The organism is Campylobacter showae CSUNSWCD (assembly GCF_000313615.1).
In the GTDB taxonomy this organism is placed as follows: Bacteria; Campylobacterota; Campylobacteria; order Campylobacterales; family Campylobacteraceae; genus Campylobacter_A; species Campylobacter_A showae_A.
On the sequence record NZ_AMZQ01000008.1, the window covers coordinates 1 to 56,577 of the forward strand.

At 45.1% G+C, this 56,577-nt stretch carries 59 protein-coding genes and 1 pseudogene (1 of these 60 only partly in view); 29 read left to right on the forward strand and 31 right to left on the reverse strand.

Annotation, left to right across the window (positions count from 1 at the left end; translation table 11 throughout):
* Positions 1-254: 254 nt before the first annotated feature.
* Positions 255-2,525, reverse strand: a complete 2,271-nt coding sequence (gene bamA, locus CSUNSWCD_RS05820; protein ID WP_009494926.1) for an outer membrane protein assembly factor BamA — start codon at positions 2,523-2,525, stop codon at positions 255-257.
* 80 nt (positions 2,526-2,605) lie between these two features.
* Here bamA and CSUNSWCD_RS05825 point away from each other — a divergent pair, with 80 nt between their 5' ends.
* From CSUNSWCD_RS05825 to recO, 15 genes are all read left to right on the forward strand, one after another.
* The gene (locus CSUNSWCD_RS05825) at positions 2,606-3,436 is read left to right on the forward strand and encodes a prephenate dehydrogenase (protein WP_009494927.1); all 831 of its coding nucleotides are present in this window, start codon (positions 2,606-2,608) and stop codon (positions 3,434-3,436) included.
* A 73-nt stretch (positions 3,437-3,509) separates the two neighbouring features.
* Positions 3,510-4,877, forward strand: coding sequence for a peptidoglycan metallopeptidase Pgp6 (pgp6, locus tag CSUNSWCD_RS05830; RefSeq protein WP_009494928.1), 1,368 nt, complete (start codon positions 3,510-3,512; stop codon positions 4,875-4,877).
* Between the two features lie 63 nt (positions 4,878-4,940).
* Positions 4,941-5,825 (forward strand): UDP-3-O-acyl-N-acetylglucosamine deacetylase, encoded by an 885-nt coding sequence (gene lpxC / locus CSUNSWCD_RS05835; RefSeq protein WP_034964461.1) that lies wholly within the window; start codon positions 4,941-4,943, stop codon positions 5,823-5,825.
* A gap of 125 nt (positions 5,826-5,950) precedes the next feature.
* Positions 5,951-6,277: a glycoprotease family protein gene (locus CSUNSWCD_RS05840; protein WP_009494930.1), complete on the forward strand. Its 327-nt coding sequence runs from the start codon at positions 5,951-5,953 to the stop codon at positions 6,275-6,277.
* An 8-nt stretch (positions 6,278-6,285) separates the two neighbouring features.
* Complete coding sequence (gene thrB / locus CSUNSWCD_RS05845; RefSeq protein ID WP_009494931.1) at positions 6,286-7,170, forward strand: homoserine kinase; 885 nt, start codon at positions 6,286-6,288, stop codon at positions 7,168-7,170.
* Between the two features lie 25 nt (positions 7,171-7,195).
* Positions 7,196-7,480 carry a YlxR family protein gene (locus CSUNSWCD_RS11030; RefSeq protein ID WP_009494932.1) on the forward strand — a complete coding sequence of 95 codons (285 nt, stop codon included), beginning with the start codon at positions 7,196-7,198 and terminating at the stop codon, positions 7,478-7,480.
* A complete protein-coding gene (infB, locus tag CSUNSWCD_RS05850) occupies positions 7,446-10,142 on the forward strand; it encodes a translation initiation factor IF-2 (protein ID WP_009494933.1) in 2,697 nt (898 codons plus the stop codon). The genes CSUNSWCD_RS11030 and infB overlap by 35 nt, the downstream gene beginning before the upstream one ends.
* Complete coding sequence (rbfA, locus tag CSUNSWCD_RS05855) at positions 10,139-10,510, forward strand: 30S ribosome-binding factor RbfA (RefSeq protein ID WP_002943703.1); 372 nt, start codon at positions 10,139-10,141, stop codon at positions 10,508-10,510. Before infB ends, rbfA begins: the two co-directional genes overlap by 4 nt.
* Positions 10,497-10,925, forward strand: coding sequence for a ribosome maturation factor RimP (gene rimP / locus CSUNSWCD_RS05860; RefSeq protein ID WP_009494934.1), 429 nt, complete (start codon positions 10,497-10,499; stop codon positions 10,923-10,925). The genes rbfA and rimP overlap by 14 nt, the downstream gene beginning before the upstream one ends.
* A 295-nt stretch (positions 10,926-11,220) precedes the next feature.
* The gene (accD, locus tag CSUNSWCD_RS05865; RefSeq protein ID WP_009494936.1) at positions 11,221-12,114 is read left to right on the forward strand and encodes an acetyl-CoA carboxylase, carboxyltransferase subunit beta; all 894 of its coding nucleotides are present in this window, start codon (positions 11,221-11,223) and stop codon (positions 12,112-12,114) included.
* Positions 12,115-12,116: 2 nt separating this feature from the next.
* Positions 12,117-12,572, forward strand: coding sequence for a 23S rRNA (pseudouridine(1915)-N(3))-methyltransferase RlmH (locus CSUNSWCD_RS05870; RefSeq protein WP_009494937.1), 456 nt, complete (start codon positions 12,117-12,119; stop codon positions 12,570-12,572).
* A gap of 9 nt (positions 12,573-12,581) precedes the next feature.
* Positions 12,582-12,935 (forward strand): RNA polymerase-binding protein DksA, encoded by a 354-nt coding sequence (gene dksA, locus CSUNSWCD_RS05875; protein WP_009494938.1) that lies wholly within the window; start codon positions 12,582-12,584, stop codon positions 12,933-12,935.
* Between the two features lie 9 nt (positions 12,936-12,944).
* Complete coding sequence (locus CSUNSWCD_RS05880) at positions 12,945-13,982, forward strand: hypothetical protein (RefSeq protein ID WP_009494939.1); 1,038 nt, start codon at positions 12,945-12,947, stop codon at positions 13,980-13,982.
* Complete coding sequence (locus CSUNSWCD_RS05885) at positions 13,979-14,896, forward strand: tRNA dihydrouridine synthase (RefSeq protein ID WP_034964502.1); 918 nt, start codon at positions 13,979-13,981, stop codon at positions 14,894-14,896. The genes CSUNSWCD_RS05880 and CSUNSWCD_RS05885 overlap by 4 nt, the downstream gene beginning before the upstream one ends.
* A gap of 2 nt (positions 14,897-14,898) precedes the next feature.
* Entirely contained in the window at positions 14,899-15,513 is a 615-nt protein-coding gene (gene recO, locus CSUNSWCD_RS05890) for a recombination protein RecO (RefSeq protein WP_009494941.1), read from the forward strand.
* On the opposite strand, the gene CSUNSWCD_RS11280 is transcribed toward recO, so the two are convergent.
* Entirely contained in the window at positions 15,491-15,640 is a 150-nt protein-coding gene (locus tag CSUNSWCD_RS11280; protein ID WP_009494942.1) for a hypothetical protein, read from the reverse strand. The genes recO and CSUNSWCD_RS11280 overlap by 23 nt on opposite strands.
* 63 nt (positions 15,641-15,703) lie before the next feature.
* On the opposite strand from CSUNSWCD_RS11280, the gene CSUNSWCD_RS05895 reads away from it, so the two are divergent.
* Positions 15,704-16,471, forward strand: coding sequence for an ankyrin repeat domain-containing protein (locus tag CSUNSWCD_RS05895; protein WP_009494943.1), 768 nt, complete (start codon positions 15,704-15,706; stop codon positions 16,469-16,471).
* On the forward strand, positions 16,438-16,857 hold the full coding sequence (locus tag CSUNSWCD_RS11715; protein WP_009494944.1) for a hypothetical protein: 420 nt from the start codon (positions 16,438-16,440) through the stop codon (positions 16,855-16,857). Before CSUNSWCD_RS05895 ends, CSUNSWCD_RS11715 begins: the two co-directional genes overlap by 34 nt.
* Positions 16,858-16,965: 108 nt before the next feature.
* On the opposite strand, the gene CSUNSWCD_RS05900 is transcribed toward CSUNSWCD_RS11715, so the two are convergent.
* The 26 genes and pseudogenes from CSUNSWCD_RS05900 to CSUNSWCD_RS06025 all read right to left on the reverse strand — a co-directional run bounded on the left by CSUNSWCD_RS05900 (position 16,966) and on the right by CSUNSWCD_RS06025 (position 38,357).
* Positions 16,966-17,733 (reverse strand): tRNA 2-thiocytidine(32) synthetase TtcA, encoded by a 768-nt coding sequence (locus tag CSUNSWCD_RS05900; protein ID WP_009494945.1) that lies wholly within the window; start codon positions 17,731-17,733, stop codon positions 16,966-16,968.
* Positions 17,730-18,413 carry a 5'-methylthioadenosine/adenosylhomocysteine nucleosidase gene (locus tag CSUNSWCD_RS05905; protein WP_009494946.1) on the reverse strand — a complete coding sequence of 228 codons (684 nt, stop codon included), beginning with the start codon at positions 18,411-18,413 and terminating at the stop codon, positions 17,730-17,732. Before CSUNSWCD_RS05905 ends, CSUNSWCD_RS05900 begins: the two co-directional genes overlap by 4 nt.
* Positions 18,410-19,330, reverse strand: coding sequence for an ACP S-malonyltransferase (fabD, locus tag CSUNSWCD_RS05910; RefSeq protein WP_009494947.1), 921 nt, complete (start codon positions 19,328-19,330; stop codon positions 18,410-18,412). The genes CSUNSWCD_RS05905 and fabD overlap by 4 nt, the downstream gene beginning before the upstream one ends.
* A 10-nt stretch (positions 19,331-19,340) precedes the next feature.
* Positions 19,341-19,952 (reverse strand): FKBP-type peptidyl-prolyl cis-trans isomerase, encoded by a 612-nt coding sequence (locus CSUNSWCD_RS05915; RefSeq protein WP_009494948.1) that lies wholly within the window; start codon positions 19,950-19,952, stop codon positions 19,341-19,343.
* 59 nt (positions 19,953-20,011) lie between these two features.
* On the reverse strand, positions 20,012-20,911 hold the full coding sequence (locus CSUNSWCD_RS05920; RefSeq protein WP_009494949.1) for a tetratricopeptide repeat protein: 900 nt from the start codon (positions 20,909-20,911) through the stop codon (positions 20,012-20,014).
* A gap of 9 nt (positions 20,912-20,920) precedes the next feature.
* Positions 20,921-21,439 carry an OmpA family protein gene (locus CSUNSWCD_RS05925; RefSeq protein WP_034964466.1) on the reverse strand — a complete coding sequence of 173 codons (519 nt, stop codon included), beginning with the start codon at positions 21,437-21,439 and terminating at the stop codon, positions 20,921-20,923.
* A 53-nt stretch (positions 21,440-21,492) separates the two neighbouring features.
* A complete protein-coding gene (tolB, locus tag CSUNSWCD_RS05930) occupies positions 21,493-22,767 on the reverse strand; it encodes a Tol-Pal system protein TolB (RefSeq protein ID WP_009494951.1) in 1,275 nt (424 codons plus the stop codon).
* 10 nt (positions 22,768-22,777) lie between these two features.
* Positions 22,778-23,455, reverse strand: a complete 678-nt coding sequence (locus tag CSUNSWCD_RS05935; protein WP_241091531.1) for a TonB C-terminal domain-containing protein — start codon at positions 23,453-23,455, stop codon at positions 22,778-22,780.
* A 139-nt stretch (positions 23,456-23,594) separates the two neighbouring features.
* Complete coding sequence (locus tag CSUNSWCD_RS05940; RefSeq protein ID WP_009494953.1) at positions 23,595-23,987, reverse strand: biopolymer transporter ExbD; 393 nt, start codon at positions 23,985-23,987, stop codon at positions 23,595-23,597.
* A complete protein-coding gene (locus tag CSUNSWCD_RS05945; protein ID WP_009494954.1) occupies positions 23,984-24,448 on the reverse strand; it encodes a MotA/TolQ/ExbB proton channel family protein in 465 nt (154 codons plus the stop codon). Before CSUNSWCD_RS05945 ends, CSUNSWCD_RS05940 begins: the two co-directional genes overlap by 4 nt.
* Before the next feature lie 116 nt (positions 24,449-24,564).
* On the reverse strand, positions 24,565-24,954 hold the full coding sequence (gene atpC / locus CSUNSWCD_RS05950; RefSeq protein WP_002952434.1) for an ATP synthase F1 subunit epsilon: 390 nt from the start codon (positions 24,952-24,954) through the stop codon (positions 24,565-24,567).
* 17 nt (positions 24,955-24,971) lie between these two features.
* Positions 24,972-26,369 (reverse strand): F0F1 ATP synthase subunit beta, encoded by a 1,398-nt coding sequence (gene atpD / locus CSUNSWCD_RS05955; protein ID WP_002947477.1) that lies wholly within the window; start codon positions 26,367-26,369, stop codon positions 24,972-24,974.
* 13 nt (positions 26,370-26,382) lie between these two features.
* Positions 26,383-27,267: an ATP synthase F1 subunit gamma gene (atpG, locus tag CSUNSWCD_RS05960; protein WP_009494955.1), complete on the reverse strand. Its 885-nt coding sequence runs from the start codon at positions 27,265-27,267 to the stop codon at positions 26,383-26,385.
* Between the two features lie 9 nt (positions 27,268-27,276).
* On the reverse strand, positions 27,277-28,794 hold the full coding sequence (gene atpA / locus CSUNSWCD_RS05965; protein ID WP_009494956.1) for a F0F1 ATP synthase subunit alpha: 1,518 nt from the start codon (positions 28,792-28,794) through the stop codon (positions 27,277-27,279).
* Positions 28,795-28,806: 12 nt separating this feature from the next.
* Positions 28,807-29,337, reverse strand: coding sequence for a F0F1 ATP synthase subunit delta (locus tag CSUNSWCD_RS05970; protein WP_009494957.1), 531 nt, complete (start codon positions 29,335-29,337; stop codon positions 28,807-28,809).
* Complete coding sequence (locus CSUNSWCD_RS05975) at positions 29,337-29,834, reverse strand: F0F1 ATP synthase subunit B (RefSeq protein WP_009494958.1); 498 nt, start codon at positions 29,832-29,834, stop codon at positions 29,337-29,339. The genes CSUNSWCD_RS05970 and CSUNSWCD_RS05975 overlap by 1 nt, the downstream gene beginning before the upstream one ends.
* Before the next feature lies 1 nt (position 29,835).
* Complete coding sequence (locus CSUNSWCD_RS05980) at positions 29,836-30,258, reverse strand: FoF1 ATP synthase subunit B' (RefSeq protein WP_009494959.1); 423 nt, start codon at positions 30,256-30,258, stop codon at positions 29,836-29,838.
* 98 nt (positions 30,259-30,356) lie between these two features.
* Positions 30,357-31,211, reverse strand: a complete 855-nt coding sequence (locus CSUNSWCD_RS05985) for a ParB/RepB/Spo0J family partition protein (RefSeq protein ID WP_009494960.1) — start codon at positions 31,209-31,211, stop codon at positions 30,357-30,359.
* A 3-nt stretch (positions 31,212-31,214) separates the two neighbouring features.
* On the reverse strand, positions 31,215-31,997 hold the full coding sequence (locus tag CSUNSWCD_RS05990; RefSeq protein ID WP_009494961.1) for a ParA family protein: 783 nt from the start codon (positions 31,995-31,997) through the stop codon (positions 31,215-31,217).
* A 156-nt stretch (positions 31,998-32,153) separates the two neighbouring features.
* Positions 32,154-32,789 carry a biotin--[acetyl-CoA-carboxylase] ligase gene (locus CSUNSWCD_RS05995; RefSeq protein ID WP_009494962.1) on the reverse strand — a complete coding sequence of 212 codons (636 nt, stop codon included), beginning with the start codon at positions 32,787-32,789 and terminating at the stop codon, positions 32,154-32,156.
* Positions 32,790-32,849: 60 nt separating this feature from the next.
* Complete coding sequence (gene fmt, locus CSUNSWCD_RS06000; RefSeq protein WP_009494963.1) at positions 32,850-33,785, reverse strand: methionyl-tRNA formyltransferase; 936 nt, start codon at positions 33,783-33,785, stop codon at positions 32,850-32,852.
* A 3-nt stretch (positions 33,786-33,788) separates the two neighbouring features.
* Complete coding sequence (gene obgE / locus CSUNSWCD_RS06005; RefSeq protein WP_009494964.1) at positions 33,789-34,844, reverse strand: GTPase ObgE; 1,056 nt, start codon at positions 34,842-34,844, stop codon at positions 33,789-33,791.
* Between the two features lie 263 nt (positions 34,845-35,107).
* Positions 35,108-35,365, reverse strand: a complete 258-nt coding sequence (gene rpmA, locus CSUNSWCD_RS06010) for a 50S ribosomal protein L27 (protein WP_002943616.1) — start codon at positions 35,363-35,365, stop codon at positions 35,108-35,110.
* An 11-nt stretch (positions 35,366-35,376) separates the two neighbouring features.
* Positions 35,377-35,691, reverse strand: coding sequence for a 50S ribosomal protein L21 (rplU, locus tag CSUNSWCD_RS06015; RefSeq protein ID WP_009494965.1), 315 nt, complete (start codon positions 35,689-35,691; stop codon positions 35,377-35,379).
* Positions 35,692-35,842: 151 nt separating this feature from the next.
* Positions 35,843-36,876: pseudogene (locus tag CSUNSWCD_RS06020) on the reverse strand (cytochrome-c peroxidase).
* Between the two features lie 524 nt (positions 36,877-37,400).
* Positions 37,401-38,357: a hypothetical protein gene (locus tag CSUNSWCD_RS06025; protein ID WP_009494969.1), complete on the reverse strand. Its 957-nt coding sequence runs from the start codon at positions 38,355-38,357 to the stop codon at positions 37,401-37,403.
* Between the two features lie 133 nt (positions 38,358-38,490).
* On the opposite strand from CSUNSWCD_RS06025, the gene flhB reads away from it, so the two are divergent.
* Positions 38,491-39,567, forward strand: coding sequence for a flagellar biosynthesis protein FlhB (gene flhB / locus CSUNSWCD_RS06030; RefSeq protein ID WP_009494970.1), 1,077 nt, complete (start codon positions 38,491-38,493; stop codon positions 39,565-39,567).
* Between the two features lie 746 nt (positions 39,568-40,313).
* Here the strand turns inward: flhB and CSUNSWCD_RS06035 are convergent.
* Positions 40,314-41,993 carry an anaerobic C4-dicarboxylate transporter gene (locus CSUNSWCD_RS06035; RefSeq protein WP_009494972.1) on the reverse strand — a complete coding sequence of 560 codons (1,680 nt, stop codon included), beginning with the start codon at positions 41,991-41,993 and terminating at the stop codon, positions 40,314-40,316.
* A 213-nt stretch (positions 41,994-42,206) separates the two neighbouring features.
* On the opposite strand from CSUNSWCD_RS06035, the gene CSUNSWCD_RS06040 reads away from it, so the two are divergent.
* From CSUNSWCD_RS06040 to CSUNSWCD_RS06080, 9 genes are all read left to right on the forward strand, one after another.
* The gene (locus tag CSUNSWCD_RS06040) at positions 42,207-43,457 is read left to right on the forward strand and encodes a lactate racemase domain-containing protein (protein WP_009494973.1); all 1,251 of its coding nucleotides are present in this window, start codon (positions 42,207-42,209) and stop codon (positions 43,455-43,457) included.
* Positions 43,458-43,459: 2 nt separating this feature from the next.
* A complete protein-coding gene (gene larC, locus CSUNSWCD_RS06045; protein ID WP_009494974.1) occupies positions 43,460-44,650 on the forward strand; it encodes a nickel pincer cofactor biosynthesis protein LarC in 1,191 nt (396 codons plus the stop codon).
* Positions 44,622-45,395 carry an ATP-dependent sacrificial sulfur transferase LarE gene (gene larE, locus CSUNSWCD_RS06050; protein WP_009494975.1) on the forward strand — a complete coding sequence of 258 codons (774 nt, stop codon included), beginning with the start codon at positions 44,622-44,624 and terminating at the stop codon, positions 45,393-45,395. The genes larC and larE overlap by 29 nt, the downstream gene beginning before the upstream one ends.
* Positions 45,392-46,138 (forward strand): nickel pincer cofactor biosynthesis protein LarB, encoded by a 747-nt coding sequence (gene larB, locus CSUNSWCD_RS06055; RefSeq protein ID WP_009494976.1) that lies wholly within the window; start codon positions 45,392-45,394, stop codon positions 46,136-46,138. The genes larE and larB overlap by 4 nt, the downstream gene beginning before the upstream one ends.
* Positions 46,139-46,190: 52 nt before the next feature.
* Positions 46,191-46,649, forward strand: a complete 459-nt coding sequence (locus CSUNSWCD_RS06060; RefSeq protein ID WP_009494977.1) for a ribosomal maturation YjgA family protein — start codon at positions 46,191-46,193, stop codon at positions 46,647-46,649.
* On the forward strand, positions 46,642-47,541 hold the full coding sequence (ttdA, locus tag CSUNSWCD_RS06065; protein WP_009494978.1) for a L(+)-tartrate dehydratase subunit alpha: 900 nt from the start codon (positions 46,642-46,644) through the stop codon (positions 47,539-47,541). Before CSUNSWCD_RS06060 ends, ttdA begins: the two co-directional genes overlap by 8 nt.
* Positions 47,538-48,149 carry a L(+)-tartrate dehydratase subunit beta gene (gene ttdB, locus CSUNSWCD_RS06070; protein WP_009494979.1) on the forward strand — a complete coding sequence of 204 codons (612 nt, stop codon included), beginning with the start codon at positions 47,538-47,540 and terminating at the stop codon, positions 48,147-48,149. The genes ttdA and ttdB overlap by 4 nt, the downstream gene beginning before the upstream one ends.
* Before the next feature lie 286 nt (positions 48,150-48,435).
* On the forward strand, positions 48,436-49,266 hold the full coding sequence (locus CSUNSWCD_RS10895; RefSeq protein WP_009494980.1) for a tetratricopeptide repeat protein: 831 nt from the start codon (positions 48,436-48,438) through the stop codon (positions 49,264-49,266).
* 406 nt (positions 49,267-49,672) lie between these two features.
* Positions 49,673-50,179, forward strand: a complete 507-nt coding sequence (locus CSUNSWCD_RS06080; RefSeq protein WP_034964472.1) for an SEL1-like repeat protein — start codon at positions 49,673-49,675, stop codon at positions 50,177-50,179.
* 196 nt (positions 50,180-50,375) lie between these two features.
* On the opposite strand, the gene polA is transcribed toward CSUNSWCD_RS06080, so the two are convergent.
* A complete protein-coding gene (gene polA, locus CSUNSWCD_RS06085) occupies positions 50,376-53,030 on the reverse strand; it encodes a DNA polymerase I (RefSeq protein ID WP_009494983.1) in 2,655 nt (884 codons plus the stop codon).
* 205 nt (positions 53,031-53,235) lie between these two features.
* On the reverse strand, positions 53,236-55,689 hold the full coding sequence (locus CSUNSWCD_RS06090; protein WP_009494984.1) for a molybdopterin-dependent oxidoreductase: 2,454 nt from the start codon (positions 55,687-55,689) through the stop codon (positions 53,236-53,238).
* Positions 55,690-55,914: 225 nt separating this feature from the next.
* Between CSUNSWCD_RS06090 and CSUNSWCD_RS06095 the strand changes: the two genes are divergently transcribed.
* Both CSUNSWCD_RS06095 and CSUNSWCD_RS06100 read left to right on the forward strand, forming a co-directional pair.
* On the forward strand, positions 55,915-56,496 hold the full coding sequence (locus CSUNSWCD_RS06095) for a YcxB family protein (RefSeq protein WP_009494986.1): 582 nt from the start codon (positions 55,915-55,917) through the stop codon (positions 56,494-56,496).
* 8 nt (positions 56,497-56,504) lie between these two features.
* Positions 56,505-56,577, forward strand: the 5' portion of a protein-coding gene (locus tag CSUNSWCD_RS06100; RefSeq protein ID WP_009494987.1) for a hypothetical protein. The gene runs 1,844 nt beyond the window's last position; 73 of the gene's 1,917 nt are visible here — the first part of the coding sequence; the start codon lies at positions 56,505-56,507; the stop codon falls past the right edge of the window.

Sequence of the window (56,577 nt, forward strand, 5' to 3'; positions counted from 1 at the left end):
TATGACGTAAAGCAGATAAAAAAGGAAATTTCAGAACTTTTATCTATCATAGACGAGTTAAATTTACGCCTTGATATTTTTAAGTGATGGCAAATTTGACGGTTTAGATGATTGGGGATTTTGTAGATAAATTTAAATTGCAACGTAAATAAGGCAAAATTTAGTGCAAATTTGCCTCGAGATAAAAGCAGTATTTGTGGGATAGAAAGTTAAAAACGGCGTCCAGCCAAACGAAACGCCGTTTTATTGTAATATTAGAAACGTTGTCCGATAGTAAATTCAAACGTACTCGTATCGTCGCCGTCTTGCTTTTTGAGTGGTTTAGCAAAAATTAGCTGTAGCGGCCCCATAGGCGTTACCCACTCGATACCTGCGCCCGCGCTATATCTGCTGATACGTCCGTCGACATAATCCACGATGCCAGGCGCAGTTACGTTTGCGATCCTGCCGCGAATGACGCCGTAGTCAACAAACAGCACTCCGCGCATCTTTACGCGCTCTATTAGCGGGAAGCTAAGTTCTGCCGAGCTGTTAAACGACGTATCGCCGCCCGTCTCGTACCAGCTACCACTGGCGACTTTGACTTTAGGCGAGACGGTTCTGCTCTCAAATCCGCGCAGATTTCTGATACCGCCTAGATATAGTCTCTCGTTAATAGGCACCCAGCCGCGATCCCAAATTTTGCCGAAGCTTGATTTGAATCTAAAAATAAGGTCGTAATCCACCCACTCTCTGATACCTTGATACCAGTTAAAATTCGTTCTGCTCTTTAAAAATTTCTCATCGCCGCCCACACCTGCAAACTCTAGGCTAGTGCTTGCGATGATGCCCGTGCGAGGCAGGTAATAATCATCCGTGCTATTATATGTAATAGACGGTATGAGCGAGCTTTTTAAGCTCTTGCCGTCTTTGTACCCGACGGTTTTTAGCACGTCGCTAAGCCCGCTGATACGGCTTTGCTCTATGATGTAACCCAAAGACGCGCTTAGATTTCTAGTTAGTTTTCTACCTACGACGACGTTTAGACCGTATGATTTCTCGTCGTAGTTGTTCCAACTATAGTCGTTGGCATATAGCGTGCCGCCCAGGCTATATTCGCTATCAAAAAGTCGTGGATTTGTTAAACCTATCTGGCCAGATAGCTCATTATCGCTTCTATCCACGCTTATGACACCCTTCATACCGCTACCAAATACATTCGTATCCGACACGCTCGCGTTAAGTAGCAAGCCATCCGAGCTACCGTAGCCGATACCGCCGCTAATAGAGCCGGTGGAGGCCTCTTTTACTTTTACGAGCAAGTCGACCTGATTTGCTCCGACGCGCTGCTCTTCGATCTCGACCTCGTCAAAATAGCTTGTTCGCCTTAGCGCGTCTTTGCTGTCTTGCAGGTCTGTTCTACTATATAAATTTCCCTCAGTGAGGTATAACTCGCGCCTAACGACTCTATCCACGGTTCTATCGTTGCCAGAAATTTGCACGTTTCTTATGTATACTTTTTCGTCAGGCACAACCTCGTAGACGATACTTACAGTCTTGTCTTCTACGTTTTTCTCGGTTTTTGGATTTATCCTTACAAACGCATAACCCTTATCCGCTATCATATCGTCGAGCTTTTTCATATCTTGTCTTAGGCGAGCGGAGTTCATCACGTCGCCGCTTTCTAGTCTAAAGCCTTTCAAAATTTTCTCTTTATCAAGCTCTAAAAACTCAGGCGCTTCGATATCTACGCTAGATACCCTATACTGCTCGCCCTCTGTCACGTAGTAGGTCAGATCTGCCGTGTAGTTGTCCATGTAGGCGTTTAGATACGGATTTGAAACCGTCGCGTCTAGGTAGCCTTTTTGATAATATTTATCTTGGATTCTCGCAGGATCGTTTGGTAGCTCGAAAAGCTTAACCTTGCCGTCGTTTCTGCCCCACATCCAGCCCATAAATTCACGCTCTTTGTTCGCTACCACAGGCTCTACGTCATCATAATCAAAAAGCTTCGCGCCGACTAAATTTACGTTTTCTATTATGATATTTTCGCCGCGGTTTATGTTCATCGTGACAAAAAGACTGCTTTCATTGCCCGCCACCGGCTCTTTTGTTACATCTACGACCGTGTCGAAGTATCCTTTAGACTCGTAATACTGCCTGATGCGCTCTTTCGCGCGCTCGATGGCTAACTCGTCGTACATATTGCCTTGTTTGATGTTGATTAGTCCGTCGATGGCGGTTTTATCGTTAGTCACTACGCCTTTAATGTCGATACGAGCGATACTAGGTTTTTCTTTTACCGTTACGGTCACGTCGCCACCCTCGTTTTCGATGTAGATATCGTCGAAATAGCCCTGTCTAAACAGTTTCGCAATCGCCCTATCCGTGCTATCGCCGTTTAGCTCGTCGCCGACTTTTAATCCCATGATCTCCTTTGCCGTTTCTGGAGACAAATGCACGAGACCCTTAAAATTTATGGAAGTTATCTGCTGGGCATTTGCCAAAACTGCGCCCAAAAGTAGTAGAAAAACGCTTTTTTTCATTGATTTAACCTAAAAGTGATGATAAGGCTGTATAATAGCACATTTTATTTTTAAACAATATAAATTTAAAAGGCGAATTTATGAAAATCGGTATCGTAGGCCTAGGACTCATCGGCGGCTCGCTAGGTCTTAGCCTAAAAAACGAGAAACTAATCAGCTGCATTAGCGGCATGGATCTAAGCAAAGAGCACGAAAAGCAAGCCATTGAGCTCGGTCTCGTGCATGAAATTTTAACCCTTGAGCAGATGAAGCAAAAGTGCGATATGATATTTCTAGCCATCCCCGTAGAAGCCATCATAAAAATCGTCAAAGAATTTGAAGGCATCGGCAAAAACACGACTATCGTCGATCTTGGTAGCACCAAGCAAAAAATAATCGAAGCCGTGCCGGAGAGCATCAGGCAAAATTTCATCCCCGCTCACCCGATGGCCGGCACCGAGTACTCCGGCCCGACTGCCGCGTTTTCTGGGCTTTTTAAAGACGCCGTCGTGGCCATCTGCGACTTTAAAGAAAGCGGCGAGATGCACGTCAAGCGCTCGGTCGAGCTGTTTTCGCACCTAGGTATGAAGATTATTTTCATGAGCGCAGCAGAGCACGATCATCACGCCAGCGTCATCTCTCACCTACCTCACGCGATCAGCTTTTCGCTAGCTAGCAGCGTGCTAAAAAAGGAAAACAAAAAAAATATCATCGCGCTAAGCGGCACTGGATTTAACGGTATGATCAGGATCGCCAAAAGCTCGCCCGTGATGTGGACGGATATCTTTAAGCAAAACAAACACAATTTGATAAATTCGATAGACCTTTTCAAAAAAGAGCTTGACGAATGCGAAAATTTAATCAAAAACGAGAAGTGGGACGAGCTGCGAGAATGGATGGGCGAAGCTAGAAAGATACGCGAAATTTTATAAATTCGGAGGCAAATTTACCTTAAATTTATTGCTTTTTAGTAAAATCGGTCTCTTTAAGATTTAGGAGATTTTTATGAGAAGACGCGGCAATCCAAATTTGATATTTTTCGGCGTTATTATTCTGCTTTTAGTTGCGGCGATAGTTTTTTTATTTACATCAAAAACATTTGAGCGCGAAGCCCCAAACATCGCCATCTCAGATCAAATTTACTGGAACTTAACCTCGCCTCTACCGATCAAAATCACCGACGAAGGCGGCGTGAAATCAGTTAAAATTTCACTCGTAGATGAAAAAGGCAGCGTAAATTTGCTAACTCAAAAATTTGAAGCGCCGTCTGAAATCGTCGATTTAAATTTAACCTTTCCTAAAACGGGATTTGGCGCACAAAAAGATATCTATAACATCGTAATCGAGGCCACCGATACTAGCAAATGGGGATTTTTCCTTGGCAACACGCAAAAAAAAGAAGTTAAAATCACCGTCGATAACAAAAAACCCGACGTAAACATCCTCAACCACTCATACGCCATCACAAAAGGCGGTAGCGCGACGGTCGTGTTTAAGGCGACTGACGAGATGCTAAAAGAGGTCTATATCGAGACGAACTATGGCAAGAAATTTATCCCGAGCAAATTCGTAAAAGAGGGCTACTACGCTTCTTTAGTAGCCTGGCCGGCGCAGCAAGGCTCGTTTAGCGCCGACGTCGTGGCGCTTGATGCGGCGGGAAATATAACCAAAAGCAAGATAAGATTTTTCTACCAAGATAAAAAATACCGCATCTCAAAGATAAAACTAGACGGCCAAAGTAGATTTTTAAACGAAAAAATCCCCGAGCTAGCGCAGCAATACGCTAAAAACTACGACGCTATGAGCAATCTGGAAAAAATGAAATTCGTAAATGAAAATCTCCGCGAGGCAAATGAGAAAATAATCTCGCAAATCGCCGCAAAAGTCGAAATAGACGCGGCGGAAAACTTTAGCGTAAATAAATTTTACCCGCTAAAAAACGGCAAAGCGGTAGCGAGCTTCGGCGACCACAGATATTATACCTTTGAGGATAAAGACGTCAGCGAAAGCTGGCACATGGGCATCGACCTAGCCTCGACGCAAAAAGCCGACATCGTCGCCAACAACGACGGCACGGTCGAATTTGCCGCGGATAACGGTATCTATGGGCGCAATATCCTGATAAATCACGGATTCGGGCTATTTTCGCTCTACGGACACTGCAGCTCGCTAAACGTCAAAGCCGGCGACTCGGTCAAGGCGGGCGACGTCATCGCAAACACTGGCGTTACGGGTCTAGCGATGGGCGATCACTTGCACTTTGGCATGCTAGTACAAGGCATAGAAGTGCGCCCGGAGGAGTGGATGGATAACGGCTGGATGAAGGATAACGTCACGGACGTTTTGAGCGCAGCTAAAAAAATGGTCGAATAAATTTGCCGTTTTGTTGTAAATTTGTTGTATAATGGCAAGAATAAAAAAAATAAGGGCGAAAATTTGAAACAAACAACTATAAGATCAACCGTAGAAGGCGTTGGTATCGGGCTTCACAAGGGCGAACCGATAAAAATCACGCTTGAACCGCTCGGGGCAAATTCGGGAATAATATTTTACAGAAAAGACCTCGGAGTGAGCTTTAAGGCGGAGCCGAAAAACGTAATAAACACCCAAATGGCTACCGTTATCGGCGGCAAAGAGGGCTACATCTCAACGATCGAGCACCTCCTTAGCGCGATAAACGGCTGCGGCATCGACAATATCCGCATAGTCCTAGATGCCAACGAAGTGCCGGTAATGGACGGCTCGGCGATAAGCTACTGCATGATGCTGGATGAAGCCGGCACGGCTGAGCTAGAAGCAGATAAAAAAGTAATCGTAATCAAGCGCCCGGTAGAAGTAAACAAAAACGGAAAATTCGCCAGAGTAACGCCGTCAAATAACCCGAAATTCGACTTTACTATCAAATTTGCCCACCCGATAATCGGCGAGCAAAACTACGTGTTTGAGTTTAGCAAACAGGCATACATCGAGGAGATCGCGCGCGCTAGGACGTTTGGATTTTTAAAAGACGTGCAGATGCTAAGAGCGCAAAATTTAGCCCTCGGCGGTAGCCTAGATAACGCCGTGGTTATCGACGATAATAAAATTTTAAATCCTGAAGGTCTACGCTTTGAAAACGAATTCGTTCGCCATAAAATTTTAGACGCAATCGGCGATCTAAGCTTGATGGGCGCGCCATTGATGGCTGATTATACAAGCTTTGCGGGCAGTCACGAGCTAAATCACGAACTAACCCTAGCTATCCTAAGCGACGATAAAAACTACGAGATTATCACGCTAAAAGGCGATTTCGCGCGCGAGTATCAAAAGGTATTTGCATAAAAAATATCCAAATTTTAGTTATCGCTCTTAGCTCGCCGCTAATCGTCGGTATTTATGACGAAAACGGCGAGCTTTTAGAGCAAATTTCTAGCGAAGAAAAATCCGACGTCTCCCTCGTAAAAATAATGGACGAGGTTTTAAACGACGGCAAATTTAACCTAAAAAAAATCATCTACGCAAACGGCCCTGGTAGCTTTATGGGCGTAAAAGTCGCTTACGTTGTTTTAAAGACGATTAGTATAGTAAAAGAGTGCGAATTTTACGCAGTTAGCGGCTTTGAGCTTAACGGCGGCGCGCCGATACGGGCGAATAAAAATTTAAGTTTCGTAGATACGCCCGATGGCGTCAAACTGCAAAAAGCAGAGGCCGGCGAATTTAGCTTGCCGCAAAATTTAGCCGTTTTAAATCTAAATTTAGATACCCTACCAAATTACGTTATTCAAGCCGTTTAGGAGATTTCTTGCAAATTTTAGTTCCAGCCACAAGCGCAAACATAGGTCCCGGCTTTGACGCCTTGGGTCTTGCCTTAGAGTTGCACAATACAGTCGAGATAACGAGGGCAAATTTCGCCTCAGTGAGCATTTTAGGCGAAGGTAAAGACAACGCGCTTCTTAAGAAAAACAACATTTTTTTATCTATTTTCAATGAAATTTACGTCAAACTAACGGGCAAAAAAGATACTTTTCGCATGATTTTTACCAATCAAATTCCCTTCTCTCGCGGCCTTGGTAGCTCCTCTGCGGTTATCACTTCAGCCATCGCGGCAGCTTACGCGGCGGCAGGTTTTAAGGCGGATAAAAGCGTTATTTTAAACCAAGCTCTAGTTTACGAAAACCACCCGGACAACATAGCTCCTGCGACGCTTGGTGGTTTTGTGAGCTCGGTCGTTGAAAACGGCAAGGTAAAATCTCTAAAAAAACCTTTAAGCGCCGATATAAAAGCCGTCGTCGTGATACCAAATAAGCCAATGAGCACGAAGGAATCGCGCGCCAAGCTACCTAAAAATTTCACGATGAGCGAGTGCGTTAGCAACCTCTCTCACGCCGCATTTCTCACGGCTTGTTTTTTTAGCGAAAGTTATGAGCTTTTAAGGACGGCGGCAAAAGACGTCATGCACGAACAAATCCGCATGCAAAACCTGCCAGAGCTCTTTGAAGTGCGCAAGATAGCCTACGAAAACGGCGCTCTTTTAAGCACGCTTTCAGGCAGCGGATCTAGCTTTTTAAACATCGTTTACGCGGACGATGCAGCAAATTTAAAACAAAAACTGCAAGATAAATTTAAAAGCTTTCGGGTTGAAATTTTTGATTTCGACAACGACGGGATAAAAATCCTACAAAGCTAAAAAAAAGCTAAAAGAAGTTATAATAATGGCTCAAAAATTTATCCCTATCAGGACGTGCGTGGTCTGCAAAAAGCGCTTTGAGCAGCAAATTTTGCGTAGATACAGACTGATAAATTCCTCGCTATTTTTCGGAAACGGAAACGGACGCAGCTTTTATCTTTGCGAGGAATGTCTAAAAAAAGACGAGAAAATTTTAAGAAAATCGCTCGGAAGAGTCGCAGGCAACTTTATCGCGACGCTACAAAACGAGCAAAATTTAAAGGAGATACTCTTAAATGGGGACTGTTCGAATTTCAGAGATAGCAAATGAGCTCGGCTACAATAGCAAAGAGGTTTTAGAAAAGGCTATTGAGCTTGGGCTAAAGGTCAAAACGCACTCAAGCGGCGTTAGTCCTGAAGAAGCGGCGGCGCTATACACCTACATCCAAACCGGCGAGATCCCCGAAGCTCTCAAGCAAAAACCCGAAAAGAAAAAACCGACCGTAAAAAAAGCGGAAGCCAAAGAGGGTAAAGAGGAAAAAGAAAGCAAGCCAAAAGAGGCTAAAAAACCAAGCGCTGCAAAAGAAGAAAAGCCTTTGCCCAAAGAAAAAGTAGAAACAAAAAATGACGAAAAATCTGAAAAAGAACAAAAAATAGCCGCTCAAAAACCTGCAGAAAAAGCGCCTGAGCCAAAAGCCCCAACAGCGTCTAAGGAGGAACCAAAAGCTCAACCTGCCGATGTCGAGCCAGCCAAACCAAAAGAGAGTTTAGCTGACGTTAGTTTACAAAAAAGGCGTGGCCTAGTCATCGTAAAAAAGAAAAAAGACGAGCAACCTGCGCCTATGGCGAGCGAGAGAAAAGAGCCTGCACCGGCGCTAAATTTGGAAAATATGTTTAAATTTAGCGACGAAAAGATCGAGCGCAAAAAGAAAAAAGAGAAAAAACCGGTCATAGCAACCAAAAAAGACGGCGCTACAAAGATGGATCTGCTCGGCGACCGCGATATGGCCGACATCGTCATAGACGATGAGGACGTGGTTATATTGCCTGATTTTTCCGTACGAACGCAAACTCCAGAACCTCAAAAAATAAAACAACCGGCAAATACGGGCTACAAACCGGTACTAAATACATCGGTAAGTTCATTTTTAGAGCAAGGTACTGCGCGCAGGCCTCGTAAAAAGCACAAAAAATCGCAACGCGCCGACCATAACGGCGAGGCGGTAACCTATGTCGAAATACCAAAAGAGATCCGCCTATACGAATTTGCCGACAAGATCAACAAGCAGCCTAGCGAAATCATCGGCAAGCTCTTTATGCTCGGCATGATGACGACTAAAAACGACTTCCTGGACGAGGATGCGATAGAGATTTTGGCTGATGAGTTTGGCATAGAGGTAAACATCGTCGATACGCAAGAAGCATTTGACTACGTTAAGGCTTACGACGAAGAAGAGGAGCAGCTAGACGATGCAAATTTAACCGTCCGCGCTCCTGTTATCACCATCATGGGTCACGTCGATCACGGCAAAACATCGCTACTAGACTACATCAGAAGCTCGCGCGTAGCAGCTGGCGAAGCAGGCGGCATCACGCAGCACGTAGGCGCCTATATGGTAAATAAAAACGGCAAAAACATTACCTTTATCGATACTCCGGGCCACGAAGCCTTCACGGCTATGCGCGCAAGAGGCGCCAAGATCACCGATATCGTCATCATCGTGGTCGCAGCCGACGACGGCGTAAAACCGCAAACAAAAGAGGCCGTGAGTCATGCAAAAGCCGCCGGCGTACCGATCATCATCGCGATAAACAAGATGGACAAAGAGGCTGCAAACCCAGACAAAGTAAAAAGCGAGCTAGCTGAGCTAGATATCTTATCCACCGACTGGGGCGGTACGTACGAGTTCGTACCTATCTCTGCAAAGATGGGCACGGGCATAGACGATCTACTAGAGATCGTACTCTTGCAGGCTGAAATTTTAGAGCTAAAAGCAAACGCGAAGGCAAACGCCAAAGCCGCTATAATAGAAAGCTCGCAGCAAAAAGGCCGCGGTCCAGTTGCTACGGTTATAGTAGAAAACGGCACTCTAAGAGTCGGCGATATCGTGGTCGCAGGCGTCGCATACGGTAAAATAAGAACGATAACCGACGACCAAGGTAAAATTTTAAAAGAGATAAAACCTGGCGAATGCGGCGTTATAATGGGCCTTAGCGAGATTCCAGAAGCTGGCGAAACGCTAATAAGCGTCAAAACCGATAAAGAAGCCCGCGAATATGCACAGAAAAAAGCTGAATATCTACGCCAAAAAGAGCTCAGCAAGACTACCAAAGTAAGCCTAGAAGAGCTTAGCGAGAAGATCGCCGAGGGCGAGCTAAAATCGCTCCCTGTCATCGTAAAAGCCGACGTGGGCGGTTCGCTAGAAGCTATCAAGGCGAGCCTAGAAAAGCTTCGCAACGACGAGATAAAAGTAAATATCATCCACTCGGGCGTGGGCGGCATCACACAAAGCGACGTGGAGCTAGCCAGAGCGAGCGAAAACTCCGTAATTTTAGGCTTTAACATTAGGCCTACCGGCGAAGTGAAAGAAAAAGCCAAAGAAAGCGGCGTCGAGATCAAAACCTACAACGTCATCTATAACCTAATTGACGACGTCAAAGCGATCCTAAGTGGCCTAATGTCGCCTGTAATCCACGAGGAGCAGCTCGGACAAGCCCAAGTACGCCAGGTCATCAACGTTCCTAAGGTAGGTGCGATCGCAGGCTGCATGGTGACGGAGGGCACGATAAACCGCGGCGCGAAAATTCGCCTAATCAGAAACGGCGTGGTCGTACACGAGGGCACCGTAAGCTCGCTAAAACGTTTCAAGGACGACGTGAGAGAGGTAGCGCGCGGCTTTGAGTGCGGCGTAGGTATTGACGGCTATAACGACATCAGAGAAGGCGACTACATCGAGAGCTTTAAAGAGGTAGAGGAGCAAGCCAGCCTATGAACCCCTCGGAGATAAAGCGCCTGCGCACGCAAAGCGTACTAAAAGAGCTACTACCCGAAGCCCTATCTACGCTTGAAGACGAGCTTTTACGCGGACTTTGCGTGACCGACGTCGAGTGTAAAAAAGGCAGGTACGACGCATTCGTATATCTTGATAAAATGATGTTTGACGAGCGCGAGCAGGCCTATATACTAGACCGCCTAAAGCGCGTATCAAAGCACCTGCAAAACCACTGCATGGCGGCTGAGGGCTGGTATAGAGCGCCGAATTTTCACTTTAAATTTGACGACAGGCTCGAGTATCAAAACCATATGGACGATTTGTTTGAAAAAATCTCAGAGGATCTAAACAAAAATGCAAAATCTTGAAAATCTGATCTCGCAGTGCGGCGTGCAGCTCTATGACGTCGAGGTCGCGAACGAAAACGGCAGAGCGATTTATAGAATCTACATCGCAAAACCGGGCGGCGTAAATTTAGACGACTGCGAAAAGGTCTCGCGTTTGCTTTCGCCGATATTTGACGTCGAGCCGCCGCTTAGCGGAGACTACGTGCTAGAGGTTAGCTCGCCGGGCCTAGAGCGAAAGCTAGAAAAACCGAGCCATTTTATATCAAGCGTCGGCGAACTGGCTAAAATTTCAGCCGAAGTAGACGGCGAAAACAAAAAACTAAAAGGCAAAATTTTATCCGTCGATGATGAAGAAATCTCGTTTGAAAGCGAAGGTCAAATTTTAAAAATAAAAATCGCGAATATAAAAAAGGCAAAAACCTATATCGAGTGGTAAGCCGCAAATTTAAAGGCTCAAATTTATTGAGTTAAATTTTACAAATTTGAGCTCTTTAAATTTACATTTCCAGGCTTAAACATACCACAGTCAAATCTCTCAAATTTAACCTCAAATTTACAAACTGCCTCCGCGTAAATTTAAAATTTCCACGGAAAGCATAAAAATAATAGCGCAAATTTACGCGATTATACCCGCCTATTCTCAAGAGCGCGCAGCGTAAATTTAATACCCGACTAGCAAAACATAAGCTAACTTTGGCTATAATCCCTAAATTTTTTAAAAAGTAGGAACCATGAGCTTTTTAGATATTTTTTCCAAAATAAGAAAGCAACAATCCACTCCTAGCGAGGCTCCGGCGCACTGGATCAAATGCGACAGCTGTCACTCGCTGATGTATTACAAAGAGGTCGAAGCAAATTTTAACGTCTGTCCAAAGTGCGGTTTTCACATGAGATTAGCCGCCGATAAGAGGATAGCGATGATCTGCGACGAGGGCAGTTTCGTCGAGCTTGATACCAAACTAAAGCCCGTCGATCCGATCAAATTCGTCGATAAAAAATCCTATAAAAAACGCATAAGCGAAAACGAGGAAAAAACGGGCAGAAGCTCGGCCGTGATCTGCGGCGAGGCCAAGATCGACGGCATGAACGTGCAGCTGGCGGTTTTTGATTTTAGCTTTATGGGCGGGTCTTTAGGCTCGGTAGAGGGCGAAAAGATCGTGCGCGCCGTAAAAAGATCGCTCGATAAAAAACAGCCTCTCATCATCGTTTCGGCTTCGGGCGGAGCGAGGATGCAGGAGAGTACGTTTTCGTTGATGCAGATGTCAAAAACTTCCGCCGCGCTAAAGCTGCTTGACGAGGCTAAGGTGCCCTATATATCGGTTCTAACCGATCCTACGATGGGCGGAGTTAGTGCGTCTTTTGCGTGGCTGGGCGACGTCATCATCGCAGAGCCGGGCGCTCTCATCGGCTTTGCCGGACAGCGCGTTATCAAACAAACCATCGGAGCCGATCTGCCTGAGGGCTTTCAAAGATCTGAGTTTTTGCTAGAGCACGGGCTGATCGATGCCATAGTCGAGCGAAAAGAGCATAAGCAGTTTTTAAGCGATATGATAAGGCTGCTCTCAAACAACCCGGCCTATGCCGCTAAGCAGCCTAGCGCTCAAAACTTGAACGACGAGGAATAAATTTGGAAATTTCCGTGTTTTGCATTCAAAAATCAAAACGTGAAAATTTTGAAAACGAGATCAAAGAGTACGCGAAGATGTCGTCAAAATTTGCCAAAATTTCAGACGTCGTTATATTTAACGACAAGATTGCCAAAGCCCAAAGCAAGGGGCGAGAAGAGGCACTAAAAGCCTACGACGAGGTTTATGAACCAAATTTAAACGGCTTTTGCGTGGCGCTTGACGAAGTAGGTCGCGAATTTAACAGCGAAGAGTTTGCCAAACTCATCTCGGATAAGGCTCAAATTTCGTTTTTTATCGGCGGAGCTTACGGGCTGAGCCAAAATTTTAAACAAAAAACCGACGCCGTCGTTAGCCTCAGCCGCATGACGATGGCGCACAAGATCGCCAAACTTATGCTTCACGAGCAGATTTTCAGAGCTCTTTGCATAAACGCGAACCACCCATACCACAAATAAAGGAAAAAAATGCGCAAAAGCGACCTGGAGCAGTTTAAGGCACTTTTACTGGAGCGAAAAGCACAGATAACTAAAAATATTTTAGACTCGTCAAACGAGATGGCAGGGCTACGCCAAAGTGGCGTTAGCGACGAGTTTGATATCGCCTCCGTAAACGCCGATCAGCTCATAGAGCAATCAGTCAGCGCTCAGCAAAGACAAGAACTAGCCGAGATCGATGTCTCGCTGCGAAAGATCGCCGACAAAACCTACGGCATCTGCGAGATGTGCGAGGAAGATATCGGACTGGCGCGTTTGCGCGTCAAACCGCACGCAAAATACTGCATCACCTGCCGTGAGATAGTGGAAAAAACCGCAAAATAGGGGTACGCCATGCAAATCAAACGTTTTATAGCTTGCGCCGTGCTTTATCTGGTCGTAGTCGGCGCGATCGTTTATCTTTTTGAGGGCGGCTCTTACGAGCTTCATCTTAAATTTGCCTTTTTAGGCAGCGACATCGAGTATACGTTAAATTTACCAATCGCCGTCTGGATGATACTACCGCCTGCGATTTTGACGATATTTTGCGTGCTTCACATGGCCTATCACGGGTTTAAATTTTACGCCTTTAAACGCAAAATTTCACACGATGAGAAATTTTATAGAGATCTAGGTAAGGAAATTTTGCTAGGACTTGATACAAACAAAGACTTTAAAACGAACTTTTATAAAGTCCCGTCCCAGATAGCCAGAGTCCTCTCGCCGTGGGATAGATACAAGGAAGCAAATATCGAGGGCGAGGAGCTACAAAACGTCCTAGACACGGTGCGCACGGTCAAAAACGGCGAAGTCGCCGACCTAAAGAAATTTAAGCTGCCTAAGGACAATCCGCTCTTTATCAAAAACGAGCTAAACAAAATAGCAAATTTGGACGGATACTATCTAGAAACGCTTAAAAAACCTATGGGCGATCAGGGTGAAATAGTCCGCGAAGCAAGGAAAAAGCTAATAAATTTAGGCTCGCTCGCCGATATCAAAAAATTTGCTCCAGATCTGGACGAAAAAGAGATCATGACTCTTATCGCCCGCTTTGCCAAAGACGAGATTAATTTGAGCAACGACGAGATTTTGGAGCTGTTAAATTCGGATAAAATTTCAAAAGACAGCTTTGGTATCAGCGCCGCGACGCTAAAAAGCAAAATCGCTCCGGACGCCGTCATCGGCATATTCGAGCGCCTCAAAAACGAACGCCAAGAGGCGCAGGAAGCATACGTCTATCTGCTGTTTGAGTTTGAGATGCTCGAGCGCGCGCAGGAAGTTTTGTCGGGCCTTGAAGCCGGCGAATATCAAAATTTCCGCACCCTGCTCTACCTCAGACAAAACGGCAAAAACGTCCCGACCGATCTATTTTTCAAGCACGCCCATTGCTGATAGATTTTTCAAAAAAGCCGCTTTTTCTAGCTCCGTTAGCAGGCTTTTCGGACCTGCCGCTTAGAAGCGTGGTCAAGCAGTTTGGCTGCGACGTGACTGTAAGCGAGATGATAAGCGCAAACGCCCTAGTTTACGAAGGTAGTAAAACGCTTGAGATGCTCAAAAAATCGTCTCTTGAAACACCATATATCGTGCAGATCGCTGGAAGCGACGCAGACATCGTAAAAAAAGCGGTTGAGATTTTAAACGGTATCGAGGGTATCGACGGCATCGATCTAAACTGCGGCTGCCCCGTACCAAAAGTCGTCAAACAGTCCGCAGGCTCGGCACTGTTAAAAGATATCTCAAATCTAAAACGCATCGTAGAAACCATCAAAAAAACCTCAAACAAGCAAATGACTAGCGTCAAACTACGCCTAGGTTTTGATGAGAAAATCCCTGAAATTTTAGCCATCGCCGCGCAGGATGCCGGAGCGGACTACATCGCATTTCACGGGCGCACGAGAGCGGGCGGCTACACGGCCGCGGTAGATTACGCCGCGATAGGCCGAGCTAAAGAGGCGGTAAGCATCCCAGTCATCGCAAACGGCGACATCTCGCCGGAAAATGCTGCCCAGGTGTTAAATTTAACCAACGCCGACGCGCTAATGATAGGACGCGCCTGCATCGGCAAGCCGTGGGTTTTCCACGAGATCAAAACGGGCGAGAGTATTGACGCGGCGACGAAAAAGGCGATCATCTTGGCGCATTTTGACGCGATGATTGAGCACTACGGCGAGCACGGAGCGGCGATCTTTCGCAAGCACCTACACCGCTACTCCAAAGGCATCGATGGCGCCAGCGCCTTTCGCGACGAGATAAATCACATCGCTGAGCCAAGCATCCTGCGCCAAAAAATCCAAACATTTTTCTAACCATGCAAGGCTACATCCTGCACACGCAAAAAGTGCGCGACGAGGACCTGCTCGTCTACATCCTCACGCCCTCGCTGCTAGTCAAATCCTACCGCTTCTACGGCGCGCGCCACTCAAACGTCCTGCAAGGCTACAAGATCGACTTCGAGCTCGAAGGCGGCGAAAACTTCCTCCCGCACCTGCGCAGCGTCCTACACCTAGGCTACCGCTGGCTACTCTCGCGCGAGCGACTGCTCGTGTGGCAGCAGTTTATGCGCCTACTCTACGCGCACCTGCGAGACGTCGAGCAGATAGACGAGGTGTACTTTCGCGAGCTCGAGCTTTGCGCCTCGCGCTTTGACAGAGGCGCTCCCAAACGCCTACTCATCGAGAGCTACGTGCGCATTTTAGAGGCTGAGGGCAGGCTACATGACGAGCTTTTTTGCTTTATCTGCGACGAACCCGTGGAGGATAGCGTGGCGATAGCCAGGAGCTTTTTACCCGCTCACGAGCACTGCGCCACGCAAAAGGGTTTTGAGATAGAAAAGATAAAAATGCTCTTTAGTGAACGCTCTACGTTGCTGCTTGACGATGACGAGATAGACGCGCTCTACTCTATTTTGCTTCAGGGGCTTTGATCAAATTTGGCGTTTCAAATTTGACTTGCCAGAGTTTGCTTTTAAATTTAACCCGCTCAAATTTTATGCGGACGGATCTCGCCGCGCCCTGCTCCCGATATCTTAAATTTATCGGCTCAAATTTCATCAAATTTACCGCCTCTTTACCAGCTTTTAGTTAAAATTTCGCAAATTTGACTTAAGGGATAAATTGAAGAAATTCGCACTCGGCTTTACCGCTCTTTTCCTTGCCGTTTTCGTAAATTTCCTTTACGAAAAGCTGTCTCGCCCTACTCATTTTACCGTCACTCCCAATACTAAAATAGACCTAAACTCCGAGCTAGCCAAATACGTAACGCAAGAGGAGATAGACGACTTTGGTTTTAGATACTGGGATATAGACGAATACGAGGAAAACAACGCCACCCTTAACGCTTTAAGAAATTTGCTGAGGCTAAAAGATACGGATAAGATTTTAAATTTTATGACAAGAAACGGGCTTAGCGCCGACGTAAAGATGAAGGCAGGCACGACGCCGCTGATGTACGCTAGCTTTTACGACGACGAAACCACAGCAAAAAGACTCATGGAGATGGGCGCGGACGCTCATGCGAAAGATAACTACAAACTCTCGCCCCTGGCCTACGCCATAGAAAACAACTCTACAAAGACCGTTAAGCTCTTACTTGATAGCGGGGTTAAATTTAGCAATAAAGAAAAAATTCAAAGATATTTAAAAGCGCCCCAAAACGATAGGATAAAAAGCTTGACTATAGACGGAGATAATATATTTGTAGAGTACGAAGTAAAATACGGTCAGAAAAACGAAGGCTCAAAAGGCTGGATATTGCCTTTTGATTATATTACCTTTGGCAACTTTACCGAGATGCTACAAATACTATTTAGTATGGGTATTTTGACGAGAACGGCAACTATTTTAAAGATATGGAATATATGCCAAACTACGAACCTATGCTAAATTTACTACTAGACAACAACGTTTCGGGGCAACCTACTAGCGAGGAGTTGAAAGAGGCGTATAAAAAGTGCCATGATACTTATATATGGTATAAAATAAGATGGATAGACGAAGAAAATATAAATAAAAAAAGGCCATTTTATGTAGATATGCCAATAAAAAATTTAGAAAAATATTGCACCGAGCCTGATGGAACCTTTCAAGACGTACGAACATTTATGTCGTGGACAAACGAGCAAAAAAAGATGGATGCAATAATACGCATAGGAGATACGGCTAAGGTGATCTATATCGACGCCAACATAAGTAGTCAAGACAAAGAAAAATTAATATCTAATAAACTAATCCAAAAATTAAGGAGCAAAGATGCCGCAGAGCGACGATGATAGATCGCTATATAGCGCAGTGAAGGGCGTCGGACAAATTTGCTCCGACCGGCAAAAGTCAAATTTGACCGAAAGAGCGGTCAAATTTAAGCTAAATTTGACGAGTCCTCACTCCTCGTCGGTCAAATTTTGTGCCCCGGCGGCGAAAAACGTATCGCTGTGGATATTTTCAAATGCGGCCTTTAGCGAGATGAAAAGCTTTGGATTTTGCTTTTCCAAATTTGCCAAAAGCTCTTTGGTTTCGGCTCTAGCGTGAGGCATCTTGATATCAAATCGCATCGCAGGACACGCCTCGTCGCCGATAACCGTAAGTCCGTTTCGCACGGCGTTTTCGCGTAGTTGCCTTTCGCGCACGAATATAAACGGCCTGATAACCTCGATACCGTTTGCCGCGACGTATTTTGGAGCAAGCGTTCGTAGCGCGCCGTTATAGGTAAAATTCATAAAAAAGCTCTCGACCGCGTCATCGAGGTGATGGGCGATGGCTAGCTTGTTAAAGCCGTGCTCAAGCGCGTAGGTGTAGAGATAGCCGCGCCTCATACGCGAGAAAAAGCTGCAAAAGCTGGAGTTTTTGCGGATCTTGTCCTTAGATATCTCAAAGATCGAGCTGTCGATCACGTCGTGCTCGATGCCGTGCTCGGCGCAGTGGCGCGTGAGGTAGGCGTAGTCCTCGCCCATACCGTAGCTTAGCGTCACAGCCTTAAACTCAAATTTTTCGGGCGTGACGTTTTGCATGTGTTTTAGTACGTGCGCGAGCGCGAGGCTGTCCTTGCCGCCGCTAAGACCGAGCAAAATTTTATCCCCGCCGCACACCATGCGGTATCTGGCGTTGGTCTGCCCAACCTGGCGCAGCAGCCGCTTGCTAAGCTCTATCATAGACGTTCAATCATCGCGAGCATGAACTGCGCGCTGACGTTTGCCGAGTCTTGCAAAAATTTATCGAAGTCAAACTCCGCACTGCCGCCCGCCTCGTCGCTGATCGCGCGAAGCACGAAAAACGGCACGCCCAAACTCTCGCAAACTAACGCCACGCTAGCGCCCTCCATCTCGGCCGCGTCGGCTTTGAAGGTTGCTTTGAGCCACTCTTTTTTCGCATTGTCGCAGATAAACTGATCGCCCGTTGCTATGACGCCGCCTTTTAGCACGATGCCTTTTTCGGCCGCTACGCTAGATGCTAGCGCGTTTAGAGCGTCGTCGCTTTTGATAAAGATACTAGTCTCAGGCACATACCCGTAAGGGTGCCCAAACGCCGTGATATCGACGTCGTGCTGCACTAGGCTAGTCGCATAAAGCATATCGCCGATTTTCAAATTTGGATTTAGCGCGCCTGCAACGCCGGTAAAAAGTAGCTTTCGGGCGCCAAATTTCTCTATCATCGCGCTTGCGGTTAGAGCGGCATTTACCTTGCCGATCTTCGAGTAGGCGACCACAAGCTCTTTGCCGCCGAAATTTGCGAGGTAAAATACGTTATTTGCGTGCTTAACCTCTTTGTAGTCCTTGATGCGCTCAAGCAGAGGAGCGACCTCCTCGCGCATCGCGCCTAAGATCGCTATCATTTAAGCTCCTTTAAAAGCTCGTCAAGGCTGCTAAGATCGGTGATACTAAAGGTCGGCTTTTCAGTGATTTTTTTGTTAATGCCTTTTAGCACGCTACCGCCAAACTCCACGAAAATATCAACCTCGTTTTCGATGCTTTTGATGCTTTGCTTGTATAAAACGGGGCTAACGAGCTGAGCTTTTAGCAAATTTAGCGCTTCGTCTTTCGAGCCATAAGCCTTCGCCGAGGCATTTGAAACGACTGGGGCAAATTTAGCGGCTAATGCCGGCTCTAACTGCGCCGTTAGCCTCTCGCTCGCATTTTTCAAAAGCGGGCAGTGGCTGATGACGGACATATTTAGAGGCAGTACGCGCTTAGCGCCCGCTTCTTTAAACGCGGACTCAAATTTGGCGATATCGTCTTTTAGTCCCGCGATCACGATCTGACCGTCGCAGTTGTAGTTAGCTGCGTAAATTTGATGGCCGTCTGCTTGAGCGTTTTTGCAAATTTGCTCTACCGTCTCGTCGCTAAGACCCAAAATAACGCTCATCGTCACGTCTTTGCCAGCACAGTCCTCTTGCATAAATTTACCGCGTAAATTTACGATCCTAAGTGCATCAACAAAATCAAACGCGCCGCTAACCGCAAGCGCGCTAAACTCGCCCAAAGAGTGACCTAGCGCGAAGCTTGGCTCCAAATTTACGCTTTGCTTTAAAGCAAGATAGCACATAAGCGAATTTAAAACAATGGCGGGCTGAGTAAATTCGCTCCTGTTTATAAGGTCGTTTTCGTTAAAAAGTAGATTTGAAAAGTCGATTTTTAGGCTATCGCTCGCATTTTGCAAAAGCTCGGCGGCCGGGCGGAAATTTTCGTAAATTTCCTTACCCATGCCGATACTTTGCGAGCCTTGTCCCGGAAATATAAACGCCGCTATCATCTAGGTACTCTTAGTGGCAACCGCATCCGCCGTCATCGTGGTGATGACCGTGCCCGCCGCAGCAACCGCCTTCTTTGTGCTCATGATGGCCGTGACCTCCGCAACAACCGCCTTCGCCGTGATGATGGTCGTGATCATGTCCGCCGCAACCGCATGTATGCGCGCCGCCTACCATGCCGGTAGCTATCTCGTCCTCTGTAGCATCGCGTTTGTCGAAAATTTGAACCTTAAACTCCAAATCTTTGCCTGCGTAAGGGTGGTTAAAATCAACCGTCACGTCATCCTCGCCGATAGATTTTACTATCACGCGTACGCTCTCTCCGTGCTCGCCTTGACCGAAAAGCTCCATGCCCTCTTTTAGCTCGATACCTGCAAATTGCTCTTTGGGTAGCATCTGAACGGCGCTAGAGTCGTACTCGCCGCAAGCCAGCGCAGCCGGGATAACGATAACCTTTGTTTCGCCCTTTTCTAGTTTAGCGACCTCTTCTTCTAGTTTCTCGATGATGTGTCCGCGACCTGTTAAAAAGGAAATTTCTTGCCCAACCTGCATATTAGACTCTAAAATTTCGCCCGTTTTTGCATCTTTTAGCTCATAAAACATAGCTATAACTTGTTCTTTCACGTTCTTCTCCTATTTATGAAAATAACGTGATTATATCGTTAAATTTATTAAATATAGTTTTAGTTTCGGGTAGGTGCGGCTTTGGCTTCTTTGCTGTCCGGATAGCCTAGTTTTAGCGCTTTGTAAAATTTATTAGCACTTGCCGTGTCTTTTATCTTATCAAAGCTAATAGCAGTGTGATAAAGAAGCTTTGGCGTATACTCGGCCTTGTCGTAGAGCTGGATACTTTGCTGGTAGTATTTTATGGCGTTGTTGTAAGCTTTTTGCTGATACGCTATCTCGCCGAGATAAAAATTCGCCATCGCAGGTTTATGGTCTTTACTTAAAAGATATTCGTATCTAGCCTTTGCATCGTCAAGCTTGCCTGCGTCAAATAGCTTTTTGGCCTCACTTGCTACGTCTTGATTTTTTTGTTTGGTAAAATCAACCTTTGGAGTTTGCGACTCGAAAGCGGCTGGGCTGCTACTAGCTACCGGCTTGTCTTCATCGTTTTTTTTTGTGGTAGCAGGCGCGGCATTGCTCTTGTCTATCAAAGCACCCATATCTTTAAGGGCTTTGGTGATTTTAGCGTTGTTAGCCTCTTGTATTTTTCGGCTTTCTTCTACGTATTTTTTAAGCTCGTCAAAATCGCTTTTTGCGGTAGAATTTCCGTCGTTTCCTTCAAGATCGCTTAGTCTTTTTTCTATCCTAGATATTCTCGAGTTTAGTCCGTCTAGCACGCTTTGTAAACCCTCTAAGCGCTCTTGTATAGTATTTAAATTTGATTCGACATCACCCATATTTCTACTTAAATTTTCTACGTTTTGCTTATTTTTTAGAAAAGTTTTTTCGTTATCGGTTAAACCGTATGGGCTAGAGCTATCTAAATTTCCAGCATCAAATACCGAAATTTCATTTGGAGCGGAGTAAGAGAGAGTGGCCCCCACAAAAAGAGCCACTAAAGTTTTTAAATTAGCCATAAAATTTAATTATGGAAGAACTTTAAATTCAGCACGTCTGTTTTGTGCATCGCAAGCTTTTGTTTTGTCTGTGCAAACAGGATTGCTTTCGCCATAACTTACAACAGTGATTCTGTCAGCAGCAACGCCTTGTTTTACAAGAGCGTCTTTGGCAGCTTTTGCTCTTTTTAGACCAAGCGCATAGTTGTACTCATCTGTACCCCACTCATCGCAGTTACCCTCTACTTTTACAGAAAGACCTTGAGCCTCTGATTGATTAAATAGGCCTGCATTTGTATTGATAGCAGACTGCATATCGCCCTTGATATTAAATTTGTCAAAGTCGAAGTAAACAGTTTGAACTTGACCTTCAATGCTTGAGATTAATTGTTGCAATCTCTCGCTATCACTCATCATGTTATCGCTTGAGTTCATACCGCCCATATTTTGATTAGCGTCAGCGCTCATATCAACTTCAGGGTTTTTAGAGCTACAACCGCTCAACAATAAAGCCGCAATAGCAGCAGAAGTTAAAACTACTTTTTTCATTTTCATCCTTTTATAGAAATTTAATGTGATTATATCATAAAATTTACTAAATATTACCAATCAATCGACTGAATTTTGCCGATTTTTAACGGAAATTGGAAACTTTTGTTCTCATTTACGCGAATTATACCAAGTGAACTCTGTCCTCCAAGCTCTTTTATAAACACTACACTTTGCCCGTCGCTAGAAAATCTAGGGTATAAATTTTTACCGCTTGCGGTAAGCTGTCTGATGTAATCAGTCTGCGTAGAGATCATGTAAATGTTAAAATCTCTCGTTCCAAAGCTACTCTTGCCGTCTTCTCTACTAGAGTAAACTATATAGTTTTGATAGGTACTAACGGAGTTGTTGTTTTTGCCGTGATAGACCAACTGCTCAAAACCGCTTCCATCGACGTTTTGCGCGAAGACGTTAGGATAGCCGAGTCTATCGGAAACGAAAACTACGCGTCTATCGCCGTCGACGAAGTTGCCGTTAACGTCTATACCGCTATAGTTGGTTACCTGAGAAAGCCTTTTTGAATTTAGATCATATATATAGATATCAGGCTGATCTTGTGGGGCCATAGTTAACAAAATTTTATCTCCGCTTTGACTAACATCAGAGGCTATAAGCATACCTCCCTTGCTATCTAAAATTTTAGTTTTTTGGCCGCTCGCAACATCGTATCTATAAAGAACTAAGTTTTTACCGCTGTAATCAGAGTAGTAAAACGCTCTCTGGTCGGCTCCTATCCATTTAGGAAATATATTCAAACCGCCGCGAACAAGTACTTTTTGGTAGGTCAAAGTGTAGTCGGCTATAACGATCTCGCTTTGCTTAGAACCGGTTCCTTTGGCAAAGATGATAAATTTCTCCATCCAATTTACAGGCGGCATTTTTAGCTCGTTAATGAGCTCAACTATCGCTTTGTGTGCGATAAACGGATACTTTGCCCCGTCGTTCATATTGTAAATTTTCTCGTACTGAGTAGTCGCCGTTTTTGCATTAATTAGCTTAACCCTGAGGGTTAGAGGCGAGTTTGCAGAGCCCTCAAGCGCGTATCTAAATATAAGCTGCGCACCTTTTTCGCTCATCACGTTCGTGTTCGAGTCGCCCTCATAGCTACTGGCGATATATTCGTCCACAACCTCAAAATCAGAGCTGACCTTCAAGTCGCCCAACATGATTTTATGAAATTTGCTTTTAAAAGCCTGATCGCCGACGGCCGTTGTCGCATCTTGAAGCACGATTTTTGGTAGGGCTAAGCCTTTGTTGACGACCGAAATAGTTGCATCAACGGCAAAAAGCCAACTGGTAAAAGCAAGAAAAAGTAAAATTTTCTTCATTTTTCCTCCATTATTCTAGTTTGTCTTCTAGTTTGGTTCCGAGCCTAACAGCTCTGCCTATCTGAGTAGGCGGCGGGAATTTCTCAGAAGTCATACTTTGCAAGAAATCCCTAACTTTGTTATTAAATTCGCTATTATACGATAACTTTTTTATATCGTAACTAAACGATCCATCAATGCCAATGACGATCTCAACCTCCGCCTCATCAGTAGAATCAGCCTTATAAGCACTCCATTTACTCTGCAAAATTCTACTAATCATACCGAAGTATTCGTTATATTCGCCTGTCATTTGCGACTTTGGAGTCTTGGCAACCTGATCTAAGGTAAGCGCATTTATAACGTCGCTAGCTTTTTTTTGCTGGCTCGTTATCTGGACTTTTTCCGGTTTTTTACGACTTTGCTCTTTTGGTTGCTCTTTTTTCTTAACAACCTTATCTTCTTTTAGTTTAGAGGTGTCGATACTGCCAAATAAATCCTTTAAATTTGGCTCTTCAACTTTTTTTTCTTCAGGTTTTGGCGGTGCAGGATCTGGTTCAGGCGGCTTGTTTGTAGTGTCCGGCTTTGGCTCTTCTTTTTTAACCTCTTCCTTTACCGGTTGAGGTTTTTCCTCTTTTACAATCTCTTTTTTAGGCTCAGGTGCTTTTACGGTGATATCAGGCTCGCGCTCAACTATCATAATATCCATAAAAGCATCTTTAGTATCGGTGTATTTTTTCGGCTCTTCTTTAAAATAAGTAAGCTTAATAAAAATACCGCTTATGATGCAAAGGTAAAGAAAAGCCGATAGTAAGAAGTAGCCGGAAGTGTTAAATTTGAGATCAAATTTATCCATTAGTCTGAAGCGCTACCTTTGTAAAGCCTGCGTTTTTTACGCTCTTTAAAACAAACATCACATCATCGTATATGAGGCTTTTGTCGGCCTTAATATAAACAGGCGAGTTTTTATCGTATTTTGCCCCGATAAGCACTATATTATCAGGAAGTTCGCGCAAATTCATGGTATTTTGATCTATTCTAACCTTTTTTGTGGCATCAACGATAACAGTCAAATCTTTTTTTTGAGCCGAGGATGTTTTAGTTTTTGAACCGTCCGGTAGCAAAATTTGCTCCTCATAAACGATAGTAGGCGTCGTAACCATAAGGATCGCCAGCAAAACAAGCATGATATCCACAAGCGGAGTTATGTTTAGCTCCGGAGTTTCGTCGAGATTTATCATTGATCTTCTTTAAGCGTTACTAGGATATCGACTTCGCGCCTGATGACGCCCATAAGCTCATAAGCTTTTCGTTTGATAAGTAGGCTAAAGGTATAAGCAGGAATCGCTACAAATATACCAGCTCCAGTAGCTACAAGCGCCTCGCTGATGGCGGGAGCGATAACGCCCAACGAAGAATTCCCTCCACCTTGACCAAGCCGAGAAAATGTCTCCAAGATAGAAACAACCGTACCAAAAAGTCCGATAAAAGGCGATGTAGAAGCAATAATACTAAGCCAAGTGATGCCGTTAGTAGCATTCCTCTCTGAAATACTAACCGCAACCGAAAGCTTTTCCTTAGATACGGAACCGCTTACGAACCTTTTTAAAACCGAGTCGTTTAGAGTATGCTTAGAGCCGCCCATCAATAGCGACTCAAGCGCATTTTGCTCTTTTTTTTGCCAAGAGCCAAGCCCTGCCATACGAGATAAAAGTATGGTAAGGCTTATTATGAAATAAAAAGAGAGCCAACTAAGTACAAATATGGTAATAAAACTACTTCTTGATAAGTAGTTCAAAAAAATATCAAGCCCAGCCACTATCTTGTCCGAGCCATACTATCTAGTTTTGCTACGGCAGCAGCCATAGCGTTGTTCTCGCTACTCATGCTAGCGATCAAATCCTTAGCCTTTTGCAATGAATTTGCTATCTCGCTCTCGGAATTTCCCGACACGTGAACGGCGCCATCGGCAAGGATGGTTGCCTTACCCTCGTTTATCTCGGCATATCCCCAGTTTATCGCAACGGCATCATGACTTTTATCTTCGCTCTCGATGTCTATAACGCCGGCTTTCAAAAGCGAGATAAGCGAAGCGTGCCCGGGTAAAACCCCGAACTCGCCCTCGCTACCAGGCAAAACTACGCTTTTGATATCGTTTGAAAACACTAAACCCTCAGGCGTAACGATTTCTAAATGTAATTTATTCATTACTTTTTCCTTTAAATTTAGGCTTTAAGTTTTTCAGCTTTTGCTATCGCCTCGTCGATGTTTCCTACCATATAAAATGCGTTTTCCGGCAAATCATCATATTTGCCTTCCAAAATTCCCTTAAAGCCAGCGATATTCTCTTCAAGACTTACATATTTACCAGGGCTTCCCGTAAACACCTCGGCAACGAAGAATGGCTGAGATAAAAATCTCTCGATCTTTCTAGCGCGGTCAACTGTGACTTTATCTTCCTCACTAAGCTCGTCCATACCAAGGATCGCGATGATGTCTTGAAGGTCTTTATATTTTTGTAAAACCGCCTGTACGCCGCGAGCTACTTTATAGTGCTCGCCACCCAAAATTTGAGGATCAAGCATTCTTGATGTCGAATCAAGCGGGTCAACCGCAGGATAAATTCCCTTTTCTGCAATAGCTCTGTTTAGAACGGTAGTTGCGTCAAGGTGCGCAAAAACGGTCGCAGGAGCCGGGTCAGTAAGGTCGTCCGCAGGAACGTAAACAGCCTGAACCGATGTAATCGAACCCTTCTTAGTCGATGTAATTCTCTCTTGAAATTTACCCATTTCGCTCGCCAAAGTCGGCTGATAACCAACGGCAGACGGGATACGTCCAAGAAGTGCCGACATCTCTGCACCCGACTGAGAGAAACGGAAGATATTGTCGATAAACATCAAAACGTCAAGTCCCATCTCGTCACGGAAATACTCAGCCATCGTTAGACCTGTTAGAGCAATACGATTTCTTGCCCCTGGTGGCTCGTTCATCTGGCCGTAGCACAAGGCGACTTTGTCCAAAACGTTACTCTCTTTCATCTCGTGATAAAGATCGTTTCCTTCACGAGTTCTCTCGCCAACACCCGCAAATACAGAGTAGCCGCTGTGTTTAAATGCAACGTTGTGGATAAGCTCCATGATAATAACCGTTTTGCCAACGCCGGCACCGCCGAATAGTCCGACCTTACCACCCTTTGCGTAAGGAGCCAAAAGGTCAACTACCTTTATGCCTGTTTCAAAAATTTCACTCTTTGTGCTTTGCTCTTCAAACGGTGGAGGATCGCGGTGAATAGACCATTTTTTGTCAAATTCTACGCCTTCGCCCTCGTCGATTAGATCGCCGACGACGTTGAAAATTCTGCCCAAAACTTTTTCGCCAACCGGAACGCTAATAGGCGCGCCAAGAGCCGTAGCCTCAAGGCCTCTAGTTAAACCTTCACTCATATCCATGGCGATCGTTCTTACGCGGTTATCGCCAAGATGTGCGGCAACCTCTAGTACAAGTCTATTTTGCTTGCCCTCAACCTCGAAATTTACTTCGACGGCTTCGTTGATCTTGGGTAAATAATCCGTGAAATCGACATCGACTACCGGACCCATTACCTGAGAAATGATACCTTTCATCCATACTCCTTAATTATTTCATTGATTCGACGCCACTGATGATCTCGATAAGCTCAGTGGTGATAGACTCTTGGCGAGCCTTGTTATACGATAGTTTTAGCTGCGCGACGCGCTCTTTAGCGTTATTAGTCGCATTATCCATCGCCTGCATTCTAGCGCTGTGCTCTGCCGCAAGGCTATCAACTAAAGCGTAATACATACTATACTCGAAATACTTCGTAAGTAGTTCGTTTAAAATTTTACCGTCGTCGCTCGGCTCAAATTCCATCAAAGAATTCGTCTCGACTTCGACGAGTTTCGGCGGCTCGACCGGCACGATATCGTTTATACGAATTTGTTGAGAGATCATATTATTGTAGCCGTTATGTACCAAAATAACCTTATCCGTCGCACCGCTTATGAAGTCGTCTATCGCGTCTTTTATGATATTTTGAGCTTTCTCATAGGTCGGAGACGAGCTCACGCCGACGTATTTTTCAAGCAAATTTATACCCTGGAAGCTAAAAAATTCTATACCTTTTTTACCTACCGCGCGGAGTCTTATCTTTACTTTTTTCGCCTTAAATTCGTTAATCATATTTCTAACGGTTTTAATAGTCTGAATATTAAAACCGCCGCAAAGACCCTTGTCTGCGGTGACGAATATAATATCAACCTTCTCGATATTCTCCTTAACGTCGAAAAATTTACTCTCGGCGTTTACGGAGCGATATTGGTTGATTTTATAGGCAATTTCAGATAAAACTTCGTTGATCTTGAGCGCATAAACCCTAGAGTGACGAGCTGCCTCTTCAGCCTTGCGAAGTTTGGCTGTAGACACCAGCTTCATCGCGCGCGTTGTCTTTTGGGTGTTTTGGACGCTCTTGATCTTTCGTTTTATATCTTTTAAATTTGACATATTCTAGCCTTAATTAGCAGCAAACGTCGCTTTAAAGTCTTTTAGCGCCTTATGCAAAAGTTCCTCAATTTCTTTATCGAGTACTTTTTTAGTTCGAATTTGCTCGAAAATTTCAGGATATTTCGCCTCAACATAAGGATATAGCTCAGCTTCAAATTTTGTAACCGCTACAGTCGGGATATCATCTAAGTAGCCTTTCGTACCGGCAAAGATAATAACGACTTGCTTTTCAACGGCTAGTGGGCTATAAGGAGGCTGTTTTAACACCTCGACCATCCTCTGACCGCGCTCGAGCTGTTTTCTAGAGCTTTCGTCTAGGTCACTCGCAAACTGTGCAAACGCTTGAAGTTCGCGGTATTGCGCAAGGTCAAGTCTCAATGTTCCAGAAACTTGTTTGGTTGCCTTTATCTGAGCCGCACCACCGACGCGAGAAACCGAAAGACCGACGTTGATCGCAGGGCGGATACCTGAGTTAAATAAATCGGACTCAAGGAAAATTTGACCGTCAGTAATAGAAATAACGTTTGTTGGAATATACGCAGAAACGTCGCCAGCTTGCGTCTCGATAATAGGAAGCGCTGTTAGAGAACCTGCGCCCAGCTTATCATTTAGCTTAGATGCGCGCTCTAGCAAGCGAGAGTGTAGATAGAAAACGTCGCCTGGATAAGCCTCGCGGCCCGGCGGTCTGCGAAGAATCAAGCTCATTTCGCGGTATGCGACGGCGTGCTTTGACAGATCGTCATAGATGATTAGGGCATGGCGAGAATTATCTCTAAAATATTCGCCCATTGTTACGCCCGCATATGGAGCTAAGTATTGAAGCGCGGCAGCGTCTGATGCGCCTGCATTTACGACGATAGTGTACTCCATAGCACCGTACTCTTCAAGCTTTTTAACTACTTGTGCGACTGTTGATTGTTTTTGTCCGATCGCGACGTAGATACAAATAACATCTTGACCTTTTTGGTTGATGATGGTATCTATTGCGACGGTGGTTTTACCGGTTTGGCGGTCACCAATGATGAGCTCGCGTTGTCCGCGACCGATCGGCACTAGCGCATCGATAGCCTTGATACCTGTTTGAAGCGGCTCATGAACGCTTTTTCTAGCCATAATACCTTTTGCTTTTTCCTCGACAAATCTAGTTTCGCTAGCCTCGATAGGACCTTTAGCATCTATCGGCTCGCCGAGCGAGTTTACGACGCGACCTATTAGCGCATCGCCTACTGGAACGCGCAAAAGTTTAGCTAGGCGTTTTACGCTAGAACCCTCTCTTATGCCGTCCGTTTTACCCAAAATAACGATACCGACACTACTTTCCTCAAGGTTTAGAGCCATGCCTTTTTCACCGTTTTCAAACTCGACCATCTCGCCGGCCATAACGTTTTTTAGACCGTAAACGTTAGCAACGCCGTCGGCTACGGATATAACTTTGCCCGTCTCATTTACATCGACATTAAGGCTGAAATTTTCAATCCTTTCCTTGATGATGGCGCTGATTTCATCTGCTTTTATTTTTGCACTCACGCTTTTTCTCCTTTATATTGCTTTTAATATGTATTCGCTCATTTGGGCTTTTAGCCTATCTACCGAAAAACTAGCCTCCACACCCAAATCGTCTAGCTCGATCTTAATGCCGTTATAGTCGCTTTTTACCGGCTCTAAAATGATTTTTGCGTTAAATCTTTTAGAAAAGCTACTTTCAAGCTCTGAAATTTGAGCCTGACTGATCTGCGAGCCGCCGTAAATTTTGCCGTAAAAAACATTATCCATTTTTGACTTTTGCGCTAAAAGCTCCGAAACGATATTAGGCAAAATATCAAGTCTTTTATTTTCGCCAAGCAGTTTTATGAAATTTACAAATTTCTGATCCGCCTCGCCGACTAAAGATAGAACAAAATCCGCTTTTTGGCTATTTTTTAAATTTGGTGAAACGATGATGTTTTGAAATTTTTCATTTGCGAATGCGTTTGCGATCTCTTGTAGCTTGGCGGTAAAGTTATTAAACTCATCCTTGCTAAGGTCGCTAACTAGGGCTTTTACGTATTTTTTTGCGATAAGTTCTTTCATTAGCCGACCCTCTTAAGCATAATATTGATAAGCTCGCTTTGATCCATTTTTACACTGTCGCTTGCGAAAATTTCATTTAAAATTTCGCCCACAACGGACTTAACCATGCGTCTTTTTTCAAATTCTTTTTGATCCTGGAAGCTTTTTTCCAAATTTGCGACCTCTTGTCTTGTCTCTTCTTTGATGCGATCAGAGATTAAAACAGCCTCTTTTCTAGCGGTCTCTACCAGGCTAGCAGCGTTTGCCTTAGCCTCTTCTACACGTCTTAGAGCGTCGTCTTTTTTAGCCTTTGAGTCTTTTAGTTTTTGCTCGATATTATCAAGCCTCGCCGCGATACCGGCAATTCTTCCCTTGTAAGCATTTTTGATAGGGTTTGCTATAAAATAATACAAAATAGCGGCAAAAACGATAAAGTTTATAGTTCTAGGCACTATGTCGTATCCGCCGTCCGCCATCAAAACAAAAGGACATAATAAAAGTAAAATTTTGCTTTTCATATTAAATCCTTGCAAGTTTTGCTTTTAAAGCGGCTTGAAGTTCAGGCAATTTTTGTTGCAAGTCAGCTCTAAAATCGCTCTTTTGAGTGTTTAAATTTTGGATAAAAGCATCATAATCAGCCTCCAAAACTCCGCGTCTTTCGTTCACTATCTTAGCAGCAGCGTCTTTTGCCGCATTGATAGCTTCCTGCTTGATCTTGCTCGCTTCGCTCCTTGCGGTAGCTATGAGCTGTTCTATCTGCGCTTCGTACACGCCAAGATCGCTCGTATTTTTGCTAGCGCTCTCTTCGTCGTTTTTTATCGCATCGTTCCTAGCGTCTATAAATTTAAGTAGAGGCTTGTAAAGGATGGAATTTAAAACGGCGATAAGCCCTAGAAAAATAACTGCCGTCAGGACGACTAACGGCAAATTAATTTCCAACATCAAATCTCCTTAAAGTTTAATATTTTCTTAAGCATAATAAAATCGTGCTTATTTTACAAAAAAAAAGGATAAAATAAGCTAAATTTAAATAAATATTTTTATTTTATCTTGTTTATTAACCTATCGATATCCGCTATATCACCAAATTCAATAGTGATTTTGTTTCCTTTTATCTTAACCGGTACGTCAAATTTGGAAAAAATCTCTTTCAAATTTACAAGTCTTTCGAGATATCTTTCATCTAGCTTAAGCACAGTTTTAGACGGTAATTTATTTTTTAAATTTTTTACCAGATTTTCAGTCTCGCGTACGCTAAGGCGTTGTCCAATTATAGTATCGACTGCCGTTTTTTCATCGTTTGGCTCAAGACCTACAATGACTTTAGCATGCCCTTGCGTCAGTTTACCCTCTTTTATATACTCTTGGGTTGCAGAACTGAGACTCAAGAGCCGCATGGTATTTGTTATCTGAACCCTACTTTTATGAATAATGTTTGCGAGCCCATCCTGCGTAATTTTATATTCATCTATAAGTTCTTTATAGGAATTTGCGAGCTCAATAGGATTTAAGTCTTCTCTTTGGATGTTTTCTATGAGAGCTAGTTCGCGTAAACTTTGACTCTCGATGTCGGCGACTATGGCCTTTATCTTACTTTCGCCCAGTAGCTTAGTCGCGCGAAATCTCCTTTCGCCTGCGATCAGCATATATCCGCCGTCTTTTTCTATAACTATGATAGGCTGTATGAGACCGTGTCTTTTGATGCTTTCACTAAGCTCCCTTAGTGCCGTTTCGTCGAAATTTTTACGCGGCTGATACGGATTTTCAGTAATTAGTTCAAGGTCTATGTCTTTTATTATATCACTATTACCTTCACTTATTTCAGCCTTATACGCCAGCTCAACATCGCCCAAAATCGCCTCTAGTCCGCGCCCTAGTCCGCCTTTTTTAGCCATTAGTTATCCTAAAATACAACATGCTAAATTTTGATACGCTACTGAGCCAGGCGATTTTATGTCGTATAAAATCACCGGCTTACCAAAACTCGGACTTTCGGCGAGCTTCACGTTTCGCGGCACCACCACGAACTCATCACTTATATCCTTGTTTTTAAACAGTTTATCTTCAAAATGCTGCTTTAAATTTGCAACGGTTTCTTTTGCTAAGTTATTTTGCGAACTATACATAGTAGGCAAAAAGCCTTTTATAGTTAGTTTTTTATTAATCGTTTGTTTGATTATTTTTATGGTATTTAATATCTGCGCCAAGCCCTCTAATGCATAAAATTCGCACTGGATAGGGATTATCACGCTATCGCTAGCGCTTAGGGCATTTACTGTAATACTGCCAAGTGCCGGAGGACTATCGATTATAATAAAATCGTACTGCCCCTTAACTTCTTCAATCTTGGTCTTTAGTATCTTTTGATAGTCTTTACTCTGCTCGCTTAGCTCTTGCTCGATGCCTACAAGACCGATGTTTGAAGGAGCTAGAAAAAGCGTCGGGATTTCGGTTTTTAGGACGATTTGCGAGAGTTTTTTACGGCCTGTTAAAACGTGATAGATATTGTACTCGTAGTCGTTTCTGCTAAAGCCCATACCAGTAGTCGCATTAGCCTGCGGATCTATGTCGATGAGTAGAACTTTTTTTTCAGCTACCGCTAGCGATGCGGCCAAATTTACCGCGGTGGTCGTCTTTCCGACGCCGCCTTTTTGGTTTGCAATAGTTATAATTTCACACATGATAATATCCAAATTTTGTTTTTAATTGATTAATTTTACAAAAAACTTACTTTGGCCAAGTTTAGTTTCGGCTTTAAAATTTCTGAAAGAATTTAGTAGCGCGTCCCTGCCGATATTTCGCAAAAATATTAAATTTTACGTCAAATTTAAGCATATTTATCTAAGAGAAAAAACTCTTCGTCCCTCTATGTCTAAAGAGCCGTCAGGCAGGAGTTTTGCGTATTTAAGCGACATCTCTTCGCCATCAAAGTGCGTGATAAATTCTCTTGATTTTTTAAATTCGCTCTCAAATTTTTTAAAAATTTCAGCCCAAGACGGAGCTGCTTGTAGCCTTTTGCAAAACTCCCCGACCGCAGCGCTAGGACTTACCTCTATATCTAAAATTCCAGCATTTTCTGGCGCATTTTTTAGATTTATACCCATGCCGCAAACGTAAACTTCGCCGACTCTCGTCGTCAAGGTTCCGCCGATTTTTTTGTCGCCGACATAAAAATCATTAGGCCATTTTAGCCAGATTTGCGAGCCGCGAGCCGCGAGCACTTCGCGCATTATCATCGAAAAGTAAATCGATGCCGATTCGCCTTTTAGGTCGGCGGGCAGCGCCGTCTCGCTCATGCAAAATGAAAAAAACAGATTGCCCTCCAGCCCGCTCCACGTGTTGTTTCTGCTGCCGATGCCCTGCGTCTGCTCTTTTGCCACGAGCGCAAAAGGCGGCTGTATTTCGCCGTTTCGCAGTCCTTCGACCAGAACTTTTTGCGTAGAGGGGACGCTATCTGCGAACTCTATTCTCAAATTTAGTTCCTTTTGAGTTTACGTTAAATTTATACGACAGACGCTTGATTTAATTCAAATTTACGACGCTATATCGCCGACGCCAAGCCGTTTGCCGTTTAGATACGCGCTAGCGTCCACCGGCTTTTTGCCCGGCTCTTGCACCTTCGCGATCTTAACCGTACCCTTGCCGCACGCGACGTAAAAGCCGAGCTTGTCGACGCTTAAAATTTCGCCTGCACGTTCAAATTTACGCGCGCTAGATTCGCGCAAAAGCTCTAGTTCCAAAATTTTGAGTCCGCTAGCTAGATAAATCCCCGGCCAAGGCGTCAGCGCTCTAAATTTATTATAAATTTGCTCCGCACTCTGTTCAAAGCCAAAAAGTCCGTCGGATTTTACTATTTTTTTGCAGTGCGTGGCCTGCGCGTCGTCCTGCTTTAGCGGCTTTAAATTTGCAAAATTTAGCAACACTCGCACTATCAGCTCGCCCGCCAGATCCCCCAGCTCGTCAAATAGTTGCGCTGCCGTTTTATCCTCGCAAGGCGTGTAATCAAAATCAAGCATATCGCCCGTGTCAAGCCCCGCGTCCATCAGCATCGCCGTCACGCCAGTCTGCTTCTCGCCGGCCAAAATCGCGCTTTGAATGGGGCTTGCGCCGCGGTATTTGGGCAGGATCGAGGCGTGCAGGTTTATGCAAGGCGCGATATCAAGGACGGCTTGCGGCAAAATTTTACCGTACGCCGCAACCACGATAAAATCAGGCTTTAGCTCTTTTATCTGAGCCGCGATCGCCTCATCTTTTAAGCTAACGGGCTGAAAGATTGGTGCAGCTGGAAGGTGCTGCTGCGCATAAATTTTAACTTCGCTCGGAGTTAAAATTTGCTTCCTGCCCACAGGCTTGTCGGGCTGCGTAAATACGGCCGCGATCTCAAATTTCGCCTCCGCAAGCGCGCGTAAAATTTTAGCCGCGTATTCGGGCGTACCCATAAAAACTATGCTAGATTTTTTCTCGCTCATAGCTCAAAGCTCCTTTTTAAGTAGTTCAAGCAGGTTGAATTTTAGCTCGTTTATATTTTGCCCAGTCGCCGAAGATATCGGTATTACAAAAAACGGCTTGGCGGCGTTAAATTCATAAATGTCTTGCTTAAATTTCATCTCGCCAGCCGTGCCAGAAAGCCCCAAATGCGATAAAAACGCGTCAAATTTTTCCTGCAAATTTTCTGCCGCGTCCGCGCGGGTTAGAGCGATCGCGTAGTCTCTTTGTGCAAGCTCGCCGGAAAATTTCGCCGTCTCGGCCCTCAGCGCGTCAAACTGCTCCTCGAGACTACGGTAGTTCGCAAGATCGAGCATAAAAAGCAAAATTTTCGTGCGCTCGACGTGTTTTAAAAACTGCACGCCAAGACCGCGCCCCTCGCTTGCGCCCTCGATAATGCCCGGAATATCGGCTATGACAAAGCCGCTGTATTCATCGACCTCGACGAGGCCGAGTTTTGGCGTGAGAGTGGTAAACTCGTAGTTTGCGATCTGAGGCTTGGCATTTGAGACGGTCGAGATAAGCGTGCTTTTACCAACATTTGGAAAGCCTACGAGTCCCACGTCGGCGATGAGCTTAAGCTCCAGTCGCACCTCGCGCGTCTCGCCTTCGAGGCCTTTTTGCGCGTATTCTGGGGCTTGATTGATCGAGCTTTTAAAATGTACGTTGCCAAGCCCGCCCTTGCCGCCTTTTAAAAATAGCTCGCGCTGCCCCTCGCTCGTTAAATCGCAGAGTAACTCGCCCGTCTCGGCGTCCAGCACCGCGGTACCGGGAGGCACGATGAGCTCTAGGTGCTCGCCTCTTTTGCCGTGCATTCTGCGCCCCGTGCCCGCCTCGCCGTTTTGCGCGCGCATGGCCTTTTTGCCTTTATAAGCCGCTAGCGTGTGTGTGTTGTTATCAGCGACGAAATACACATCCCCGCCGTCGCCGCCGTCGCCGCCATCCGGTCCGCCTAGAATCACGTGCTTTTCGCGGCGAAAGCTCACCGAGCCGGCCCCGCCGTGACCCGAGCTTAGAGTTAAATTTACGCTATCTATAAACATTTTTTGCCTTAGTTTTTAAATTTTATTCTATTATTTTTAGTTTGTTATTTTGCGAAATTTTCGGATTATATCGGTTTATTGATTAAAATTTGATTTGCCGAAAAGTTCAAACGATTTGCCAAGCATCGTTATTAGCACAATACAAATGGTCAAATTTTAAAATTTGACGAACGATGTGAGGATCATTTTTGTTATATAAAAGCTTTTTTGGATTTTAAAAATTTGGATGATTTTAAAAGAAAAAGGGGCTTTCGCCCCAAGGATTACGCAGCAGGATAAACTGAAACTTTTTTTCTATTTTTATCTAGTCTTTCGAATTTAACGAAACCGTCGATTAGAGCGAAAATCGTGTGATCTTTGCCTAGACCGACGTTGCTGCCCGCGTGAGTAGCGGTGCCGCGCTGGCGGATGATGATGTTGCCCGCACGAACGAATTCGCCGCCGAATTTTTTAACGCCTAAGCGTCGTCCGATACTATCTCGGTTATTCTGGGTTGAGCCTTGACCTTTTTTGTGTGCCATTTCTTATCTCCTTAAGCTGCGATACTTACGACTTTTACGCGTGTAAACTGTCTTCTAAAGCCGCGTTTTAGTTTTGAGTCTTTACGTCTGCGTTTTTTGTAGATAACTACTTTTTTGTCTTTGCCTTCATTAATGACCTCAAGAACAACTTTTGCACCCTTAACAAATGGCGCACCTACCTTTACTTCGCCGTCGTTTACAGCTAGAACTTCTGTAATTTCAACAGTTGATTTAGCTTCAGCGCTAAAGTGATCTAGCTTAAGGAACTCGCCCTCGCTAACACGATATTGCTTACCGCCATGCTTAAATATAGCGTATTTTGACATACTCTACCTTTCTAAATTTGGTAAGACCAAAAAGCGCTTTTGGATTTCAAAAGACTTGGGGAGCTTTGTTGGTTGTAAGAGACGGATAATACCCAAAAATTTATAAATTTAAGTTGAATGAGGCGGAAATTTATCCGCCTTTTTGTTTAGTTTAGTAGTCGAGTTCCGGTTTTGGGGTCTTTTCGGTAGATGCAGGAAATGACGGATATTCGACTTTAGGCATTTTGCCTGTTAATGAATTTAAAAACGTCACTATATCGGCAGCTTCTTTATCATTTATCTCGATACCTAACTGTACGCTACCCATCATCTTGACGGCATCTTTTAGCGACCAAACCGCACCGTTGTGGAAATATGGAGCCGTTAGCTCGATATTGCGCAGTGTAGGAGCTTTTACTAGGCCATTTGCGTCGCCTTTAAAGTCGCCCAAATTTGCAAATTCGTATTTGCCCGCAACCTCAAACGGCTGCAAAGTACCGCCCAAATTTATACCGTTGTGACATGTGGCGCAGCCTTTGTCGATGAAGGTTTTTAGGCCTTTTTTCTCAGCACCGCTTAGTGCAGCCTCGTCGCCTTCTAAAAATTTATCGAATCTAGACGGAGTTACGAGCGTTCTTTCAAAGATACCTATGGCCGTCGTTACTAACTCAAAGCTCACATCGCTATTAAACGCAGCTTTAAACTCGCTCACATAGGCAGGGATAGATTTTAGCCTCTGCTCGACTAACTCTGGGGTAGATGCCATCTCCGGCATTGCAGTCATCGGGCCGGCAGCCTGAGCGGCTAGGTGAGCGGCGCGTCCGTCCCAGAACTGCACCGAGTTAAATACCGAGTTATAAACAGTCGGAGCATTTACGTGATGAGGTTTGGAGTCCATTTGTGGCCGGTAGATGCAGGTACGCCGTCTGCTCCGCCTAGGCCTAAGTTGTGACAGGTGTTGCAGCTAATGATGCCGGATTTTGATAATCTCGGATCAAAATAAAGCCTCTTGCCAAGCTCATACGCAGCCATAGTGGTTGGGTACTTCTCAGCATCCGGAGAAGCTTCGTTTATCGCCTTGATTAGCGCTTTTGGATCGCTAGGGATAGCGACTAGACCCGTATCTAGTGCGTCTTGGATCAAATTTTGAGCGCTTAGCGCAGTTGCCAGCACCGCTGAACCTAGTAAAACGGACTTGATTTTCATTAAATGCTCCTTTGAAAATAAAATTAGAATGTGATTGTAATGTTTTTTAGGTTAAATACAAATAAATTTTATTGTTTATTAGAAATTATTTTTAAGTATTTATAATTATTTAAGATAAAATATATCTTATTTATTATTATTAGATAGTATAAATTATTAAATTTCCTTATCAAATTTACGGCAGTATTCCTGTTTTACGAGTACTTCGTTTTAGGTATAATCGCCCGAATTTAACATTTTTGAAGCAAAAACTAAGAAAAATAAGAAGCCTATATAAAAAATCAAATAGACACTCAAAAGCCCTTCGCGGATAAAAGAAGCAACTTATGCCGTAGAGGCGCGTAAGCCCGGCAAGCTCATCCATGTCGTCGTTTTTTAAGCAGTTTCGAGAAAAATTCAAATTTAAAGTCGTAAAGCCTATAAACAAGCGAATGAATAACTTTTTAAAAACTCATTCTCGTCAGTATTTGCATGCTTTTACGCTAAATTTTCAGCCTCTTTAAAAACTAGCTCGACCTCTTTTATTATTTTAAGCTCATTGTGATATCGTCTGCTAAATTTCTTATCATAGAGGTATGATCTAGGAAAAATGTTTTATCGTTTGGCAAATGCGGCTGATCTATGAGTGTTTTGGCTGCTGGTGCGCTTAATATCACATTTATCAGTTCAAACTCAGGCGGCAAAGTAAAATAGAGTTTTGGCTTTGGAATTTCATTTTGAAAGAGCCTTTGTGCGTAAAATTTACTGAAATTTTCGTTTTTTGGTAGCTTTATCTTTTTAAAGAGCTCAAATGGCAAAAAGTAACGCGCTAGTGCGTGAAGTCCGTGTGCGAAGATGTAGAGGCGCTTTTCAAATTTAGGCGCCTCCGTCCTGCCAAAAGTGGAGCAAAATTTCTGCAAATGTTCGCTCATGGCAGCCGTATCTTTTTCATGCAAGGCTAGTACAAATTTAACTGCCTCTCTTTCGTTTGCTGGCTTTTTGGACTCTGCAAAAGTGCGTGCTTTTTCTAGGGCAGGGGCAAGTAAATTTTCATCTTGCCAAAGCATCGCTGTGAGCAGATCGTGCATGACGCATATAAATTTATAGCCGTTTTTGCTAGGCGGCAGGCCTTTTGGAAAGATCCTTGCCATACTATCTGTGTCGCCGCAAGCGATAGCAAAAAACGCTGGTATGAGCTTTTCGCACTGGTCATATCCGCCGCTGCAGCCCGGGAGTAAATTTAGCTTAGCGTATTGAAAAATGAGATCATTTAGCGCCTCGGCGTCGCCCTCAGCTAGGCATTTTTCAAGGCAAAAGTCATAGCGCCTAGCTCTTGAAAAAGAGAGCGATCGTATGAGCTCACATAAAAAGTCGTATTCGTTTAAATTTTTCTCTTTTATCTCGGTGTAAATGCTTGCATACTCGTCTAAAAGTAGCTCTTCATCGCTTTTTGGTGGTTTTTTAGCTTTAAAAATGTTAAATAATCCATCTAAAAATGACATTTTGCGTCTCCTTATTTTTGCTAATTTTAGCCAAAAATGCCTTATTTTTTTCACGTGCAAAAGGCGACTTTGGCGGATAGTTTAACCTTGTTTTGGCTATAATCGCCCAAATTTAAGCAAGCTCAGGAAAAAGATGGCAGGCGAAGATCAGGAAAAAACCGAAGAACCCACCTCCAAAAAGATCGAAGACGCGCGCAAGGACGGCAACGTCCCCAAAAGCCAAGACCTCGCGGGCTTCGTCACGCTCGCGGTCGCGATCTTCGTCGTTGTGGCGCTTCTTGGCTTCATTGGCGATCAGTTTTTCACGCTGTATAACTACTATCAGAGCCTAATCGGCCAGGAGTTTACGCGCAAGCTGCTCTTTAGCGTCGCGATTACGACGATATTTCGCACGCTGCTCATCATCCTACCCATCGCCGTTTGCATCGCAATCGCGGGCGTCGTCGCCAACCTCATGCAGTTTGGATTTATATTTACGACCAAGCCTTTGGAGCCAAATTTAAACAAAATCAACCCGATAAAAGGGCTCAAAAATCTCTTTTCACTCAAAAAACTGATAGATGGCATCAAAATGGTGCTCAAGGTCACGGCGGTTTTCACGGTCGGATTTTTGATGTTTTTAAGCTTTATCAAAGAGCTACCGCATACGCTCTTTTTCTCGATGGCGGCGCAGCTAGCGTGGCTAAAAGAAAAAATGCTGATTCTAGCCGCCGTGATGCTCATCGTGATGTTTATCATCGGGCTTCTTGACGTACTGATCGTGCGTTTTCAGTATTTTCGCGACCTAAGAATGAGCAAGCAGGAGATCAAGGACGAATACAAGCAGATGGAGGGCGACCCGCAGGTCAAAGGTCGCATCCGTCAGCTGCAAATGCGAGCCGCGCGCAACAGAATGATGCAAAATATCCCGCAAGCAGACGTCATCATCACAAACCCGACCCACTACGCCGTCGCCCTTCGCTACGACAAAACAAAGGAAAAAGCGCCCGTGATCCTAGCTAAGGGCGTGGATTTTCTAGCGCTTCGCATCAAGCAAATCGGAGTAGAAAACAACGTCAAAATCGTCGAAAATCCGCCGCTAGCGCGCGAACTATACAAGATGTGCGAGGTGAACGATATGATACCTGCGGAGCTCTTTCGCGCCGTCGCCGAGGTGCTAAGCTTCGTCTATATGAGCGACAAACAAAAATTCGGCGATAGACTGAAGTGAAATTTAAATTTGACTTTTTGGCTGTAAATTTGAAGTTAAATTTGAGATCAAATTTGCGCCGCTCAAATTTGGATAAATTTTAGCATTTTACCTGCCGAGACCCGAATCTTGAAAATGTCAAAATTTACTTTGGTAAAATTTAAATAAAAATTTTAAAAATTTGCTTTCAAGCCCGCGACGCTTTGCCTGCAAGGCAAAGCAGTGTCGCCACCTTAAAAGCGTCGTAGGGGATGGGGGATTGTCAAGGGGGAAGGGAGCGACTTCGCAATTCAAGCCCCTTCCCCCTTGACAGGAAAGCAGAGCAGCATCAAAATCTGGCCGAATCAAATTTGACATTTTCAAGATACGGGTCTCGGCGAGTAAAATTTGCAAATTTGAAATTTGATTATAAGAAATCGAGGCGAAGTATCGCGAGATGATTTTTCGAGTTTTCTGCTTCGCAAGCTCGCAGCTGCAAGCAGAAGAAGTTAAAATTTGACAAAGATAAGGCATATAGCTTACCCAGTCAAATTTTAACGAAATCCGCAAAAAGCACTCGCGAGACAAGCTATTAAAATAAAAAGGCGAAGTATTTTTTCTTTTTACTTCGCGCAAGCGCTCGTAACGAGATTTCGCTACGAGGAGACGAGGCGGAAACGACGGAGGCAAGGGAGCGGACTAGTCGTCCGTGACCGAAGCCGACCGAGTTTCCAACGAAGTATAAAGGGAAAAGACAAGCCGCAAAAGCAGCTTGTCTAAAAGCAAGATTATTTAATAAATCCGTATAGGTTAGCTAACACCCAACCCACTGCACACGAACTAAACACGCCGATAAAGCCTGGGATGATAAAGCTGTGGTTGATTACATATTTGCCAATATGTGTTGTACCTGAGCGGTCAAACTGAACAGCTGCAAGGTCGCTTGGATATGTTGGTAGAATGAAGTATCCATAGCAAGCAGTTGCAAACGCAATAATAACACCTGGATCAATGCCGATCTGAACAGCAAGCGGCACGAAAGTCGCAGCAGCAGCAGCTTGAGAGTTTAGGAACTTAGAAATCAGCATACCTACTACGATATACATCCACGGATAGGCTCTCATCACCTCTCCTAGCGAGCCTTTTAGCATCTCGATGTGAGAGTGGAACATTGTTTCAGCCATCCAGCTGATGCCGTAGATCGCTACGAGCGCGACCATACCGCTGTGGAAGATCTCGTTTTGAGCGATCTTAGCAGCCTTGATGCCTGAGTAGATCATCATGATGGACGCGGCCAGTAGCATGAAAATTTGGATCGTATCGACCATACCTAGGGGCGCAGTCTTTTTCATAGTATCTTTTACTACGATACTAGCGTTTGCGACGGTTTCGGTTTTACCCTCTTTGGTTATGACGACGTTGCCGTCTTGAAGTACGATAGTTTGAGTTACTTTTTTGTCTTTATCTAGAACTTCTACATTCGTAAATTTAGTAGCGTCTTTTACTTTATTGTCTTTTACGTTTGAGACGACTTTGCTATCATCTACGGTAGATACTACTTGACCGTCTTTTACGGTGATGTTTTTAACTACTTTTTTATCTACTACAATTTCGATAGATTTGCCAGGGACGTCGCTAGTCCAGCTAGGGCGGAGTTGTTTATAGTAGCCTAGAACCGCCACGATAGCGATAGTAGCTAGGAATATCCACATCACGTTCCACTGTTTAGCAGGAAGTTTTACGCCGATTAGCGAATGAGACTCATCAGAACCATATATATATTTTTTTTGTTCTGGATCGGCTATTTTTGCCTGAAATTCTGGGTCTTTATCAAGATCCTTGCCTCTAAATACTGAGTAAGTTCCTATACAGAGCACGCCCAAAAATGTAGAAGGAATGGTAACTTTTAATAGATCAACATAGCTTGTAAAGCCCTCAATATGAACTGTGCCAGTACCAAGAAGAACAGCAACCATAGACACACCAGCAACTGAAACAGGGCTTGCGATAATAGCAAGTTGTGACGAGATCGTAGTCGCAGCCAGCGGTCTTTCCGGACGGATACCGCTTTTCATTGATACATCATAGATGATCGGTAAAAGTGTATAAACTGTGTGACCAGTACCACATAGCACCGTTAGTGTCCAGCCGCAAATCGGCGCAAGATAACAGACTAGTTTTGGATGCTTTCTAAGCGCTTTTTCAGCGATCTGAAGCATAACATCAAGACCACCAGCAGCTTGAAGCGTAGCAGATGCTACGACGACGGCTAGGATCGTTAGGATGACGTCTACTGCCGGTTTGCCAGGCTTCATACCGAATGCAAATACCAAGATAACAAGACCGATGCCGCCTAGTACACCTAGCGCCATACCGCCTTTTTTAGCACCGTAGAATAGACATCCGAGCACTACGATTAGTTGGAGAGTGAACTGAGTGCTTTCACTCAAACTGGTTAGAAATTCCATTTTTTCTCCTTTTTGGAAATTACGCCGCGATTATATAAATATTAAAATTAAATACTAATAAAAAAATTAAAAATACATTTGTAAGTATTAATCATATATTTAACCAAATTTGATGCGCCGCTAGTCAAATTTAATCGATCTAAATGCATTTAAAAGAAAATTTGATATATAATCCTAAGACTAAAAATTAATAAATCTGCTTAAGGAGCAAACATGCAAATCCCTATCGCTTATGGCAAAGACGACCACATAAATTTAAAAATAGACGAGAAAAACCTGCTTGGAGTTTTTGACCCAAACAAAGTTGCTAAATTTGACGAAGCAGCGCTCATCGCAAAGGCTTTGGCAAATCCAATAAACCAAAAAAGCTTTGATGAGTTTATCGCCGGCGATGAAAAGATCGTTATCATCGTAAATGACGGCACAAGGCCTACGCCAACTGCTAAAATTTTAAAGCAAATTTATCCAAAACTTCGCGATAAAAATAAAATTTTTATCATCGCCACCGGCTGCCACAGAGAGGGTACGCTAGATGAATACAATATGATATTTTCTAAAGAAATTTACCCTGAAATTAGAGCCAAAAACGAGGTTCATGACCACGATTCAAAGCACGATGAGATGGTATTTTTAGGCGAGAGCAAAAACGGCACGCAGATGTATCTAAACAAAATCGTTGCCGAAGCTAAAAAAGTGATCGTTATAGGTTCAGTCGAGCCGCACTATTTTGCTGGCTACACTGGCGGTAGAAAGGCGTTTTTGCCAGGCACTGCCTCATACGAGAGCATCACGCAAAACCACAAACTAGCTCTTAGTCCTGACGCTCAGGCACTGCGCCTTGAGGGCAACCCTGTGCATGAAGATATGATCGATGCGATGAAGGTGCTTTCAAACATCGATGTCTTTTCTATACAGACGGTGCTTGATAGCGAACATGGCGTCTATTACGCAAGTGCTGGCGATCTAAATGATAGTTTTTATGACTGCGTTAAAAAGGCTGATGAGGTCTTTTGCGTAAATATCCCACAAAAAGCCGACATCGTGATCTCGGTAGCGCCTTATCCTATGGATGTTGATCTTTATCAGGCGCAAAAGGCGTTAGATAACGGCAAACTAGCGCTTGCAAAGGATGGAATTTTAATAATGGTCGCAAAATGCCGCACAGGCATCGGCCCAAAACCTTTTTTTGACCTTATGGCATCGGCCGACACGCCAAAAAAGGTGCTTGAAAAGATAAATTCTGGCTTTAAGCTTGGCTACCACAAGGCTGCTAAAATGGCTGAAATTTCGCTCTGGGCGCAGACTTGGGCTGTGACTGATCTAAGCGATGATGAGATGAAAGCCGTACATTTAAAGCCATATCACGACCTACAAAAGGCTATAGATGAGGCACTAGCACAAAAAGGTGCAAACGCAAAAATAATCATCTTGCCGTTTGGCTCTATGACTGTGCCTAAGGTTTAAGCTTGGCTAAAATTTTATATTATGACGCAAGCTGTGGCATCAGCGGTGATATGAATTTAGCTGCTCTTGTTGGGCTTGGCGTGGATTTTGACTATCTTTGCTCTGAGCTAGAGAAGTTAAATTTGAGCGGAGAATTTCGCCTGGAGCGAAAAAATGTAGTAAAAAACGGCATTGCTGCGACCAAAATAGACGTTGTCTTGCTAAATTCGCAACCTCACGCTAGAAGCTACGCTGATATCAAGCAAATTTTAGCTAGCTCAAATTTGAGCGAATTTTGCAAGAAAAAGGCCGCTGCGATATTTCATGTGATCGCGCAGGCTGAGGCAAAGGTGCATGCAGTTAGCATCGATGAGGTGCATTTTCATGAGGTTGGAGCGGTTGATAGCATAGTAGATGTCGTAGGGGCCGCGATCTGCCTTGAGTATCTATATAAAAATTTTGGCATTTCAAGAGTTTTTAGCTCAAAGATCGAGCTTGGCGGTGGCGTAGCAAAGTGCGACCACGGCACTCTAAATGTCCCAGCGCCTGCCGTTTGTGAAATTTTAAAGGGCGTGCCTGTAAGTCTTGGCAGAGCAAATTTTGAGATGACTACACCAACAGGTGCGGCGATACTAAAAGCATGCGTAGATGAGTTTGTAAGCGATATAAATTTCAAAATAGAAAAAGTAGCTTATGGAGCTGGTGAAAAGAACGCTCCAAATTTTGCAAATGCCCTTCGCGCGATGATCTGCGAGGTGGATGAGAGCCAAAATTTGGTGCAAAAAATGATATCTACAAACATAGATGACATGGACGCGGAAAGCTTTGCCTTTGCATGTGAAATTTTACGTGAAAATGGCGCTCTAGACGTCTTTAGCCACTCTATCTATATGAAAAAAGGGCGCATCGGCTTTGAGCTAAATGTCTTGTGCCGCAACGAAGATGCGAAAAAGATAAAAGAGCTTATATTTACGCACACGACGGCTATCGGCGTTCGTGAGATAGATGTCATAAAAACCGAGCTAAAGCGAAAATTTGTAAGTGTTGAGACGAAATTTGGCGATATAAGACTAAAAATTTCAGGCGATGATGAAAAGGTAAAGCCTGAGTTTGAAGAGTGCAAAAGCGCTGCACTTGCGCATAAAACATCAATATTTCAGGTAAAAAAAGAAATTTTTAAAAAGTATGACGAAGTTAGAAATTCTAAAAAATGATATAAAAAAGCTAGGAAATTTAGCCATTGCTTTTAGCGGCGGCGTGGATAGCTCGCTACTGCTAAAGGTCGCTGCGGACGTGCTTGGCGAAAATACGCTAGCACTCACGGTAAAATCGCCCTACATGTCTTTGCGAGAGATAGACGAGGCGGTAGAATTTGCTAAATTTTATGGCATCAGGCACGAGATATTTGAGGTAGGCATCGCTGATGAGATCAAGCTCAATCCGCAAAATCGCTGTTATCTTTGCAAAAAAGCAGTTTTTTCAAGGCTTCTTGCGCGCGCAAATGAGCTAGGTTTTACAAATTTGGCTGACGGCACAAACAAAGATGATCTTGGCGAATATCGCCCAGGGCTTAAGGCAAAAGAAGAGCTTGGCGTGCTTTCTCCGCTTTTAAATTTGAGCAAATTTGAGATCCGCGAACTCTCACGTGAGCTAAATTTAGCAACTGCTGAAAAGCCAAGCTATGCATGCTTGCTAACTCGTTTGCCGCATGAAAAAGAGATAAGCATAGATGAGCTAAATTTAGTAGAGGCGGCTGAAAATTTACTGATAAAAAGTGGCTACGCAAATGTGCGAGCAAGGCTTGATGATAAAAAAATGAAGCTGCAAATGCCATTTTCTAGCATGCAAAGCTTTTTAAACGATGTGAAATTTAAGTCTATCGTTAAAGAGCTAGTAGCACTTGGCGCAGCAGAGGTGATGCTTGATCTAAAGGGGCTTAGAGAGGATGTTTTGGCATGAGCGAGGCTGAAATTTTAGAATTTATCGCCAGTATAAAAAATGGCAAGATGAGCGAGCAAGATGCGCTAAAGTATCTAAAAAACTATCCATTTAATGACATCGGATGCGCCAAGATCGACACTCAGCGTGCTTTGCGAAATGGTACTGGTGAGGTGATATATGGGGCAAATAAAACAGATGATGAAATTTTGCAAATTGCTAGTGCGATCGGCGAAAAAAATGAAAATATCCTAATCACAAGAACAAATGAGAATGTTTTTGAACGCATACGTGAGATCTTTCCGCAGGCAAATTTTAATGCTCGTGGCAGGGTGATTAGCGTCAAATTTAAAGAACTAGCACCCACAAAAAGCTACATCTCGATAGTCTCTGCCGGAACTGCCGATGGTGCAGTCGTGGAGGAGGCCTATGAGACGGCAAAATTCTTAGGCAACGATGTGAGAAAATTTACCGATGTTGGCGTGGCAGGACTACATAGGCTGATAGCAAAGATCGACGAGATACGTGGTGCAAAGGTCGTCATCGCCGTTGCTGGCATGGAGGGCGCACTTGCTAGCGTATTAGCAGGCCTCGTGAGCGTGCCGGTGATCGCGGTGCCCACCAGCGTGGGATACGGAGCGAGCTTTGGCGGGCTGGCGGCGCTGCTAGCGATGCTAAACAGCTGCGCAAACGGCGTGAGCGTCGTAAATATAGACAACGGCTTTGGCGCCGCGTATAACGCGAGCCTGATAAATCATCTTTAAATTTACGCCGCCGCGCGGGTCAAATTTAAAAGCTAAATTTAAAAGGAAAGCGTTGCGAGAGGAAAATTTAAACAAGCAAAAGGCTAGGCCGAAGTACGCTAAAAAGCTCGTGCAAAAGGCGAAAACAAAGCAAAGCGCGCGAACGAGGCTAGCGTTTTTAGCCGCGGCGGTCCTGATTTTAGCGGTAGAAATTTATATCGCGATCTGCGTGAAGGGCGGTTTCGTGCGCCACTACGCGGGCGATGTTTTGGCCGTTATCTTGCTTTATGCTTTGGCTCGGGCTGCATTTAGCACGCCGCCGTCAAATTTGCCGCTTAAAATTTTCGCGTTTGCGGCAGCTTTGGAGCTTGCGCAGTATTATGGCGTGGTGCAAATTTTAGGCATAGAAAATAAAATTTTAAAAGTAATGATCGGCGGGACGTTTGATTTTGCCGATTTGCTCTGCTATGCTGCAGGCTGCGTCCTAGCGGGCGTCTATGAAAAATTTGAAAAAAGGAGAAGCGATGGATAAACAAAAAGCCGTGCAAAAGATGACCGAGGTCATGGCTAAATTCGTCGGCTACACGGGCAAGGTGTTGCCCGACGACGTAACTACGAAGCTGCGGGAGCTTAGCGAGCGCGAGACGCAGCCACTAGCGAAGGAGATCTACGAAACGATGTTTGAAAACCAGCGCCTGGCTAAGCAGCTAGACCGTCCGTCCTGTCAGGATACGGGCGTGATCCAGTTTTTCGTGCGTTGCGGCGCGAACTTCCCGCTCATAGGCGAGCTTGAGGAGCTACTACGAGAGGCTGTACTGAGGGCGACGCGCGAGGCTCCGCTGCGCCATAACAGCGTCGAGACGTTTGACGAGTACAACACCGGCAAAAACGTCGGCAAGGGCACGCCGAGCGTCTTTTGGGAGATCGTGTCAGATAGCGGCGAGTGCGAGATCCACACCTATATGGCGGGCGGCGGCTGTAGCCTGCCCGGCAAGGCAACCGTGCTGATGCCGGGGATGGGCTACGAGGGAGTCGTAAAATTCGTCATGGATATAATGACGAGCTACGGCATAAACGCCTGTCCTCCGCTGCTAGTGGGCGTAGGCGTGGGCACCTCGATCGACGTGGCATCCTTGCTATCTAAAAAAGCGCTGATGAGGCCGCTTGGCTCGCAAAACCCAAACGAGCGCGCCGCGCTAACCGAAAAGCTACTCGAAGAGGGCATAAATAAAATCGGCCTGGGCCCGCAAGGCATGAGCGGCGCAAGCTCTGTGATGGGCGTGCATATCGAAAACTGCGCCCGCCACCCCAGCGTCATCGCCGTCGCCGTAAACGTGGGCTGCTGGTCGCACCGCAAAGGCCACATCGTCTGGGACGCGGGGCTAAATTTTGCCGTAAAATCGCACAAGGAGTTCGCGCTATGAGTAAGAAAATTTTAACCACGCCGATCAAGGCCGAGGATCTGGCCGACATCAAAATCGGCGACGTGATATACCTCAGCGGGCACATCGTCACCTGCCGCGACGTGCCGCACAGACGCGTCGTGCAGGAGGGTCGCGACCTACCGCTAAATATAGCAGGCGGCGCGATCCTGCACGCTGGACCGATCATCAGAAAAACGGGCGATAAAAGCTTTGAGATGGTCTCGGTGGGGCCGACTACCAGCATGCGAATGGAGAAATTTGAGCGCGAGTTTATCGCTAAAACGGGCGTGCGCCTGATCGTGGGCAAAGGCGGTATGGGCGAGGTCACGATGAGCGGCTGCAAGGAGTTTGGCGCGATACACTGCGTATTTCCGGCAGGCTGCGCGGTGGTGGCCGCGACGCAGGTCGAGCAGATCGAAAGCGCGGACTGGACGGAGCTTGGGATGCCTGAGACGCTGTGGAAGTGCCGCGTGAAGGAGTTTGGTCCGCTCATCGTCTCGATCGATGCGCACGGAAACAATCTTTTCGAGCAGAACAAGGTCAAATTTAACGAGAAAAAGGATGCGGCGCTGGCTGAAATTTTACCGCAGGTCGGGTTTATAAAGTAGTTAAATTTGAGCGACTTGCGCAAAACGCGCATACGCGGTTTTGCGTTTTATAAATTTACTCTAAAAAGAGAGCTTTGATGAGTTATTTTACATGCCTTGCTTGCTAATCCGCCTTGGCTTAGAAGCGCAAAACGGATTATGCTCGTAGTATCATTTAAATCAGCACGAAAACTAGCTTTTGGATATTGTTGTTTGCGTATGTCTAGAAAAATTTATGCCAAAACGGATTTTTTCGGTAAAATTTACTCAGCCGCAGTATAAAAGTATAAAAATTAAAAGGATAAAAATGAAAAATTTATTTTATGCAACATTCGCTGTTTTGCTTGTTTTTACGGCAGCTAGCCGAGCTGAGGAATTTGATGCCAAACAAAAAGAGCTTTTTGCTAAGCAGTTCAATAAATACGCAAATCTCTGCCAACAAAAAGACGCCCTAGCCTGCGAACAAATTTTTTCGATGCATAAAGAAGGCGAGATAGAAAACGACGAAAAAATTATGCAAGAATCAATGGAAAATCTAGATAAATTATGCGCCGAAAAAAATTTAAACGCCTGCTTGATACTAGGTAACATCTACTCAATAAACAAAAAGTACAAAGACTTTGAAAAAGCGGCTAAAATTTTAAGCCCGATGTGCGAAAGCGGGAATCAAGACGCCTGCGCGCTTTACGGAGGCGTATTTAGAGAAAAAGGAGAGTCAAAGCGAGCCGTGGAGCTTTTTAATCAAGCATGCGATAAAGGCTCCGCTCGCGGATGCGATCTTCTTGGTCGTTACTACTACAGGGAAGATATGGAGCAGGCGTATTTCTATACGAAACAAGCTTGTGCAATGAACGAGAAAATGTGCTATGGACATGGACTCGTACTACGAGAAGCGGGCGAATACATTGACGCGTTTTATGCTTTCGAGAAATCCTGCTATAGCCAAAAATATAATATTATCTCTTGCCTGATGGCGGATTTAACCTATCAGCATAGCATAGTAGCAAGTCTTATTGAAGCACCAAGAAAATTATATATTAAGCTTTGTAAACAAGCGCCTTATATGAAAAACGACTTTTGCAAAAAAGCTAAAAATACTCCGCCTTCTCGTACTTTTTTACCGGTAACAAAGCCGTAATAGCCTTTGTATTAAATCAAATTTGATTCGAGTTTTTTAACCTAATTTAGATCTAGATTTGCCTTTGATGTTTTTGGCTTGTATTTTAAACCGAAGCGATATTCATTATCTGATGCATATTTAGAAAAATTATATTCGAGTAGAAATTTTACGGCAAATTTTTGCCTAACTACGAAAACGGCATCAAAGATTAAAAGGATAAAAATGAAAAATTTATTTTCTGTTACATTTGCGATTTTGCTTGTTTTTACGGTAGCTAGCCGAGCAGAATAACTAAATGCTAAACAAAAAGAGCTTTGGAATAAGAAATTTAGCGAATACGTAAATAGCTGCGAGCAAAAAGACGCGCAAAAATGCTGTAGAAAATCTAGGAAAACTATGTATAAACGGCGATTTTGACGCTTGTTTGATACAAGGCAGAATCCATACGAAAAGCAAAGACTACAAAAAAGCCGCTGAAATTTTAAGCACGATGCGCGAAGACGGAAACCAAGATGCCTGCGCGCTTTACGGAAAAGTTTTAAAAGAAAACAACAAGCCACAACGGGCAATAAAACTTTACAAGCAGGCATGCGACAAAGGCTCGGCACGCTGTTGCGAACTCTTGGGCGATTACTACGAAACACGATCGGAACAGGCGTATTTTTATGCGAACAAAGCCTGCAAAATAGACAAACAAAGGTGTCTTTTGTTAGGAGGTATCTTATGCTTTGAAGACAAATTCGTACAATCGTTTAAAGCTGCAGAAAAATCCTGCTATAGCCAAAAATACTACATTTCTTCTTGCCTTATGGCGGCTATGGCTTACGAAAACAAACTAAAGAATTTTATGAAAAAGCCAAAGAAACTATACTCTACTCTTTGTGAGCGAGCGCCGCATAGAAAAGAAGACTTTTGTGTCGAGGCTCGGTAATTGCCGTGCGATTTTACCGTGCGTAGTCGCTTTTGCCCATAAGCGAATCGGGACTAGACTTTTTAAATTTACCATACTATATTTACCTTAAATTTATCCGTCCAGGTTGATCGGTTAAATTTAAAAACTTATCGTCGTTGCGCTCACAAACTTAGCCGGCAAATTTGACGCAGGCTAAACGCTCAAATTTGCCGTTTTACTTCAACTCACCCCAATCCTTCGCCACATTTAGGCTCGTTTTTAGCGGCACGTTTAGTTTGTAAATTTCTTGCATTATCTTTTGCGCCGCTACGCCAAACTCCTCCGCGTAGCCGTCCTGCACCTCGAAAATCAGCTCGTCGTGTATCTGCAAAAGCATTCTAGCGCGCGAGCTTAAAAGCGGGCGGATCTTTACCATCGCCATCTTGATGATATCGGCAGCCGAGCCTTGAAATATCGTATTTACAGCCTCGCGCTCATACATCGCCGTTTGCATCGGCGTCGCGGCAGTAAAATCAAACAACCGCTTTCTACCCAGCAGCGTGCGCACGAAGCCCTCGTTTTTCGCGGCCGTTTTTATCCCCTCTAAAAAGCCCTTTATCGTAGGGAAAGCTTTAAAATAGCGCTCGATATACTCCTTTGCCTCGGCGCGCGTGATGCCGACTTGCCCCGCTAGCTTGCTCGAGCCCATGCCGTAGATGAGGCCAAAATTTATACTCTTAGCCACCGAGCGGTTTTGCCCCTCGGCGCTACCAAATATACTAATCGCCGTGCGCGCGTGGATGTCCTCGTCGTTTGCAAACGCCCGCAAAAGCGCCTCGTCGCGGCTAAAGTGCGCGAGCAGTCGCAGCTCGATCTGGCTGTAGTCAAGACCCACGAAGCTAAAGCCGCTTTTGGCCTCAAAGCAGCCTCGCACGTCTTTAGCTAGCGCACCGCGAGCCGGGATATTTTGCAGGTTCGGATTTTTAGACGAGAGTCTGCCGGTGCTCGTTCCCGTCTGGATAAAGTTCGTGTATATCCTGCTGTCGGCGTCTTTTTTAGCCAAATTTAGTAGCGGCTCGCAGTATGTGCTTTGCAGCTTATATAGCTCGCGGTACTCGAGTAGTTTAGGGATGACGGGATGCTCCTCGGTGAGCTCGGCTAGCACGGCTTCGTCGGTGCTGTAGCCAGTTTTGGTCTTTTTCTTTACGGGTAGTTTTAGATGTTCAAACAGCACCGAGCCTAGCTGCTTAACGGAGTTAATATTAAAATTTTCGCCCGTTAGCTCGTAAATTTCGCTCGTTAGGGCCTTGATCTTAGCGTCGTTTCGCAGGATCAAATTTTGCATTTTCTCCTGGTTTATAGCGATACCCTCGCGCTCCATATCAAAAAGCGTGAGGATGAAAGGAAACTCGTGCTTGCCTGCAAGTGCGAGCAACTCGGGATCAAGCAAATTTAAAAAGCTTTTGTAAAACTTCAGCGTTATCCACGCGTCCTCAGCGGCGTATTTGGCGGCATTTTCAAGAGCTACGGACGCGAAGGTCTCGCCGCGCTTTACTACGTCTTCAAATTTGATCGTATCGTAGTCGTAGAGCCGCTTAGCTAGCGCGTCCATACCCACGCTTGAGCTTGGATCCATGAGCCATGCTAGTATCATCGTGTCTTTAAAATTTACGGGCGGCTCAAGCCCCAAATTTCGCTTTACGACCTTAAAATCATACTTTAAATTTTGCCCGATCACGCAGCCTTTGTAAATTTGCCCTATCGCCCAGGCGGCAAATTTCTCGCTCACCTGCTTCGGCGCACCCAGATACTCGTGCGCCACGGGCACGTAGTAGGCCTCCTCGTCGTTAAAGCAAAAGCTAAAGCCGACCAGGCGGGCGTTTTGCGTATCGACGTCCGTGGTCTCGGTGTCAAACGCCACGAGCGTGTCCGCGTCAACGTTTGCCAGCAGTCGCTCGATCTCATTCTCGTCCGTTAAAAGTCGCGCGTTAAAGCCGAGCTTAAAATCCGCATTTTCGCCTGCGTCTTGGCTATTTTGCAGCGCTTTTAAAAGGCGGTTTAGATCGTATTCGCGCAGAGTATCAGCGACTTTTACGAGCGGATTTTGCTCGGGAAATTCCGCCCTTTTTAGATCGAGCACGTCCGGCACGTCGTCAAAGAGCGAGGTTAGGCGCTTGCTCAAAAACGCGCTCTCTCGCCCTTCTGCTAGCATCCCGCGGATACGTTCGTTTCGCACTAGCGGCAGGTTTTCGTAGATGCCCTCTAGGCTGCCAAATTCGTTTAGTAGCTTTTTGGCGCCCACCGCGCCGATACCTTTGACGCCCGGGATATTATCCGAGCTATCGCCAGCGATCGCGAGAAAATCGCGTATGCAGCTTGGCGGAACGCCGTATTTTTCTATGCAGCTCGCGCTATCGTGATCGATCTTGCTTTGCGGGCTGTAGATGCTTACTTTGCCGTCCTCGATGAGCTGATAGAGGTCCTTATCATGCGTTACGATACGTACAAATATATCCCGCTGCTTGCACTCCTTTACGACGCTAGCGATGATGTCGTCAGCCTCGTAGCCTTCACGGCTCACGGCGGCTAGACCCATTTTTTCTATCATTTCGATGCACACGGGCAGCTGCTCTTTTAGCGCAGCGGGTGGCTCGGAGCGGTTGGCTTTGTATTCGCCCAGGATCTCGTGGCGCAACGTTTTGCCCTTGCTATCTAACGCAAAGATGATGTAGTCGCTGGCAAACTCCTGACGCAGATTCATGATAAAGCTAGCAAAGCCGCTCACCATGCCGCTTGGCTTGCCTTCGCGGTTTTTTAGTCCGCTCATCGCGTAGTAAAGTCTGAAAAAAAATCCGAAAGTGTCGATGATCGTTAGTGTTTTTTGGCTCATTTTTTATCCTTTTTTTGGGCTAATTTTACAAATTTTAGGCAAAAAAACGGCTGATTTGAGGCAAATTTAAAATTTAGCGACGCGGGTCAAGCGCAGACGCGGTCAAATTTGAGTTAAATTTGACGCTAAATTTGAGTGGGTAAATTTAAAAAGTAGTCAAATTTGAGCGGCCAAATTTAACCGCTCAAATTTAAATCGTAAAAGCCTAAGCCTCTATCGTCACAGGCCTATCAAACGCCGTTATGCTCGGCAGTTCGCCTTTAAATTTCTCGACCTGCACCATGCTCGTGTGCGCAGTGTTGCTTTGCGAGAGCTGCGAGCTAGGCACGTCCTTGGTTAGTACGTTTATGTTGCCGTGTTTGCACAGGCTTTTCTCGCCCCAAACAGCCGGGTCGTACCACGCGCCCTCGCTTACGATCACGACGTTATCTTGCGCGGTGTCGCTCACCAGCGCGCCGCAGAGGATCTCGCCTCGGTCGTTGTAGATCCTCACTACGTCGCCCGTTTTTATGCCGCGCGCCTTTGCCGTGGCGGGGCTGATGAGTGCGGGTTCGCGGTTTGCGATCTCGGAGTAGTTGCGAAGCAGTGAGCTGTTTAGCTGCGAGTGGAGCCTAAATTTAGAGTGCGCGCCGCTGATGGCGATAGGATACTTGCTCACGTCGCCGCCCAGCCACTCAAACGGCTCCATCCACGTCGCGTGCGGCGGGCAGTCGGGATAACCTAGCTTTTCGACCGCTTCGGAGTATAGCTCGATCTTGCCCGACGGCGTTTTCAGCGCGTTTTTCTCGGGATCGGCGCGGAAGTCAGCGTAGTTTGTGAAGTAGCGCTTTTTCTCGTCGATCTTATCAAATTTGACATATCCTTTTTGCCAAAACTCCTCAAATTTTGGCATCGCTATACCCATACCCTCGGCTTTTGCAGCAGCGTCGGCATAAATTTCCTTCACCCACTCAAGTTCCGTTTTGCCCTCGCTAAAGGCCTGCTCGTACTCCTCGCCCCACTGCGCGCAGATGAGCCGCGCGATCTCAAAGTCGCTCTTGCTCTCGCCCGCGGGCTTTACTAGCGGCTTAATCGCAAAAAGGTATTCGCTAGTAGAGTTTGCAAACTCTATGTCCGTGCGCTCGCATTCTAGCGCTGCCGGTAGTACGATATCGCTGAGCCTCGCCGTACTCGTCCAAAACGGCTCTGTGGTGATGATCGCTTCGATCTTTTTCATCGCCGCGACCGCGCGGTTGGTGTCGGGGTGCCGGGTGAAGGTCGAGCCGTTGGCGTTAAACATCACTCTAATGTGTGGCATGACGTATTTTTTGCCGTTGCGCTCGATTTCTTTGCCCGGCTCCATGATCGCGTCTATGAGCCTGCTGTTTGGTATCTCGTGGTATTTAGCCTTAGCTAGTTTGCCTTGCGGGGCGATGTATTTTTCGTTTACCGCCGGGTTAAAAGCCTGAAGCTTTGGCGCGACGAAGCTGATATCGGCGTTTTTATGCATCTGATCGTTCATCACGTAGCCGCGTCCGGTCTTGCCGATGTCGCCTAACATCGCCGCTAGAGTTATCAGCGCCCAGTACGCCATCTCGCCGTGGTGCTGGCGCTGGATAGAGTAGCCCGTGACGATGAGCGCGTCTTTTTTAGCCAGCGTACCCGCTAGCTCTTTTAGCTCCTTTTCGCTCACGCCGCAAATTTTACTCGCCCATTTTAGATCCTTTTTCACGCCGTCTTTCGCGCCCGTGAAATAATCCTTAAATTTATCAAACCCGACCGTGTAACGTTCTATAAATTCCTTGCCGTAAAGGCCGTTTTCGTAAAGATAATCGCAAAGTCCGATCAGCATCGCCGTATCGGTGCAAGGGCGCACGGCTAGATACTCCGCGCCGAAATACTCCGCCGTTTCGTTGCGGTAGACGTCAACGCTGTAAATTTTCATCTCGCCTTTTTTAAATTTATCCTTCATAATCTCGTAGTAGGCGTAGGAGTTGTGCATCGGAACGCCGATAGCGATCTTGTTTGAAACGACGGGATTCGTGCCCCAAAATACGATCGTCTTGGCCTCCTTTACCACGCCCTCCCAGCGCGTCGGAGCGTGAGTCGGATCGATAGAGCCCGTCACGTGAGGCAAAAACGCAGTCGCTGCGCCGTAAGAGTAGCCGCCAAGCTCGCTCACGTAGCCGCCAAGCGCGTTTAGCATGCGTTTTGCGGTGCGCTGCGAGTGACCGACCTTGCCGAGGCTGCCCCACTGATAAAGCTGTCCGTAAATGGCCTCCGAGCCGTATTTGTCGAAGTTTTCTTTTAAAATTTTAGCGCTTAGCTTTATCGCCTCGTCCCAGCTAACGCGCACGAAGGGCTCTTTGCCGCGAAGCTCGGGCTTTGGATCTGAGGGATCAGCAAGGAAGCTTTTGCGCACGTAGGGGTATTTCACGCGCGTTTCGTTTTGGATGTGATCGCTTAGGGCGTTGTTTAGCACCGTTGGCATCGCGTCGCCCTCAAACGGCTCAGTACCAACGACTCTGCCGCCGATGGTTTTTACGTAAAACGCGCCGAATTTATTCGCACAAAGCCCCATCTGCTCGTCAAATATCGCCTGCGCCGCCGCGTCAAACTGTTTTGCTTGCGCCGAAGCTGCCGCGAGCGCGCCTAGTTTTAGAAAATCTCGTCTTTTCATGATTCTGCCTTAAATTTAAATTTGATTGGTTGATTTGGTTTAAATTTAGCGGAATTTACGTGGTTGAGTTTTGCATGGTTTGCCTTTTAACGTATTACGCGACCTCGCGTCTTGGCGGCGATTTTACTAAATTTGGGCTTAATTACCGTTTTAGCGGCGGTTTTTAAAAATAGCGTAAATTTAGGCCAAATTTGATAATATCTCATCAAAATTTAAAGGAAGCAAATGTCAAATTTGAAAGCCGACTTTGAGCTAAAGCCTAACGCCGAGTATAAAAAGACGGCGCGCGAGATCGCTAAAATCGTCTATAAAGGCGATAAATTTATGCGCTATATCAGCCTTTGCGACTTTGCGGCAATTGTTACCGGGATGATTTTTATCACACTTTTGTGCGTCAAATTTTACATCAATGACCTTGGCTGCTTGCTTGAGGACTACGGCTTTGAGAGCGCAGCTATTTTGCCCTATCTTGCGTGGATAGGCGCGTTTTTGACGGTGCTTTACGCCACGGGCTTGCGACCTTGGCTGCTGATTCGCGCTATGCTAAGCAAAGCAAACTACAGCGAATTCGGGCAAAAAAGCGTGATCTTAGAGGATGAGTTTTTCGTGCAAAAGAGCAAATTTGGCGAGGGCAGATACAGGTACGGCATCATCAGCGACGCTCGATATGTGGGCGAGTTTGTCGTCGTTATCATCGCAAACTCCATGTTTTGCGCCGTGCCGCGAGAGGCTTTTGCGGACGGCGGAGCAGAGTTTTTAAGCGAGATAAAAAAGCACGCGAAGCTAGACGCGCAAAATCAAATTTAGGATTTAAAATGAGCGAATTTGACGAGCTAAGTTTACACGAGCCGTTTCTAAAAGGGCTACGCAATCTAATAAACGGCAACC

What these genes read in the sequence shown, in the direction of transcription:
- bamA (WP_009494926.1), bottom strand. Translation starts at nt 2,525, where the DNA reads ATGAAAAAAAGCGTTTTTCTACTACTTTTGGGCGCAGTTTTGGCAAAT.
- CSUNSWCD_RS05825 (WP_009494927.1), top strand. Translation starts at nt 2,606, where the DNA reads ATGAAAATCGGTATCGTAGGCCTAGGACTCATCGGCGGCTCGCTAGGT.
- pgp6 (WP_009494928.1), top strand. Translation starts at nt 3,510, where the DNA reads ATGAGAAGACGCGGCAATCCAAATTTGATATTTTTCGGCGTTATTATT.
- CSUNSWCD_RS05840 (WP_009494930.1), top strand. Translation starts at nt 5,951, where the DNA reads ATGGACGAGGTTTTAAACGACGGCAAATTTAACCTAAAAAAAATCATC.
- CSUNSWCD_RS11030 (WP_009494932.1), top strand. Translation starts at nt 7,196, where the DNA reads ATGGCTCAAAAATTTATCCCTATCAGGACGTGCGTGGTCTGCAAAAAG.
- infB (WP_009494933.1), top strand. Translation starts at nt 7,446, where the DNA reads ATGGGGACTGTTCGAATTTCAGAGATAGCAAATGAGCTCGGCTACAAT.
- rbfA (WP_002943703.1), top strand. Translation starts at nt 10,139, where the DNA reads ATGAACCCCTCGGAGATAAAGCGCCTGCGCACGCAAAGCGTACTAAAA.
- rimP (WP_009494934.1), top strand. Translation starts at nt 10,497, where the DNA reads ATGCAAAATCTTGAAAATCTGATCTCGCAGTGCGGCGTGCAGCTCTAT.
- accD (WP_009494936.1), top strand. Translation starts at nt 11,221, where the DNA reads ATGAGCTTTTTAGATATTTTTTCCAAAATAAGAAAGCAACAATCCACT.
- dksA (WP_009494938.1), top strand. Translation starts at nt 12,582, where the DNA reads ATGCGCAAAAGCGACCTGGAGCAGTTTAAGGCACTTTTACTGGAGCGA.
- CSUNSWCD_RS05880 (WP_009494939.1), top strand. Translation starts at nt 12,945, where the DNA reads ATGCAAATCAAACGTTTTATAGCTTGCGCCGTGCTTTATCTGGTCGTA.
- recO (WP_009494941.1), top strand. Translation starts at nt 14,899, where the DNA reads ATGCAAGGCTACATCCTGCACACGCAAAAAGTGCGCGACGAGGACCTG.
- CSUNSWCD_RS11280 (WP_009494942.1), bottom strand. Translation starts at nt 15,640, where the DNA reads ATGAAATTTGAGCCGATAAATTTAAGATATCGGGAGCAGGGCGCGGCG.
- CSUNSWCD_RS11715 (WP_009494944.1), top strand. Translation starts at nt 16,438, where the DNA reads ATGGAATATATGCCAAACTACGAACCTATGCTAAATTTACTACTAGAC.
- CSUNSWCD_RS05900 (WP_009494945.1), bottom strand. Translation starts at nt 17,733, where the DNA reads ATGATAGAGCTTAGCAAGCGGCTGCTGCGCCAGGTTGGGCAGACCAAC.
- CSUNSWCD_RS05905 (WP_009494946.1), bottom strand. Translation starts at nt 18,413, where the DNA reads ATGATAGCGATCTTAGGCGCGATGCGCGAGGAGGTCGCTCCTCTGCTT.
- fabD (WP_009494947.1), bottom strand. Translation starts at nt 19,330, where the DNA reads ATGATAGCGGCGTTTATATTTCCGGGACAAGGCTCGCAAAGTATCGGC.
- CSUNSWCD_RS05920 (WP_009494949.1), bottom strand. Translation starts at nt 20,911, where the DNA reads ATGGCTAATTTAAAAACTTTAGTGGCTCTTTTTGTGGGGGCCACTCTC.
- CSUNSWCD_RS05925 (WP_034964466.1), bottom strand. Translation starts at nt 21,439, where the DNA reads ATGAAAAAAGTAGTTTTAACTTCTGCTGCTATTGCGGCTTTATTGTTG.
- tolB (WP_009494951.1), bottom strand. Translation starts at nt 22,767, where the DNA reads ATGAAGAAAATTTTACTTTTTCTTGCTTTTACCAGTTGGCTTTTTGCC.
- CSUNSWCD_RS05935 (WP_241091531.1), bottom strand. Translation starts at nt 23,455, where the DNA reads ATGGATATTATGATAGTTGAGCGCGAGCCTGATATCACCGTAAAAGCA.
- CSUNSWCD_RS05940 (WP_009494953.1), bottom strand. Translation starts at nt 23,987, where the DNA reads ATGATAAATCTCGACGAAACTCCGGAGCTAAACATAACTCCGCTTGTG.
- CSUNSWCD_RS05945 (WP_009494954.1), bottom strand. Translation starts at nt 24,448, where the DNA reads ATGGCAGGGCTTGGCTCTTGGCAAAAAAAAGAGCAAAATGCGCTTGAG.
- atpC (WP_002952434.1), bottom strand. Translation starts at nt 24,954, where the DNA reads ATGAATAAATTACATTTAGAAATCGTTACGCCTGAGGGTTTAGTGTTT.
- atpD (WP_002947477.1), bottom strand. Translation starts at nt 26,369, where the DNA reads ATGAAAGGTATCATTTCTCAGGTAATGGGTCCGGTAGTCGATGTCGAT.
- atpG (WP_009494955.1), bottom strand. Translation starts at nt 27,267, where the DNA reads ATGTCAAATTTAAAAGATATAAAACGAAAGATCAAGAGCGTCCAAAAC.
- CSUNSWCD_RS05970 (WP_009494957.1), bottom strand. Translation starts at nt 29,337, where the DNA reads ATGAAAGAACTTATCGCAAAAAAATACGTAAAAGCCCTAGTTAGCGAC.
- CSUNSWCD_RS05975 (WP_009494958.1), bottom strand. Translation starts at nt 29,834, where the DNA reads ATGAAAAGCAAAATTTTACTTTTATTATGTCCTTTTGTTTTGATGGCG.
- CSUNSWCD_RS05980 (WP_009494959.1), bottom strand. Translation starts at nt 30,258, where the DNA reads ATGTTGGAAATTAATTTGCCGTTAGTCGTCCTGACGGCAGTTATTTTT.
- CSUNSWCD_RS05985 (WP_009494960.1), bottom strand. Translation starts at nt 31,211, where the DNA reads ATGGCTAAAAAAGGCGGACTAGGGCGCGGACTAGAGGCGATTTTGGGC.
- CSUNSWCD_RS05990 (WP_009494961.1), bottom strand. Translation starts at nt 31,997, where the DNA reads ATGTGTGAAATTATAACTATTGCAAACCAAAAAGGCGGCGTCGGAAAG.
- fmt (WP_009494963.1), bottom strand. Translation starts at nt 33,785, where the DNA reads ATGAGCGAGAAAAAATCTAGCATAGTTTTTATGGGTACGCCCGAATAC.
- obgE (WP_009494964.1), bottom strand. Translation starts at nt 34,844, where the DNA reads ATGTTTATAGATAGCGTAAATTTAACTCTAAGCTCGGGTCACGGCGGG.
- rpmA (WP_002943616.1), bottom strand. Translation starts at nt 35,365, where the DNA reads ATGGCACACAAAAAAGGTCAAGGCTCAACCCAGAATAACCGAGATAGT.
- rplU (WP_009494965.1), bottom strand. Translation starts at nt 35,691, where the DNA reads ATGTCAAAATACGCTATATTTAAGCATGGCGGTAAGCAATATCGTGTT.
- CSUNSWCD_RS06025 (WP_009494969.1), bottom strand. Translation starts at nt 38,357, where the DNA reads ATGTCATTTTTAGATGGATTATTTAACATTTTTAAAGCTAAAAAACCA.
- flhB (WP_009494970.1), top strand. Translation starts at nt 38,491, where the DNA reads ATGGCAGGCGAAGATCAGGAAAAAACCGAAGAACCCACCTCCAAAAAG.
- CSUNSWCD_RS06035 (WP_009494972.1), bottom strand. Translation starts at nt 41,993, where the DNA reads ATGGAATTTCTAACCAGTTTGAGTGAAAGCACTCAGTTCACTCTCCAA.
- CSUNSWCD_RS06040 (WP_009494973.1), top strand. Translation starts at nt 42,207, where the DNA reads ATGCAAATCCCTATCGCTTATGGCAAAGACGACCACATAAATTTAAAA.
- larE (WP_009494975.1), top strand. Translation starts at nt 44,622, where the DNA reads ATGACGAAGTTAGAAATTCTAAAAAATGATATAAAAAAGCTAGGAAAT.
- larB (WP_009494976.1), top strand. Translation starts at nt 45,392, where the DNA reads ATGAGCGAGGCTGAAATTTTAGAATTTATCGCCAGTATAAAAAATGGC.
- ttdA (WP_009494978.1), top strand. Translation starts at nt 46,642, where the DNA reads ATGGATAAACAAAAAGCCGTGCAAAAGATGACCGAGGTCATGGCTAAA.
- ttdB (WP_009494979.1), top strand. Translation starts at nt 47,538, where the DNA reads ATGAGTAAGAAAATTTTAACCACGCCGATCAAGGCCGAGGATCTGGCC.
- CSUNSWCD_RS10895 (WP_009494980.1), top strand. Translation starts at nt 48,436, where the DNA reads ATGAAAAATTTATTTTATGCAACATTCGCTGTTTTGCTTGTTTTTACG.
- polA (WP_009494983.1), bottom strand. Translation starts at nt 53,030, where the DNA reads ATGAGCCAAAAAACACTAACGATCATCGACACTTTCGGATTTTTTTTC.
- CSUNSWCD_RS06090 (WP_009494984.1), bottom strand. Translation starts at nt 55,689, where the DNA reads ATGAAAAGACGAGATTTTCTAAAACTAGGCGCGCTCGCGGCAGCTTCG.
- CSUNSWCD_RS06095 (WP_009494986.1), top strand. Translation starts at nt 55,915, where the DNA reads ATGTCAAATTTGAAAGCCGACTTTGAGCTAAAGCCTAACGCCGAGTAT.